The 57,671-nt window shown below is 63.6% G+C and carries 47 protein-coding genes (2 of these 47 cut by a window edge); 18 read left to right on the top strand and 29 right to left on the bottom strand.

The genetic code is table 11. The annotated features are described in order from the left end of the window. Window positions 1–1,598: the 5' portion of a non-ribosomal peptide synthetase gene (locus APH25_RS11485; RefSeq protein ID WP_060482015.1), read on the bottom strand. Its footprint begins 4,741 nt before the window's first position; 1,598 of the gene's 6,339 nt are visible here — the first part of the coding sequence; the start codon lies at window positions 1,596–1,598; its stop codon lies beyond the left edge, outside the window. A gap of 416 nt (window positions 1,599–2,014) precedes the next feature. Here APH25_RS11485 and APH25_RS11480 point away from each other — a divergent pair, with 416 nt between their 5' ends. Both APH25_RS11480 and APH25_RS11475 read left to right on the top strand, forming a co-directional pair. Continuing rightward, window positions 2,015–2,794 carry a helix-turn-helix transcriptional regulator gene (locus tag APH25_RS11480; protein WP_060482014.1) on the top strand — a complete coding sequence of 260 codons (780 nt, stop codon included), beginning with the start codon at window positions 2,015–2,017 and terminating at the stop codon, window positions 2,792–2,794. A 111-nt stretch (window positions 2,795–2,905) separates the two neighbouring features. Further along, the gene (locus APH25_RS11475; RefSeq protein WP_060482013.1) at window positions 2,906–5,044 is read left to right on the top strand and encodes a TonB-dependent siderophore receptor; all 2,139 of its coding nucleotides are present in this window, start codon (window positions 2,906–2,908) and stop codon (window positions 5,042–5,044) included. Window positions 5,045–5,095: 51 nt separating this feature from the next. Here the strand turns inward: APH25_RS11475 and APH25_RS11470 are convergent, their stop codons facing one another. Then, on the bottom strand, window positions 5,096–5,617 hold the full coding sequence (locus tag APH25_RS11470; protein WP_060482012.1) for an acyloxyacyl hydrolase: 522 nt from the start codon (window positions 5,615–5,617) through the stop codon (window positions 5,096–5,098). Window positions 5,618–5,843: 226 nt separating this feature from the next. After that, complete coding sequence (locus tag APH25_RS11465; RefSeq protein WP_060482011.1) at window positions 5,844–6,713, bottom strand: LysR family transcriptional regulator; 870 nt, start codon at window positions 6,711–6,713, stop codon at window positions 5,844–5,846. 106 nt (window positions 6,714–6,819) lie between these two features. Between APH25_RS11465 and APH25_RS11460 the strand changes: the two genes are divergently transcribed. Then, window positions 6,820–8,205: an aldehyde dehydrogenase family protein gene (locus APH25_RS11460; protein ID WP_060482010.1), complete on the top strand. Its 1,386-nt coding sequence runs from the start codon at window positions 6,820–6,822 to the stop codon at window positions 8,203–8,205. Window positions 8,206–8,241: 36 nt separating this feature from the next. Here the strand turns inward: APH25_RS11460 and APH25_RS11455 are convergent, their stop codons facing one another. Both APH25_RS11455 and APH25_RS11450 read right to left on the bottom strand, forming a co-directional pair. Further along, window positions 8,242–10,152: an AAA family ATPase gene (locus APH25_RS11455; protein WP_060482009.1), complete on the bottom strand. Its 1,911-nt coding sequence runs from the start codon at window positions 10,150–10,152 to the stop codon at window positions 8,242–8,244. 62 nt (window positions 10,153–10,214) lie between these two features. Beyond that, the gene (locus tag APH25_RS11450) at window positions 10,215–11,123 is read right to left on the bottom strand and encodes a helix-turn-helix domain-containing protein (RefSeq protein ID WP_060482024.1); all 909 of its coding nucleotides are present in this window, start codon (window positions 11,121–11,123) and stop codon (window positions 10,215–10,217) included. 152 nt (window positions 11,124–11,275) lie between these two features. On the opposite strand from APH25_RS11450, the gene APH25_RS11445 reads away from it, so the two are divergent. The 4 genes from APH25_RS11445 to APH25_RS11430 all read left to right on the top strand — a co-directional run bounded on the left by APH25_RS11445 (window position 11,276) and on the right by APH25_RS11430 (window position 17,112). Then, the gene (locus APH25_RS11445) at window positions 11,276–12,634 is read left to right on the top strand and encodes a glutamine synthetase family protein (protein ID WP_060482008.1); all 1,359 of its coding nucleotides are present in this window, start codon (window positions 11,276–11,278) and stop codon (window positions 12,632–12,634) included. Window positions 12,635–12,700: 66 nt separating this feature from the next. After that, complete coding sequence (locus APH25_RS11440; RefSeq protein ID WP_060482007.1) at window positions 12,701–13,789, top strand: polyamine ABC transporter substrate-binding protein; 1,089 nt, start codon at window positions 12,701–12,703, stop codon at window positions 13,787–13,789. A gap of 13 nt (window positions 13,790–13,802) precedes the next feature. After that, window positions 13,803–15,098, top strand: a complete 1,296-nt coding sequence (locus tag APH25_RS11435; protein ID WP_060482006.1) for an FAD-binding oxidoreductase — start codon at window positions 13,803–13,805, stop codon at window positions 15,096–15,098. A 118-nt stretch (window positions 15,099–15,216) separates the two neighbouring features. Further along, window positions 15,217–17,112: an acyltransferase family protein gene (locus APH25_RS11430; RefSeq protein ID WP_060482005.1), complete on the top strand. Its 1,896-nt coding sequence runs from the start codon at window positions 15,217–15,219 to the stop codon at window positions 17,110–17,112. A 14-nt stretch (window positions 17,113–17,126) separates the two neighbouring features. On the opposite strand, the gene APH25_RS11425 is transcribed toward APH25_RS11430, so the two are convergent. Continuing rightward, a complete protein-coding gene (locus tag APH25_RS11425; RefSeq protein WP_060482004.1) occupies window positions 17,127–18,503 on the bottom strand; it encodes an L-serine ammonia-lyase in 1,377 nt (458 codons plus the stop codon). Between the two features lie 146 nt (window positions 18,504–18,649). On the opposite strand from APH25_RS11425, the gene APH25_RS11420 reads away from it, so the two are divergent. Continuing rightward, window positions 18,650–19,606, top strand: coding sequence for a LysR substrate-binding domain-containing protein (locus tag APH25_RS11420; protein ID WP_060482003.1), 957 nt, complete (start codon window positions 18,650–18,652; stop codon window positions 19,604–19,606). On the opposite strand, the gene APH25_RS11415 is transcribed toward APH25_RS11420, so the two are convergent. The 11 genes from APH25_RS11415 to APH25_RS11360 all read right to left on the bottom strand — a co-directional run bounded on the left by APH25_RS11415 (window position 19,600) and on the right by APH25_RS11360 (window position 31,581). Continuing rightward, entirely contained in the window at window positions 19,600–21,021 is a 1,422-nt protein-coding gene (locus tag APH25_RS11415; protein ID WP_028634068.1) for an undecaprenyl-phosphate glucose phosphotransferase, read from the bottom strand. The genes APH25_RS11420 and APH25_RS11415 overlap by 7 nt on opposite strands. Before the next feature lie 109 nt (window positions 21,022–21,130). Then, a complete protein-coding gene (locus tag APH25_RS11410; RefSeq protein WP_060482002.1) occupies window positions 21,131–21,871 on the bottom strand; it encodes a WecB/TagA/CpsF family glycosyltransferase in 741 nt (246 codons plus the stop codon). Beyond that, window positions 21,871–23,061 (bottom strand): glycosyltransferase family 2 protein, encoded by a 1,191-nt coding sequence (locus APH25_RS11405; RefSeq protein WP_060482001.1) that lies wholly within the window; start codon window positions 23,059–23,061, stop codon window positions 21,871–21,873. Before APH25_RS11405 ends, APH25_RS11410 begins: the two co-directional genes overlap by 1 nt. Further along, window positions 23,058–24,260 (bottom strand): glycosyltransferase family 4 protein, encoded by a 1,203-nt coding sequence (locus tag APH25_RS11400; protein WP_060482000.1) that lies wholly within the window; start codon window positions 24,258–24,260, stop codon window positions 23,058–23,060. Before APH25_RS11400 ends, APH25_RS11405 begins: the two co-directional genes overlap by 4 nt. A 42-nt stretch (window positions 24,261–24,302) precedes the next feature. Then, window positions 24,303–25,313 carry a DUF535 family protein gene (locus APH25_RS11395; protein ID WP_060481999.1) on the bottom strand — a complete coding sequence of 337 codons (1,011 nt, stop codon included), beginning with the start codon at window positions 25,311–25,313 and terminating at the stop codon, window positions 24,303–24,305. A gap of 10 nt (window positions 25,314–25,323) precedes the next feature. After that, window positions 25,324–26,307: a glycosyltransferase family 2 protein gene (locus tag APH25_RS11390; RefSeq protein ID WP_060481998.1), complete on the bottom strand. Its 984-nt coding sequence runs from the start codon at window positions 26,305–26,307 to the stop codon at window positions 25,324–25,326. After that, window positions 26,304–26,828, bottom strand: coding sequence for a serine O-acetyltransferase (locus APH25_RS11385; protein WP_028634074.1), 525 nt, complete (start codon window positions 26,826–26,828; stop codon window positions 26,304–26,306). The genes APH25_RS11390 and APH25_RS11385 overlap by 4 nt, the downstream gene beginning before the upstream one ends. 8 nt (window positions 26,829–26,836) lie before the next feature. Then, on the bottom strand, window positions 26,837–27,790 hold the full coding sequence (locus APH25_RS11380) for a glycosyltransferase family 2 protein (RefSeq protein ID WP_060481997.1): 954 nt from the start codon (window positions 27,788–27,790) through the stop codon (window positions 26,837–26,839). Beyond that, complete coding sequence (locus tag APH25_RS11375; RefSeq protein WP_028634076.1) at window positions 27,783–28,400, bottom strand: acyltransferase; 618 nt, start codon at window positions 28,398–28,400, stop codon at window positions 27,783–27,785. The genes APH25_RS11380 and APH25_RS11375 overlap by 8 nt, the downstream gene beginning before the upstream one ends. A gap of 102 nt (window positions 28,401–28,502) precedes the next feature. Further along, complete coding sequence (locus APH25_RS11370; protein ID WP_060481996.1) at window positions 28,503–29,969, bottom strand: FAD-dependent oxidoreductase; 1,467 nt, start codon at window positions 29,967–29,969, stop codon at window positions 28,503–28,505. 235 nt (window positions 29,970–30,204) lie between these two features. Beyond that, entirely contained in the window at window positions 30,205–31,581 is a 1,377-nt protein-coding gene (locus tag APH25_RS11360) for an oligosaccharide flippase family protein (RefSeq protein ID WP_060481995.1), read from the bottom strand. 95 nt (window positions 31,582–31,676) lie between these two features. Here APH25_RS11360 and APH25_RS11355 point away from each other — a divergent pair, with 95 nt between their 5' ends. The 3 genes from APH25_RS11355 to galE all read left to right on the top strand — a co-directional run bounded on the left by APH25_RS11355 (window position 31,677) and on the right by galE (window position 36,905). Beyond that, window positions 31,677–33,227 (top strand): O-antigen ligase, encoded by a 1,551-nt coding sequence (locus APH25_RS11355; RefSeq protein ID WP_028634080.1) that lies wholly within the window; start codon window positions 31,677–31,679, stop codon window positions 33,225–33,227. Then, a complete protein-coding gene (locus APH25_RS11350; protein WP_060481994.1) occupies window positions 33,224–35,824 on the top strand; it encodes a cellulase family glycosylhydrolase in 2,601 nt (866 codons plus the stop codon). Before APH25_RS11355 ends, APH25_RS11350 begins: the two co-directional genes overlap by 4 nt. Before the next feature lie 97 nt (window positions 35,825–35,921). Beyond that, the gene (galE, locus tag APH25_RS11345; RefSeq protein ID WP_060481993.1) at window positions 35,922–36,905 is read left to right on the top strand and encodes a UDP-glucose 4-epimerase GalE; all 984 of its coding nucleotides are present in this window, start codon (window positions 35,922–35,924) and stop codon (window positions 36,903–36,905) included. Window positions 36,906–37,035: 130 nt separating this feature from the next. On the opposite strand, the gene APH25_RS11340 is transcribed toward galE, so the two are convergent. The 8 genes from APH25_RS11340 to APH25_RS11305 form a co-directional block, all read right to left on the bottom strand. Further along, the gene (locus APH25_RS11340; RefSeq protein ID WP_060481992.1) at window positions 37,036–37,842 is read right to left on the bottom strand and encodes a CpsD/CapB family tyrosine-protein kinase; all 807 of its coding nucleotides are present in this window, start codon (window positions 37,840–37,842) and stop codon (window positions 37,036–37,038) included. A gap of 10 nt (window positions 37,843–37,852) precedes the next feature. Then, window positions 37,853–39,415: a Wzz/FepE/Etk N-terminal domain-containing protein gene (locus APH25_RS11335; protein ID WP_060481991.1), complete on the bottom strand. Its 1,563-nt coding sequence runs from the start codon at window positions 39,413–39,415 to the stop codon at window positions 37,853–37,855. Window positions 39,416–39,434: 19 nt separating this feature from the next. Then, window positions 39,435–40,550, bottom strand: coding sequence for a hypothetical protein (locus tag APH25_RS11330; protein ID WP_060481990.1), 1,116 nt, complete (start codon window positions 40,548–40,550; stop codon window positions 39,435–39,437). Between the two features lie 25 nt (window positions 40,551–40,575). Continuing rightward, on the bottom strand, window positions 40,576–41,133 hold the full coding sequence (locus tag APH25_RS11325) for a polysaccharide biosynthesis/export family protein (RefSeq protein WP_028634086.1): 558 nt from the start codon (window positions 41,131–41,133) through the stop codon (window positions 40,576–40,578). Window positions 41,134–41,382: 249 nt separating this feature from the next. Further along, window positions 41,383–41,559 (bottom strand): EPS-associated small membrane protein EppA, encoded by a 177-nt coding sequence (eppA, locus tag APH25_RS25675; protein ID WP_169338815.1) that lies wholly within the window; start codon window positions 41,557–41,559, stop codon window positions 41,383–41,385. A gap of 226 nt (window positions 41,560–41,785) precedes the next feature. Then, window positions 41,786–43,243, bottom strand: a complete 1,458-nt coding sequence (locus tag APH25_RS11315; protein ID WP_177331170.1) for a short-chain fatty acid transporter — start codon at window positions 43,241–43,243, stop codon at window positions 41,786–41,788. A gap of 113 nt (window positions 43,244–43,356) precedes the next feature. Next, a complete protein-coding gene (locus tag APH25_RS11310) occupies window positions 43,357–44,013 on the bottom strand; it encodes a CoA transferase subunit B (RefSeq protein ID WP_028634089.1) in 657 nt (218 codons plus the stop codon). 35 nt (window positions 44,014–44,048) lie between these two features. Continuing rightward, window positions 44,049–44,747 carry a CoA transferase subunit A gene (locus APH25_RS11305; protein ID WP_028634090.1) on the bottom strand — a complete coding sequence of 233 codons (699 nt, stop codon included), beginning with the start codon at window positions 44,745–44,747 and terminating at the stop codon, window positions 44,049–44,051. A gap of 142 nt (window positions 44,748–44,889) precedes the next feature. On the opposite strand from APH25_RS11305, the gene APH25_RS11300 reads away from it, so the two are divergent. After that, window positions 44,890–45,795 (top strand): LysR family transcriptional regulator, encoded by a 906-nt coding sequence (locus APH25_RS11300; RefSeq protein ID WP_060481988.1) that lies wholly within the window; start codon window positions 44,890–44,892, stop codon window positions 45,793–45,795. Beyond that, window positions 45,783–46,604, top strand: coding sequence for an aldo/keto reductase (locus APH25_RS11295; protein ID WP_060481987.1), 822 nt, complete (start codon window positions 45,783–45,785; stop codon window positions 46,602–46,604). Before APH25_RS11300 ends, APH25_RS11295 begins: the two co-directional genes overlap by 13 nt. Before the next feature lie 31 nt (window positions 46,605–46,635). On the opposite strand, the gene APH25_RS11290 is transcribed toward APH25_RS11295, so the two are convergent. From APH25_RS11290 to lexA, 4 genes are read right to left on the bottom strand one after another with little or no spacing between them, the layout of a single operon-like run. Then, window positions 46,636–49,716 (bottom strand): error-prone DNA polymerase, encoded by a 3,081-nt coding sequence (locus tag APH25_RS11290; protein ID WP_060481986.1) that lies wholly within the window; start codon window positions 49,714–49,716, stop codon window positions 46,636–46,638. After that, window positions 49,713–51,131: a DNA polymerase Y family protein gene (locus tag APH25_RS11285; protein WP_060481985.1), complete on the bottom strand. Its 1,419-nt coding sequence runs from the start codon at window positions 51,129–51,131 to the stop codon at window positions 49,713–49,715. Before APH25_RS11285 ends, APH25_RS11290 begins: the two co-directional genes overlap by 4 nt. A gap of 6 nt (window positions 51,132–51,137) precedes the next feature. Continuing rightward, window positions 51,138–51,758 (bottom strand): translesion DNA synthesis-associated protein ImuA, encoded by a 621-nt coding sequence (imuA, locus tag APH25_RS11280; RefSeq protein ID WP_060481984.1) that lies wholly within the window; start codon window positions 51,756–51,758, stop codon window positions 51,138–51,140. Beyond that, complete coding sequence (gene lexA / locus APH25_RS11275) at window positions 51,758–52,375, bottom strand: transcriptional repressor LexA (protein WP_060481983.1); 618 nt, start codon at window positions 52,373–52,375, stop codon at window positions 51,758–51,760. Before lexA ends, imuA begins: the two co-directional genes overlap by 1 nt. 91 nt (window positions 52,376–52,466) lie before the next feature. Between lexA and APH25_RS11270 the strand changes: the two genes are divergently transcribed. The 5 genes from APH25_RS11270 to uvrA form a co-directional block, all read left to right on the top strand. Next, complete coding sequence (locus tag APH25_RS11270; RefSeq protein WP_060481982.1) at window positions 52,467–53,132, top strand: HAD family phosphatase; 666 nt, start codon at window positions 52,467–52,469, stop codon at window positions 53,130–53,132. A 38-nt stretch (window positions 53,133–53,170) separates the two neighbouring features. Next, complete coding sequence (locus APH25_RS25910) at window positions 53,171–53,299, top strand: hypothetical protein (RefSeq protein WP_256217515.1); 129 nt, start codon at window positions 53,171–53,173, stop codon at window positions 53,297–53,299. 56 nt (window positions 53,300–53,355) lie between these two features. Next, complete coding sequence (locus APH25_RS11265; protein WP_060481981.1) at window positions 53,356–54,843, top strand: DASS family sodium-coupled anion symporter; 1,488 nt, start codon at window positions 53,356–53,358, stop codon at window positions 54,841–54,843. A 48-nt stretch (window positions 54,844–54,891) separates the two neighbouring features. Then, complete coding sequence (locus tag APH25_RS11260) at window positions 54,892–55,110, top strand: YgdI/YgdR family lipoprotein (RefSeq protein WP_028634099.1); 219 nt, start codon at window positions 54,892–54,894, stop codon at window positions 55,108–55,110. A gap of 179 nt (window positions 55,111–55,289) precedes the next feature. Next, window positions 55,290–57,671, top strand: the 5' portion of a protein-coding gene (gene uvrA, locus APH25_RS11255) for an excinuclease ABC subunit UvrA (protein WP_060481980.1). 132 nt of this gene lie beyond the right edge of the window; only the first 2,382 of its 2,514 coding nucleotides appear in the window; it begins with the start codon at window positions 55,290–55,292; the stop codon falls past the right edge of the window.

Raw genomic sequence — 57,671 nt, 5'->3', positions numbered from 1 at the left:
CTTTTGAGCACCGCCAGCAGCCCTGCCAAGGTGTCCAGCCCGCGCTGGCCCACCACCGCCACCCGCTGCTCGGGGGTGACGCCCAGGCTTGCCAGGTGCTGGGCCAGCACGGTCGCCCGGTGGTCCAGTTCGCCATAGCTCAGTTGGTGTTCACCGAAGCGCGCAGCAATGGTGTGCGGGCGGGTGTTGGCCTGCCACTCGATGCGCCGCTGGATCAACGCCGCGTCGCCTGCGGCCAACGTGCGCCCCGTGTCGTTCCAGCGCCGCAGGCTGTGTTGATCGGCCTCGGTCAGCACCTCGAACGCAGCCACCGCCAGTTGCGGCTGGGCCAGGCCCTGCTCCAGCACATGCAGCAGACGCGCCGCCAGGGCCTGCACTTCGTCGTCCGCCAGCCATGCGCGGTCATGCACCAGGTGCAGGCGCGCGGCGCCGGTGTGGGTGTTGCAGCGCAGGTGAATACTCAGCGGTGCAGGTTCATGGCCGTTGCTGATCATCACGGTATGGCTGGCGGTATCACCGATGCACAGGGCGTTGGTGTCCTCCTCAAACGACACCAGCACTTCGAACAGCCGCGCTCGCCCACCAGGTTGAACGGCCAGTTCGCGCTGCAACGCGCTCAGGGCGTAGCGTTGATGGCGAAAATCCTGTTTCAGCGCCTCGGCAATGCCCTGGACCAACGGCGAAAACGCCAACGCGCGACCGAAGCCCATGCGCAATGCACTCACTTGCGTGAACAGCCCGAGCGTGGCCTTGAAGTGTGCATTGCTGCGGTTGCGCACAGGCAAGCCCACCACCCATTCATCGCGTTGCCAAGTGCGGCTCACACACACGTGCAGCGCGGCCAGCAATACGTGGTATGGCGAGGCGTTCAGCGGCGCGGCCAGCACGCGCATACGTGCCAGCAGGCTTGGGGCAAACGCCAGTTCCAGCGCGCCACTCGGCGAGGGGGCGTGCGCAGGTTGTTGGCGGGGTTGCAACAGCGGGTCGGGCAGGCTTGCGTACCGGGCCAGCCAGTAGGCACGGTCCTTGGCGTGGCGCGCAGAGGCCTGATAGCGGACATCGTCTTCGATGAAGGTTGTGTAGGACGGTGCGCTGCCCGGCAGGGGCTGGCCCAGTTCAAGCTGTCGGTACAGGTGGGCAAGCTGCTTGAACCATTGATCGACACCCCAGCCGTCCAGCACCAGGTGGTGAGCCTTGAGCGCCAACAGGTGTTGATGCTGATCGATGCGCACCAGCATCACCCCCCACAGAGGCGCTGTGCTCAGTTCGAAAGGCGTTTGCATCCAGCCCTGTAGCAGGGCGCGCGCTGCCTGCAGCGGGTCTTGGCTGGCCTGCACGTCATCCACTGCAAAGCGCACAGGCGTGGCGTCGGCAAAGCACTGTTGCGCGATGCCCTTTTCGTTGACCAGTGCAGCCCGTAGCCCATCGTGCAGCCGCGCCAGGTGCTCGATGGCCTGCTCTAGCCGCGCCAGGTCCACCGGGCCATCCACATGCAGGTAGGCGCCAATGTTGTACAACGGCGAAGGCCCGTGGCTGAGCTGGTCCAGCCAGATGTCCTGCTGGGCAACGGTCAGGTCGAAAGTGTCGGCGACGGGCATGATTCGGCAGGTCCTTCTGATTGATCATCCGCCAATTCAACCACTGGCCCTGCGCGCTGTATGGCCTGTTAAACCCGGACATCCTGCCAGTTGCAGCCGTTGGCTTATTGTTGTGTAGGACATTGGCTATAACCCTGCGCGTGTGATGGCGCACGGCATACCGTATGCGTCGCGATCCGGTCGCAACCGTCGCGGTTCTGACGTCAAAATGCTGGCATCCTGCAACCTCATAGGTCACCACACGCCCGGCCCGGCCTTTCATCAGCGGCAGACCATGGCATTTTCTGTCCCCGATTCCCATTACAGACGCCCAGGCCCTGGCGGGCTTGAATAGGTGCCAACCACACATCCGCCCCAACGTCGAGGAACGCCTGAGCGCGCACCTGCCGCACACCTTTGGCTACAGGAAAACAGACATGATGCTGAGCAGCCCCCGCGAACACCGCCCCGACCCGCAACTGTACCTGCAGTTGGGCGAACTCATCGCCGGCACCGGTGGCGCAGGCTTTGCCGGGCAGATGCTGCGGCTGGTGCAGGCCCAGGTGTGCGTGCACTGGCTGGAGCTCAGCGAATGGACACTCGACCTGCCCCAGGCCGAGCCCAGCACTATCCAGGTACTGGGCAGCGCCGGGCTGGATCCTGTGCAGCACAGTGGCCGCTGCTTGCGTCAGCCGCTGCTGCAACGCATCCGGCAGATGCACGACCCGCTGCTGATCGAGTTCAAGGCTTCTCACGGCAGTTGCCAGCAGCACAACAGCCACCAGTGCCATGTGGTGTCCTGCAGCGGCAGCAAGCGCTGGGTCATCAGCTTTCACCGGCAGCCCAGCCAGCCGGCCTTCTCCCTCGGCGACCTGTCACAGCTCAAGAACCTGTGCGAAACCTTGCTCCCCCTGGTGGAGCACCACGGCCAGTTGCTGGACCACAGTATTCACCCTCCTGGTAGCGCACCGAACGATTCGGAACCCACTGCGCTGCGCCAGGCCTTTGCCGAGCGCTTGAGCAAGGAAGCGGTGAGGCTGTCGGTGCGGGAACAGGAAGTGTGCCTGGGCCTGCTCACCGGGGGCACCGTGCCAGAGATGGCCCAGCGCCTGAATGTGAAGAACAGCTCGGTAGAAACCTACCTCAAGCGCGCCACCGCCAAGCTAGGTGTGAGTGGCCGACATGGCCTGGCCAAGTGGATGGCCGGGGCCTGCTAATCCAAAAGCGACATCGTGTAACTAAATAATGCATTTGATAATGATTCGTAGTACTTTCGCGGCGCAGTTATAACTTCCACTTCACTGCCCTCTTTCAGGACCGTACTGTCGATGCGTCGCACGTTCGTTTCGCTTTGTGTACTTCATGCCATTTCCCCCCTGACTTTTGCCGCACCGGGTGCCCCAGGTGACGCGGCCCAGATCGAACTCCAGGCCTTGAGCATCACCGGTAGCGCCGACAGCGAACGGGCTGACGGCCCGGTGGACGGCTACAAGGCCAGCCGCTCAGCCAGCGCCACCCGCACCGACACCGCCTTGCACGATACGCCCCAGTCGCTAAGCGTGGTGCCCAAGGATGTGCTGCAGGATACCGGTGCCACCCGCCTGCAAGATGGCCTGGACTACGCCGGCGGCGTGGGCCGGGCCAACAATTTTGGTGGCCAGGGCCTTACCACCTTTACCGTTCGCGGCTTTACCACCGGCGAGTTCTATCGCAACGGGTTCCCGATCAACCGCGGCTACCCCAATGCACCAGACGCCAACACCGTCGAGCGCCTGGAGGTCATCCGCGGCCCGGCCAGCAGCCTGTATGGCCGTGGCGACCCTGGCGGCACCTTCAATGTGGTCAGCAAGCAGCCGCTGGCAGCCCCCAAAGTAACCCTGGGCACCCAGGTGGATGACCAGGGCATGCACCGCGCTACGCTGGACGCCACTGGGCCACTGAGCCAGGACGGCGCCCTGGCGTACCGCCTGAACGTGCTGGGCGAAGGGGGTGAAAGCTTCCGCGACGATGTGCAGAGCGAACGCTACGACGTGGCGCCGGTGCTCAGCTGGCAGGTGAACGACAGCACCAGGATCGTCTTCGAAGGCGACTTCATGCGCAACAACCACCCGCTGGACCGCGGCCTCACCCGCTATGGCACCCAGACGCGCAGCGCCTCGCGTGACACTTACATCTGGGAAAAAGGCAGCGACAACCTGCTGCACAACGACAACAACATGGCCCAGGTCCGCTTCGAGCACTTGCTCAACGACGACTGGACCCTGGCTGGTGGTTTCCAGTTTCTGGACGGCAGCCTGAAGGGCAACGCGGTAGAGGCCAACAAGGCACCCGCCGACGGCCATACCCTGCAGCGCAACTTCAACTACCGCAAGCTGGAGTGGACCGACCGCGACTGGCAATTGAACCTGACCGGGCACTTCGACACCGGCACGTTCAGCCACACGCTGCTGACCGGCGTGGAGTACGAAAATTACGACTACAACTCGATCATCCAGCGCTCGTCGGCAAAAGATGGCACCTACCCGATCGATATCTACCACCCCGTGCTGGGCCAGCCACGCCCCGCGCTCACCCGCACCACCACCTGGGACAAGGAAAACCTGCAGACCTGGGCGTTCTTCATCCAGGACCAGGTTGCCCTCACCGACCGCCTGAAGGCCCTGGCCGGCGTACGCTTCGAGCGCTTCGAGCATGACTATGACGACAAGCTGCCGACCAACCGCGATTTCAGCAAGGGCGAAAATGGCGTCACGCCCCGTCTGGGCCTGCTCTACGACCTGACTGACACCGTGGCGGTGTATGCCAACACGGCGCGGTCGTTCAAACCCAACACCGGCACCCCTGCCAGTGGCGGCGGCGGCTTCGACCCGGAAAAAGGCAAGTCCTACGAGCTGGGCGTGAAGTGGGAAGCGCTGGACCGGCAGCTCAGCGTTGACGCGGCGATCTACCATATCGTGAAGGAAAATGTGCTGGCCAACGATCCCAACGACCCGACCGGCACCTTCAAAGTGGCGGCCGGTGAGGTCCGCAGCCGTGGCCTGGATATCAACGTGGCCGGCAACCTGACCCCGGAATGGCGGGTAATCGGCGGCTATTCCTATGTGGATGCCGAGGTCACCAAGGACACCACCCTGCCCTCGGGCACACGACTGGCCAACATTCCGCGCAACACCTTCAGCCTGCTGAACACCTACGAATTCCAGGACGGCGTGGCCAAGGGCCTGGGGCTGGGTGTGGGCGTGAAATACGTGGATGACCGCGCCGGGCAGACTGCCGCAACCACGTACACCATGGAGCGCTACAACGTGGTGGACTTGCTGAGCTTCTACAAGGTCAACGAGCACGTACGTGTGAACCTGGACTTGAAGAACGTGTTCAACAAAGGCTACGACGAAGGCTCATTCAACAGCTACGTGTACCCGGGGGCACCGCGTACGTTGCAGGCCGGGGTTGCCTACACGTTCTAAGGTGCACCAGGCCTGTGGACAGCGAACCACCCACCGGCCTGGCTCCTGGTATCAGAAGCCCTTGCTGTAGAACAGCGAGTACGACTCGATGCCGTCGTTGGGCTGCTTGATGCCGGCGTTGGAGTAGTGAATGGCACGAATGCCGACCTTCTGCTCCGACGGCAGTTTCAGGCCCAGGCCGATGCGGTCTTCGAAGTTGAACGACGAACCCAGGTGTTGGTCACCCACGTTGGTCTTGGAGAAGGCCGCGATGCCGATGCCCGCCTCAATGTAAGGGGTGTAGGTGAAGCCGCTGAATTCATAGGTGAATACCGGGGCGAACGACAGGGAGTGCGCGCCGCTGGCGTCACCGCCCTCCCAGTAGGTGTAGCCTGCATCCCAGTAGCCGGTCAGGTGGCCGACACTGCTCTCCAGCCACTTCTTGTCCCAGTCGAAGGACAAGCCGATGCGGTAGGTCATGTCGCCTTGGCTAGTTGCGCCTACAGCGCCGGAAATCTGCGCGGCCTGGGCCAGGTTGGCCCCCACAAACGCAAGCAAAGCGGCGGCGAGCGACGCTGCAATACGGGTTTTCATCGACGACATCTCCTGATGGTGTACACGGCAAAGGGGGGGCTTTGGCCCCTCGAAATATGGGGTGACCATTAAGTTTTTTTTGGTCACAACAAGTAATACTTTCTTGATTATTGTCCACTTGTTCAGGAAGAAGAAAGGAAAATGCCATCATTGACGCCAAAAAACTTCCCTCAAGAACGAGTGGCCAAGTCACCAGACCTGATGTTTGAAAAATAATTCATTTAAATCAGCTGGTTGTACTATTTTCCTCAAGCAATTTCACAAATGCGCTCAGGCTCTGCGACACGGTGCCCCGCCGCCACACCAGCCACGTTTTGAGGTAGCGGAAGTCTTCACACATGGGCCATGCGCTCACCGTGCTGCACCCAGGCATGTTGTCCAGCATGGTGCGCGGCATCATGGCCAACCCTGCGCCTGCACTGACGCACGCCAGCATGCCGTGGTAGGACTCCATCTCGTGGATCTTGCCTGGCACCGCCTGGTCCTGCACAAACCAGTTCTCGAAGTGGTGCCGGTAGGAGCAGTTGGCGCGAAAGGCGTAGATGCTTTCGCCATTCACATCCTGGGCCCGGGTGACCGGTGGGTGATTGAGTGGCGAGATGATCACCATTTGCTCTTCGAACACCGGCATCCCCTCGAGCGTGGGGTGCAGTATGGGGCCATCGACAAATGCAGCCACCAGCCGCCCTGACAGCACCCCCTCGAGCATGGTGCCCGAGGGCCCGGTGGACAGGTCCAGGTCCACCTTGGGGTAGCGCTGGTTATAAGCGGCCAGCAGCGCCGGGATACGGACCGCTGCAGTGCTTTCCAGCGAACCCAGGGCAAAGGTGCCCTGGGGGTCTTCACCCGCTACCGCAGCGCGTGCTTCGTGTACCAAGTCGAGAATGCGGCGGGTGTACTCGAGGAAGTTCCAGCCAGCGGGTGACAGCCGCAGGCGGCTTTTTTCCCGAATGAACAAATCAACGCCCAGGTCTTCTTCCAACTGCTTGATACGTGTGGTGAGGTTGGACGGCACACGGTGAATGTGCTGCGCGGCAGCGCTGATGCTGCCCTGCTCCGCCACGGCCTTGAAAATTTCCAGTTGCACCAGGTCCAATGCATTCTCCAAACGTGAATGTTTCGCTCATTATTATTCAGTTTTCATTAAACCCCTAGCCCGCTAGTCTGGCTCCACTGCCTAATAACAGCGAGAGATCCTTGCCATGAGTGCGATCAGCGGCCAGACCCACGCCATCTCCCTCGACCCGTTCACCGGTGAGCAGATTGGTGCCTACCCGTTCGACAACGACGCCGCACTGGAAGCGGCGCTGCAACGTGCCAAGGTGGGTTATGCGCACTGGCGCCAGGTATCGCTGGCTCAGCGCAGCGAATACCTGTTGGCGCTGGGTGACGCACTGGAACGCCAGGCAGAAACCTTCGCCCAGATGATCAGCCGTGAGATCGGCAAGCCGATCACCCAGGCCCGTGGCGAGGTGGCCAAGTGCGTCGGCCTGTGCCGCTGGTACGCCGAGCACGGCCCGGCCATGTTGGCCCCGGAACCGACCCAAGTTGAGAAGGCCCGTATCGAGTATCGCCCGCTGGGGCCGATCCTGGCTGTGATGCCCTGGAATTTCCCCATCTGGCAGGTGCTGCGCGGCGCCGTGCCAGCCATTCTGGCCGGCAACACCTATGCCCTCAAGCACGCCCCGAACGTGATGGGCAGCGCCTACCTGCTGGGCAAGTTGTTCAAAGATGCTGGCCTGCCCGATGGCGTGTTCGAGGTGCTGAACGTGACCCCGGACGGCGTTACCCGCGCCATCAACGACCCGCGTATCGCCGCGGTCACGCTGACCGGCAGCGTGCGTGCCGGTATGGCCATCGGCGCGCAAGCCGGTGCTGCCTTGAAGAAGTGCGTGCTGGAGCTGGGCGGTTCCGACCCGTTCATCGTGCTGGCCGATGCCGACCTGGATGCTGCCGTGCAGGCCGCTGTGATCGGCCGCTACCAGAACACCGGCCAGGTGTGCGCGGCTGCCAAGCGCCTGATCGTGGAACAGGGCATCGCCGATGCCTTCACCCGCAAGTTCGTGGAAGCTACCCGCGCACTCAAGGTCGGTAACCCGCTGCAGGACGACACCTACGTCGGGCCGATGGCCCGCTACGACCTGCGTGATGAGCTGGACGGCCAGGTGCAGGCTACCCTGGCGGAGGGCGCCACGCTGTTGCTGGGCGGCAGCAAGGTGGAGGGCGTTGCCAACGTCTATGCGCCCACGGTGCTGGGCGACGTCACCCGGGACATGACTGCCTTCAAGCAGGAGCTGTTCGGGCCGGTGGCCGCCATTATCACAGCCCGCGATGCGGAACATGCGGTGGAGCTGGCCAACGACAGCGATTTTGGCCTGGCTTCGACCATCTACACCGCCGACTACGCCTTGGCCGAGCGCATGACCACGGCCCTGGATACCGGCGCGGTGTTCATCAACGGCTACTGTGCGTCCGACCCCCGTGTGGCCTTCGGCGGGGTGAAGAAAAGCGGGTTTGGGCGTGAGCTGTCACACTTCGGCGTGCGTGAGTTCACCAACGCGCAAACCGTTTGGCTTGACCGCAACTGACCCTTCCCTCAGGGGCTGTGGCACAGCCCCTGAGGCTTAATCGCGAACTTGGTCCTTGACCCAGTCCAGCATCCCACCTGGCACGATCAATTCGTGCCGGGCGCGCGAACAGGCGGTGTACAACCCCGCCAGCATGCGTGCCCGCTCATTGCGATTACCCGCCACCTGCGGGGGCACCATCAGCTCCGGCGACACCATCACCCGGACGAACTCCCTGTTTTTCACATCCCGCACACGGCCCAGGAACAACGTGGGCGCCTTGTCCCAGCGGTAACGGCTTTTGGCCTTGGCGAAATGCGCTGGCGTGTAGCCTTTGCCCAGCATGTTGTGCACCGCGATAAACGCCTTGTCGTCGCCCTTGTCCTGGGCCAGTGCCTGCCAGCTGGCATAGCGGAACAGCATGGGGTGGCGCGGGCGTGTCCCATGGCGGTACAGCTCGATGCAGTCTTCGACGAACAGTTCGAAATCCTTGCGGGCACTTGGCAGCAGCACAAAGGGCACGCCTTGGTGGGTCAGGCGCTGGAACCAGCCGAACAGCCCCCATTCGTCATCGACGATCAAGGCGGTGGGCTGCTCCGGCACCGTCACAGTGTCAAAGAAGCTCACGCGGGTGTAGTGCTCGGCACTGCCGCTGAACGCTGCCTGGATGGACGCCGGGTGCGCCTGTATCAGCGGGTTGAGCACGTTGTCCATGGCGGGGCCCGCACGCAGCGAATGATCGATGTAGCGCTGGCGGATGAAACCGCCATGGTGCGGGCTGAGGCCATTGAGGTTCTGCAACTCGTCGCCCAGCGCGATGACCGACTGCGGAGTGCGGTCGAGCACAGCCAGCATGGGCGCGGACAGCTCGTGGGCCTCATCGACGATGACATGGGTGTAGCGTGAATCAATCATGTAGCCAGTGAGCGACAACAGCTTGATCCGGTGGTAGTCGCGAAGAGGCAGCTGGATGTCCCGCGCCGATGGGCGTATCAGCTCTTGCCAGTACAGGCGGGCCTTTTCCAGCAGCACTTCCTGGTCCAGAGGCGTGGTGCCCGCCCCGGCCCAGGGCAGGTGGTGCAGTTGCAGCTGGCTGTCGGCGCTGTAACAAAAGGTGCGCACAGCCCGTATGCACAGCGCAACCACGTCGCGGGCTGCCAGCGGGCCGATGTCGGGAATCCCCAGCCACCGCACCACCTGCGCCTCCTGGGGGCGCCAGGACCTTTTGGTGCGGTAAGCGTCACGCAGGCGGAAGCCATTGCTGGTGAGGTCGCGGTTGAGCAGCTCGTCGGCCAGTTGCCCGAAGGTGAGCGCGGTGTACGCGGCGGCATCCTTCACCCGTGCCTGCAATGCGCGCAACTGGCCTTCGGTCAAGGCCAGCAGCAAGGTGCGCTTGGGGTCCAGCAGGCGAGCGAACTGATGGATCAGGAAGGTCTTGCCGGTACCGGCGAAGCCCTGCACGGCGACCGATTCGTCGACGCCACTGAGGAACTCGCGCAGCAGCCGGTTCTGTTGATCACTGAGCATCAGGTCGCTGGCCAGGGCTGGCAGGTACACGGGGTGCAGCGGTGTCACACGCTGGCGATACAGGTCGGCGAACTGGAAACGCCACTCACCCTGCTCGTCGAGCAGTTCGTCGGCGCTGCAGGGCACATCGTCCGCCAGCAGGGCGATGCCGTTCTCGCCCAACATGCCCAGCCCCATGGCAAACGCCTCGCGGTCGAACTGCTGCTGCACCTGGCCTTGAAAACGCCCAGGTGCGGCGGCCTCGACCTGGCTGGCGATACGCACCACCTCGGCAAACCTGCGCTCCTGTGCGTCTGCTGTGGCAGTAGACGGCTGGCGCGGCAGGTTCTGCACGAACACGGCAGCCGCAGCCTGAAGCAGCGAGGCCGCGGCCAGGAAGTGGGCAGGGGTGTCGTTGGCGAGGCGGTCAGCCTGTTCGCCAGACAAAGGCAGATAGAACATCGGCACCTCGGGTTGATCAGGGCGGCACCATAGCAATTTTCAGGGGGGAATGCAGGCCCATGTCAGCCCATCCCCACCCTCACCCGCTTCAATGTCTCGCTTGGAAACTCCTTGAACAACTGCCTGTAACTCTCTGAAAACCTTCCTAAATGCCAAAACGACCAGCGCATGGCGACCTCTGCCACCGTGACGCCAGTGTCACGCAGCAGGTCGCGCCTGGCGCCATTGAGCCGGCGCAAGCGCAGCCATTGTGCAGGTGGCATACCGGTGAATGCGCGGAACGCCTGTTGCAACTGGCGCAGCGACACCCCGGCCACGTCTGCCAGCTCCACCAGGTTGAGCGTTTCTTCAGGGCAATCGGCTGCCCATTCACTGACCGAACGCATGATCGCCCGCGCCTCGTCACGTCGGCCCAGGGCCGCGCCCTGGAGGCGCTGGCAGGCGTTGTCCAGAATGAACAGGCAGTCCTCCAGCAATTGCGGCGCCAGGGCCTGGGCCTGGTGCGGGCAGCCCGCTTCGGCCAGTTGCCGCAATGTGGCACTGAGCCAACTGCCGAACAACGCGTTCTGCCTGCTGCCCAGCGGCATCATGTACAGCCCGTCCAGCCGCGATGGGTGCAGCCCCTGCTGCGCCAGGAAGGCCTGGTCGAACACCACCGCCACCTCTTGGTAGTTCTCGGGCGTGATCCAGATGTTGCGGCTGTGCTCGTTCAGCAGGTACAGGCTGTCATCGCTGCGGTCGAAACAGAACGTCAGTGACCCCGGCGGCGCACGGAAAAACTGCTCCACCCGGGTATTGAGGCGCTCCTCGTACACCTGCACGCCATCGAGGCCCAGGCTGCGCAGCTCACCATTGAAATGCCCCGGGGACATCTGCCGGTACTGCTGCTGCCAGCCAGGGGTGGCACGCACTTGCTCAGTGACGTCGGTGGTGTGGAACGCCTGGACCTGCATCGCATTGGCGGCTGTCACGCAATATCCCATTTGCACTCTTTTGGTGCATTGGCAAGTGGTAAAAGTGGATAGATCACCCAATCATCAGTCGCCAAGATAGCCCTCAGCGCGTCACCTGGGAAGCACCTGCCTGCGTTGCTACCCGCCCAAAACCCAACCAAGAGGTCTGTATGAACGCCCCTTTCGATCAGCTGTCCGCCTGGCTGAAAGAACACCGCATCACCGAAGTCGAATGCGTGATCAGCGACCTGACCGGCATCGCCCGCGGCAAGATCGCCCCGACCGCCAAGTTTCTGCATGAGCGTGGCATGCGCCTGCCAGAAAGCGTGCTGCTGCAGACCGTGACCGGCGACTACGTGGATGACGACATCTACTACAGCCTGCTGGACGCGGCCGACATCGACATGGTGTGCCGCCCCGACCCCACCGCGGTCTACCAGATACCCTGGGCCATCGAACCCACCGCGATCGTGATTCACGATACCTTCGACAAACAGGGCAACCCCATTGCGCTGTCGCCGCGCAATGTGCTCAAGAAAGTACTCAAGCTCTACGCCGACAAAGGCTGGCAGCCCATTGTCGCCCCGGAGATGGAGTTCTACCTGACCAAGCGCTGCGAAGACCCGGACCTGCCGTTGCAGGTACCGCTGGGCCGCTCTGGCCGCGCCGAAAGTGGCCGCCAGTCGTTTTCCATCGACGCCGCCAACGAATTCGACCCCCTGTTCGAAGATGTCTACGACTGGTGCGAGCTGCAAGGCCTGGACCTGGACACCTTGATCCATGAAGACGGCCCGGCGCAGATGGAGATCAACTTCCGCCACGGCGACGCCTTGGACCTGGCTGACCAGATCACGGTGTTCAAGCGCACCATGCGCGAAGCTGCGCTCAAGCACAACGTGGCTGCCACCTTCATGGCCAAGCCGATCACCGACGAGCCCGGCAGCGCCATGCACCTGCACCAGAGCGTGGTGGACATCGCCACGGGCAAGCCGATTTTCGCCAACGACGACGGCAGCATGAGCACGTTATTCCTGCACCATATTGGCGGTTTGCAGAAGTACATCCCCAAACTGCTGCCGATGTTCGCACCCAACGTCAACTCGTTCCGCCGTTTCCTGCCAGACACCTCGGCACCGGTGAACGTGGAGTGGGGTGAAGAAAACCGTACGGCAGGCCTGCGGGTGCCCACCTCCAGCCCCGAGTCGATGCGCGTGGAAAACCGCCTGCCCGGCGCAGACGCCAACCCTTACCTGGCCATCGCGGCCAGCCTGCTGTGCGGCTACCTGGGCATGGTCGAACAGGTCGACCCCAGCGCACCGGTGCAGGGCCGTGCCTACGAGCGGCGTAACCTGCGCCTGCCGATCACCATCGAAGACGCCCTGCAGCACATGGAAGACTGCGAAACCGTGCAGCAGTACCTGGGCAAGCAGTTCGTCCAGGGGTATGTGGCGGTCAAGCGTGCCGAGCATGAAAACTACAAGCGCGTTATCAGCTCGTGGGAGCGCGAGTTCCTGATGCTGAGCGTCTGAGCCACCGGGGCTGCGCCGCAGCCCCGCTACACCGACTTCGAACAACAAGACCAACGAGGTGTTCCCATGCGTCATCTGCACACCCTGACGGCGGCTGCACTCACCCTGCTGTTCGCCACCACCAGCCACGCCGAATCCAGCGTCAGCGTGTACAACTGGACCGACTACATCGGTGACACCACCCTGGCCGACTTCCAGGCCAGCAGCGGCATCAAGGTGGTGTATGACGTGTTCGACTCCAACGAAACCCTGGAGGGCAAGCTGCTGGCCGGGCGCACAGGTTATGACGTGGTGGTGCCCTCGAACCACTTCCTGGCCCGCCAGGCCCAGGCCGGCGCGTTCATGCCGCTGGACCGCAGCAAGCTGCCCAACTGGCAGCACCTGGACCCCAAGTTGCTGAAACTGCTGGAGCAGAACGACCCCGGCAACCGCTATGCTGTGCCCTACCTGTGGGGCACCAACGGCATCGGCTACAACGTCGACAAGGTCAAGGCCGCCCTGGGCATCGACCGTATCGATTCGTGGGCGGTACTGTTCGAGCCCGAGAACCTGAAGAAGCTCAAGCAGTGCGGTGTGGCGTTCATGGACTCCCCGGATGAACTGTTCCCGGCCATGCTCAACTACCTGGGCATGAACCCGCGCAGCGAAAACGCGGCCGACTACCCCAAGGCTGAAGCACGCCTGCTGGCGCTGCGCCCGTACATTACCTACTTCCACTCCTCCAAATACGTGTCTGACCTCGCCAACGGCAACATCTGCATCGCCTTCGGCTACTCCGGCGATGTGTTCCAGGCCGCTCACCGCGCCGCCGAGGCCAAGAACGGTGTGAAAATCGCCTACAGCATCCCCAAGGAGGGCAGCAACCTCTGGTTCGACCTGCTGGCCATCCCCAAGGATGCCAACAACCCGGAGCAGGCCCTCGCCTTCATCAACTACCTGATGGACCCCAAGGTGATCGCCAAGGTCAGCGACACAGTCGGGTACGCCAACGGCAACCCGGATGCCAAGGCCTACATGGATGCAGCCTTGGTAAACAACCCCGAGATCTATCCGCCGCAGGAGGTGCTCGACAAGCTGTACATCTCCACCACCCAGAGCCCGAAGATCATGCGCCTGATGACCCGGTCCTGGACCAAGATCAAGTCCAACCGCTGAGCCGAGAATACCCATGCCTGCACAGAGCCAACACACTGCCTCGTACTATGCCGCCAGCGCCCGGCAACCGGCGCCCTACCCCAGCCTTGCGGGTGACCTGAGCGCCGATGTGTGCGTGGTCGGTGGCGGCCTCACCGGGGTCAACGCCGCCCTGGAACTGGCTGAGCGCGGGCTGTCGGTGGTGCTGCTGGAAGGCCGGCGCATCGGCTGGGGGGCCAGTGGGCGCAACGGCGGCCAGCTGATCCGTGGCATCGGCCATGACGTCACGGGCTTTGCTCGGCATGTGGGCCAGGAGGGCGTGCGTTACCTGAAGCAGGCCGGCATCGATTCGGTCACCCTGGTGGCCGAGCGCATCGCCCGCTATGGCATTGCGTGCGACTTGCGCTGGGGCTTTTGCGAATTGGCCAACACCCCCGCCCAGTTCGAAGCGTTCGTCGCCGAGCAGGATGACCTGGCCAGCCTGGGGTATCGCCCCGAAACCCGCCTGGTCAGCGCCGAGCGCCTGCATGAGGTCGTGGCGAGCGATCGCTATGCCGGGGGCATGGTCGACATGGGCTCCGGCCACCTGCACCCGCTGGACCTGGTGCAGGGCGAGGCCCGTGCGGCGGCAGGCCTTGGCGTGCAGATCTTCGAGCAAACCCCGGTGCTGCGCATTGAACACGGCTCACGGGTAACCGTGCACACCGCCCACGGCCGCGTGCAGGCGGAGCACCTGGTACTGGGTTGCAATGCCCACCTGGAGGGCCTGGAGCCAACGCTCAGCGGCAAGGTGTTGCCAGCCGGCAGCTATGTGGTGGCCACCGAGCCGCTGCCCGAGGCGCTGGCAGCCAGCCTGATCCCGCAGAACATGGCCCTGTGCGACCAGAAAGTGGGCCTGGACTACTATCGCCTCACGGCAGACCGCAGGCTGCTGTTCGGGGGCGCTTGCCACTACTCCGGGCGCGACCCTCGGGACATCGGCGCCTACATGCGGCCCAAGGTGCTCAACGTGTTCCCGCAGCTGGCCAACGTGCGCATCGACTACCAGTGGGGCGGCATGATCGGCATCACGGCCAACCGGTTCCCGCAGGTGGGGCGGCTGCGCCAGCACCCCAACGTCTACTACGCCCAAGGCTATTCGGGCCATGGGCTGAACGTGACCCACTGGACCGCCAAGCTGTTGGCCGAGGGTATAGCCGTGGGCCACAGCCAGGGCCTGGACGTGTTCAGCGCCGTCCCCCACCTCACCTTCCCCGGCGGCAAAGCCCTGCGCTCGCCGCTGTTGGCCATGGGCATGCTCTGGTACCGCCTGCGCGAAGCGCTCGGTTAACCCCCTGTGCAGCAGGCCCTGTGCTAACCTGCCCCGCTAAAAAAACGCACCGCCACCCCAGCGGGCGCTCAAAGGGAAGCGGGCAGTGCTGCCCCGGTTAGTTCAGGATTCCTCACCCATGCAGTTCCACAAGAACATCAACGCCTTGCGGGCGTTGGCTGTGATGTCCGTCGTGCTCTACCACTTCAAGACCGCAGGCCTGAGCGCCGGCTTCATTGGCGTGGATGTGTTCTTCGTGATCTCGGGTTATCTCATGACCCGGATCATCGCCACTGGCCTGCAAGCCGGGCAGTTCTCGCTCATCGCTTTCTATGCCGCCAGGGCGCGCCGGATCATTCCCGCGCTTGCCGCACTGTGCGTGGTGCTGGCCGTGTTCGGTTACTTCTTCCTGCCCACGGACGACTACCGGGAGTTGTTGCGCACCACCAAGGAAAGCCTGCTGTTCACGTCCAACCACTACTTTGCCAAGGACGGCAGCTACTTCGACGCCCCACTGCAGGAAAACTGGCTGCTGCACACCTGGTCGCTGTCGGTGGAGTGGCAGTTCTACCTGCTGTACCCGCTGATACTCATGGCCCTGTTCAGGCTGGGCAATCTTCGTAAGGTGAAACTCATGGTGGCGGCCCTGGGGGTCTGTTCCCTTGCGGCGTCCATGGCCTGCAGCGCCAGCCACCCTGTAGGTTCGTTCTTCCTGTTGCCTACCCGGGCATGGGAAATGATTGCCGGCGGGCTGGTGTACCTGTACCCGCTGAAGCTTTCGGGGCGGGCGGTGGCCGCCTCTGAAACCCTAGGGCTGGCGCTGATTGGCGCTGCCCTGGTGCTGCTGCCACACGACGCTGCCTGGCCTGGTTACCTGGCCCTGGTGCCCGTTGCCGGTGCCATGCTGGTGATCCAGGCCAACTCAAACAGCGCGTTCGCACGCAACCGGTTGCTGCAATTTCTGGGGAAATGCTCGTATTCAATCTACCTGTGGCATTGGCCGCTGGTGGTCTTTCTGTATACCTGCGGGCTGCTGGACAACCCGCTGGCGACCACGGTCGCCATGCTCTTGTCGGTGGGCCTGGGTGCGCTCTCCTACTATGGCGTCGAGGCCAGAACACGCAAAGTGGCACGGCCAGCCATGGGCCTTGCCCGCTACGTTGGCATGGGCCTGCTGGTGGTTGCCGCTGCCGGCGCGCTGGGTTCTGCGGTCAAGCACAACCCTCAGGTGCGCTGGGTCAAGCAGGACGGAAAACCGGAATACGAAAGCAAGCTGTATACCCAGCAGTGCACACCGAACGCATTTGGCGCTTCGCAATGCCAGTTGGGCTCCGGCGAAATCACGGCCATTCTGCTGGGTGACAGCCATGCCCAGTCAACCGCGGCGGCCTTGATGCTGGAAACCGATCAGGCAGCGCTTGGCTGGGCCCGTGCGGGCTGCCCTACCCTGATCGAGTTCCAGATGAACAACAAGGAGGTCGAGCGCAACTGCAAGGCGTTCAATGCCGAGAAGTTCGCGATACTGCAAACAGAGCACCAGGGGGTGCCGCTGTTCCTGTTCAGCCGCGCGGCGCTGTACACCGACCCGCGTCGCCACAGCGGTTACAGCCTGTACTTCGAGGGGGTACAGGACCAGGGCAGCCGTGCGTTCGAGCAGCGGTTCGTCCAGGCTTACACCGACACGGTCTGCATGCTGGCAAGCCACCGGCCCGTGTACATCGTCAAGCCCATCCCGGAAATGCCGTTCAGTGTCTACAAGGGGTTGAACCTGCAGGCGCGGGTTTTGGGCATCAAGGCTGATATCTCAACCCCACTGGCGGGTTACCTGGCCCGCAACCGCCTGGCGCTGTCAGCCATGGACACGGCAGCGGCCACGTGCAACGCCAAGGTCATCGACCCGGTGCCGTACTTGTGCCCTGATGGGAAATGCATGGGGTCCAAGGGTGGAGTGCCGCTGTATTTCGACGACAACCACCTGATCGATGCCGGCAACGAACAATTGCGCGGGTTGTTCAAAGGCACGCTGGCGCGTTAAGCGCCACAGGGGCATCAGCACTCCACAAAGGCGACGGCCAGGCCCCCCCGGGACGTTTCCTTGTAATTGGCGTGCATGTCTGCCCCGGTGTCGCGCATGGTGCGAATCACCCGGTCCAGCGAGATGAAATGCTCACCGTCGCCGCGCAAGGCCATCTGCACGGCGTTGATCGCCTTCACCGCTGCAATGGCGTTACGCTCGATGCAGGGCACTTGCACCAGGCCGCCCACCGGGTCGCACGTCAGGCCCAGGTTATGCTCCAGGGCAATTTCCGCCGCGTTTTCCAGCTGCGGCGGCGTTGCCCCCAGCACCTGCGCCAGGCCGGCGGCAGCCATCGAACAGGCTGAACCCACCTCGCCCTGGCAACCCACTTCGGCACCGGAAATAGAGGCGTTCTTCTTGCACAGGATGCCCACCGCTGCCGCGGCCAGCAGGAAGTCCACCACATCGGCATCAGAGGACGTGGGGTTGAACTTCATGTAGTAGTGCAGCACGGCGGGGATGATACCCGCAGCACCGTTGGTGGGCGCCGTGACCATGCGCCCGCCGGCTGCGTTTTCTTCGTTGACCGCCAAGGCGAACAGGTTGACCCACTCCATGGCGCTGAGGGTCGAGCCGATCACGTTGGGCTTGCCCAGTTCCTGAAGGCTGCGGTGCAACTTTGCCGCACGGCGCTTCACATGCAACCCGCCCGGCAGGATGCCTTCGTTGCGCAAGCCATTGTTCACGCACTCACGCATGGCCGCCCAGATCCGCAGCAGGCCTTCGCGCACGTCTGCCTCAGGCCGCCAGGCACATTCGTTGGCCATCATCAGCTGGGCCACGCTCAAGCCGTGAACCTTGCACAGGCTCAGCAACTGCTCGGCGCTGTCGAATTCGTACGGCAGGGCCACCGCCTGGCTGTTGCCAGCCGGTTGGTCGATTTCTGCCTGCTCGACGATGAAGCCGCCGCCGACCGAGTAGTAGGTCTGGCTGAGCAGGCTGGCGCCGCTGTCGAAGGCTTCGAGGCGCATGGCATTGGGGTGGTACGGCAGGTCTTCGTCCAACAGCAGCATGTCTTGCGCGTAGTCGAAGGTCAGCGGCTGGCTGCCATCGAGCATCAGGCAACGCTCCTGCAACACCTGGCCGATGCGCGAGTCGATGGTGGCCGGGTCGATGCGATCAGGCCATTGGCCCATCAAACCCAACAGGCATGCCCGATCAGTGGCATGCCCCACCCCGGTTGCCGACAGCGAACCGTACAGACGCACTTCGACACGCTGGGCGCGGGCCAGCAGGCCTTGCTCGCGCAACGCCTGGGCAAAGGTTGCCGCAGCGCGCATCGGGCCCACCGTGTGTGAGCTTGAGGGGCCTATGCCGATTTTGAAGAGGTCGAAAACACTGATAGCCATGCTAAAACCTGACCGCTGGATGCCTTGTGGCATGCAACAGATATGCGAAGAAAGTGGGCGCTAGCGCCTGTTATAGGCAATACTGGCCCTCATCCTCTGGAATGACCAACGATACTTCCTAAGCAAGGCTTTAGCAGGGCTAAACAATGCGGCATCAACTCACTGGCCAGTCGTTTGTCTGGCTGCATGTCTTCGCCTGCGCGGCGCGGCACCTGTCGTTCACCCGTTGCGCCGAGGAGCTGCACATCACCCCCGGAGCCGTCAGCCAGCAAATGCGTCAGTTGGAAGACCGCCTGGGCTATCGCCTGTTCGTGCGCCGGGCGCGTGGCGTTGAGCTCAGCGCCGAGGGCCAGCGCCTGGCACAGACCGTGGCTGAGGCCTACGGCAGCATCGAGGCCGAACTGCTGCGCCTGGACGCGGGTGAAATCCGCGGGACTGTGCGGGTGCGCTCGATCCCGTCATTTTTGGCCAAATGGCTGACCCCGCGCCTGCCGCGCTTCCAGCAACGCTACCCGGACATCGAACTGCGGCTGGTGGCTGAAGACAGTGCCCAGGCCCTGACCCCGGGGGACTTCGACCTGGCCATCGACCTGAACGATGGCAGTTACCCGGGCATGCTTTCTACCCCGCTGCTGGCCGAGCAGATCTTCCCGGTCTGCTCCCCCGGCCTGCTGCGTGGCCGCCCGCCCCTGCACGGCCCGGCCGACCTGGTGCACTACCCGCTGCTGCACGACATCACCGCCTGGCGGGGCAGCTCGGAGTATGCAGAATGGGAGTTCTACCTGGAGGGTATCGGCGCCGCCGCGCAGGATGTGCGCCGCGGGCACACCTTCAATCGCAACCACCTCACCATCGAGGCGGCCATTGCCGGCCTGGGCGTGGCCATTGCCCGGCGGACACTGCTCAATGACGAGCTGGAACGTGGCGCGCTGATCGTGCCGTTTGGTGTAGCCATCGCCAACCACAAGCGCTATGTGGTGCACTACCCGCCTGGCGGCCTGAGCCAACCCGGCGCGCGGGCCGTGCATGACTGGCTGGTGGCCGAAGCCCACAGCTTTCGCGCGTTGCACCCGCTAGGCCAGTGCCCGACGCCCACTCAATAGGCGTGCTTGCCGGTAAAAGCGTTGAGGGTGCGCACCAGAATCACGAAATCGAGCCACAGCGACCAGTTGTTGATGTATTCGATGTCCGAATCCACGCGCTGGATCATCTGCTCGATGTCCTTGGTCTCCCCCCGGAAGCCGCGTACCTGAGCCAGGCCAGTCATGCCGGGCTTGATGTTGTGGCGGGCGAAGTAGTCGACGATGTCCTGCGAATACAGGGTGTCATGCTGCAGGGCATGGGGCCTGGGGCCCACCAGCGACATCTCACCGGTCAGCACATTGAACAGCTGGGGCAGCTCGTCGAGGCTGGTGCGGCGGATGAACGCGCCCACCTTGGTCAGCCGGGGGTCGTGCTTCTGCGCCTGCTTGATCTCCCCGCCATCCGGTTGGTGCACGTGCATGCTGCGAAATTTCCAGATACGGAACGACTCACCGGTCCAACCCGTGCGCTCCTGGCGGAAGAACACCGGACCCGGGCTGTCGAGTTTGATCGCCAGGGCCACCGCCAGCAGCACCGGTGAAGCACATAGCAGAATCAGCGCAGCGAGCACTTTGTCTTCCAGGTTTTTCAGGAACAGGCTCATGCCGGTGAGCGGGGTTTCGGAAAGCGTCAGCACTGGGATGCCGGCGATTTCCCGCACGCTGTGGTTGATCAGGCGCAGCGAGAAGATATCGGGCACCCAGTTCACGGCGATGCATTTGTCCAGCAGCTTGAAATACACCTGGTTGATCACCTCGGAACCGCCCAGGGGGGTCACCAGGTAGACGGTGCGGATGGCATGGCGGGCAACGATGTCGTCCAGCTCGCCGATATGCCCAAGCACTGGCAGGCGTTGCTTGGCCTCGGCGGCTTCTGGCGCGTCGGCAGGGGCCGGGCCCAGCAGCACGCAGCCCAGCACCCGTTCGCCGAACCATGGGTTGTTGCTGATTTTCTGGTAGAGGAAATTGGCCAGATCACCCTCCCCGATGATCAGGGCATTTTCCAGGCGGGCGTGGGCCGTGAACCGTTTTTGCAACTCGCGCACGGCGATGTGCATAAAAAGCTGGGCGATGTAGCCAATAATGAACAGCTGCACCACCAACAGCCGGGAATAGGTTTCGCTCTGCTTGGTCAGAAACGCCATCACCACCAGGAAGCAGAAGGTGGCCGACCAAGCCTTGAACAAGCGAAACGCCTTGATCGACAAGCTGACATTGGTGCGGTAGATGGCGTAATGGTCATAGATGACGGCCAGGGCACCGATCAGCAACAGCAGCATGATCACGTAGTCGGAGGTGATGTAGCCAAACTGGTCGTAGATCAGGTACCAGGCGATCCCGGTGACGGCGATGCCGTCCAGGCCCGCCTGAATGGCGTTGCTCACACTGCTTCTGCGCTGAAGCAACGAACGGCTGCTTCGGGGTTCGAAAACCATTTCAGACCTCTTCGGTGTGTGCCTGGCAACTGCCAGCGATCAAACAGCCAACCTGAAAACAGCGTAAGCGAAGCGGGTGAAGCGCCGATGCATTGATCTCACTGTAGCATCATGGCGAGCGGCTGCTGAACAGCAGGGTACGTAGCAGAAACAGCGGGTTACCGGCCACATAGCGCATGAACAGGCGCTTGGGTTCGCGCACCAGGCGGTACAACCACTCCAGCCCGAAGCGCCGCAGCCAGCCCGGCGCACGGCTGACCTTGCCCCCCAGAAAATCCAGAATCGCCCCGCCACAGATGATCAGGCACGGTTGGCCGCTGTCGGCCAGCGCTGCCGCCACGGCTTCCTGCCGTGGCATGCCCATGCCCAGCACGATCAGGTCGGGCCGGTGCTTGCCGGCCAGTTCCAGGTAGGTGTCGATGGCGGCGAACCCATCGTGCACCGACACCGGCTGTACCCCAAAGGTAGCCGCGCAGCGCTGCGCGGCCTGGCCCAGGTAGGGCTGGCGCGTGCCCCAGAACGCCACACGGCGGCCACGGTACGCCCCCAGCAGCCTGGGGATGAAGTCGGTGCCGTTCATGTTCAGGCCCGGCGCCAGCCCCAGCCTGCGGTACAGAATGGCCATGCCCGAACCGTCGCGCAACAGCACGCCTGCCGACAGCAGCGCCTGGCAGTAGGCGCTGTCGCGCACTACCAGGTTCATGGCATGGGCGTTGACGAAACCCAGTACGGTAGGCGCAGTGGGGGCGGCGAGCTGCGCAAGCAGCCCCTGGGCTGCGTCATTGTTCTGCACAACCTGCAGCTGATCGATGATGCGTTGCCAGCGCTGCCGCCAAAGTCGTCGAGGCATCAGTCGTCATCCCGTTTGGAGCGCACCCACTCGACCTGGCGCTTGATCAGAAAGCCCAGGTACAGCGGGATTTTGCGGGCGGCATAAAAAGGCGCGTACAGCAGCACCGAGAACGGAATGACCTCCCGGCAGAAGCGCAACCAGGCCAGGCCAACGGCAAGCGCCAGCAACACAAGCGCCCAGAGGGCTAGCCAGGCTGGCGTTGCCAGGCCCAGCACGGCGTAGGCCAGCCAGGTCAGCAGATTCAGCCCGAGCAAGGCCAGCACCAGCAGCGCCAGGGGCGGCACCAGCAGGTCCAGGGTCAGGGCTGCCAGGGCACCGTTACGTTGCTGCACCGCAGCCATGGCCCGCCGCGGGGCATCGGCCAGAATCAGGCCCAAGTGGCCATGCTCCCAACGGGTGCGCTGGCTGTTGAGGCCCTGCTGGCTCACCGGAAACTGGCTGGTCACCAACGCCTCGGGGCAGAACAGCGGGGGCTTGCCCTGCTGGCACAGGTCCAGCCCGAGTTTAATGTCTTCGACCAAGTGGCCGTTGGCCAGGTCGACCCCCGCCAGGTCCTGCCAACGGAACGCCATGCCAGCCCCCATCAGCTGGCACGGCAACCCCAGGCGGGCCCAACCCCGTGGGCGCACCAGGTTTTTTACCCGCCAGGCAAATTCGGCGACCTGCACTTTCGCCCCGGCACCTGCCGGTGCGCGCATCAGGTACAGCCCCTGCACCGGCCTGCCGGCCTCGACGCAGCGCCGTGCCAGGCGCTCGATGGCGCCCTCGCCCACCACGCAGTCGGCATCCACCACGATCATCACGTCCGGGGCCTGGCTGGCCAGGTGGCGCAGGCCGAAGTCCAGCGCATAGCCCTTGCCACGCAACCGTGCGTCCTGGCGCTCGACCACCTCAGCGCCGGCAACGCCCGCCAGCCGTGCGGTGTCATCGGTGCAGTTGTCCGCAACCACCAGCACTCGGTCGCCGGGCAGCAGCTGGGGGGTGATGCTGGCCAGGGTAGTGGCGATGATCGACGCCTCGTCATGGGCGGGCACCAGTACCGCCACCGGCGGCCTTGCACCACCGGCCATCGGCCGTTGCCGGGGCGCGGGCAGGCATGCCAGCACCACCTGCAGCAAAAGCACCAGCACCGGCACCAGGGCGATCAACGCCAGCATGCCCAGCAACCCACCCAATACACTAATCATGCGTCTGCCTTGAAATAACCGGCCAGCCGGGCCGCCTCGGTATCAATGTCATGGCGTTGCAGTACACGGTGGTAAGCCGCGTCGCCCATGCGCTGCAGGTTCTGCACCGGTTGCGCCAGGCAGTCAGCCATGGCTTCGGTCAGTTGCTCCACATCGCCAGCCGGCACCAGCCAGCCATTTTCACCAGGGCGTACCAGTTCGGGGATGCCCGCTACATAGGTAGTGAGTACTGGCCGGCGCAAGGCCATGGCCTCCATGATGACCACGGGCAGGCCCTCGGCAAAGCTGGGTAAAACCAGCGCACGTGCTGCGAGGATTTCTTCACGCACCTGTGCGCTGCTGATCCACCCTGTCACCCGTACATGGCGCTGCAGCCCGTAGCGGTCAATCAGCCGCTCAATCTCCCCGCGCATCTCGCCATCACCTGCCAGCACCAGCTCGAACGCAGTCGCCTCGGCGGCGAGCCTGCGCGCCGCCTCCAGCAACAGCAACTGCCCCTTCTGTTCGCACAAGCGCCCCACGCACACCAGCCTGGGCGCAGCGGGCACCGCTACAGCCGGTACCGCATGAAAGGCCTGCTCAAGGCCACAATGCACCACTTTTATCCGGGGCCAGTGCTCGTGGGCCACCCAACGGTACAACTGGCTGCGCCCATAGGCGCTGACGGCTGCCACGAACGCGGCGCGTCGGGCCTTTTCACCCAAGTGCAGGAACTGCGGTTTATCGAACTCTTCAGGCCCGTGCACGGTAAAGCTGTACGCAGGGCCACCCAGTGCGTTGGCCAGCATCACCACCTCAGCCGAATTGGTGCCGAAATGGGCATGCACATGGCTGGCCCCACTGGCCTGCAACCACTGCAGCAACTGGCAGGCCTCGGCCAGGTAGATCACATGGTAGGGCCAGGCCCGATCGGCCCGGCGGCCCATGCCCAGGGCCAGGCACAATGCCTGAAGGAACCGCCGGGGTTGATGGCGCAGTGCGTGCCAGGTGGGTGCGATCAATGCACGCAAGCCGCCTTGCAGCACGTAACGGGTCTTGAGCTTTTCACTGGCATCGTCGGCGTCCTGCACCTCGGCATCCCAACCCCGCAGCGCCAGACGCTGCACCTGCACACCCAGGCGCTCCAGCGCCAGGATCTCGCGGCGGATGAAACTGTGGCTCACCTTCGGGTACTGATTGATGAAGTAGGCGATACGCATACGAATCCAGATCCAAACCCGCTTGATGGCCTAGCGCCTGTGTCAGCCCTGTTCCTGGCTGCCGATCACCGGCGGTCTGCCCACTGCCGATACACGCTCAACGCATGCATCCCCCTGTTTACCTTGTAGTTCATGGTTGCCACCCGCGCCCGCCAATGCCCCCTGCAAACCTGCGAAAACCTCCAGCAACAGCGCATGCCGGCGCCGGTACATAGCACGCTTTTTGGCCGGGATGTCCGCCTCGGCGCGCTGTGCGGCCACCAAGGGTATGGCGAAGAAGCCTTCACGGTGCGACGCCATGCCGCCGCTCTCCTGCCAGATAACGTCATAGTCCGCTGCCAGGGGCTTGCCCTCGTCTTGGCCGAAGTAGGCGTGCCGATGGTGGCGGTAAGCGTCGCTCACGGCGTTGATTTCCGCCACGCCCAGGCACCGGGCCAGGCATTTGAGCGCCTCCAGCAGCAGGCTGCGGGGGCGCAGGCCTTCGAAATCCTTGGTCAGGTCGCGGTAGATGGCCAGCGAGGTGTCGCTGTCGATACCCCTGTGGATGCCCTGCACGGCACCGACGAACATCACCAGCGGCCCTTCGCTGCGGCTAAGAGTGAACGCCAGCGAAGCGACCCGCAGCTCACCCTGGAACAGGTTCAGCACCAGCTCGCCCTCGCGCTTGAACCAGATTGGGCGGTCCAGTACCAGGCTGCAACCCGCAGCGTGGGCAGAAAGGTCGTACAGCACGATGGACTGATCCCGGCCCTCCACCAGCAGGTGCGGAAATTGGCCAGCCACCACTTCAAAGTGCGCAGCCACCGCCTCCAGCCGGCGCGGCGCCGCCCAGCCCCGGCTGATGTACGGCCATTGCACGACGCCTATGCCGTCCATGCCCAGCCGCTGCCAGCAATCAGGCCCCAACGCTGCCTGCATGCGTTGCATGAACCGGCCCAGGTCGTGTCGGTGGATGAGCATCTGCTGCACCAGCCGGCGCTTGCTGTTCAATGCCCGTAACGAGTAACCCGGTTGCAGGCTGGATACGCTTTTGACGAGGGTGCCGAGCATCATGGGTGGGCTCTCACTTGTACTCGATCAACGTCGATTTGCCGGCCAGCAGGCGCTGGCGCCAAAATTTCAGCTGCCCCAGCATTTCCGGAAACTTGCCAATGACCAGAAACACCGCCTGCAGCCAGTTTTCCTTGGGGGTGCGCTGACCACGACGGGCCAGGCGCACGACCTGCACCGGGTACACAGCCAGCAGCAACAACCCCCAGGCGCCCAGCGCCAGGCAGGCTAGCACCACCACCAACGGTACGCCCAGGCCCCACAGCCATGCCCGGCGGGACTCCTGCAGCCAGTGCCGCTCAGGGGGCGCACCGTGCAGTTGCGCGCCTTCGGCATAGGCAAAGCCGGCCCGCTGGGAGCGCCGCCACCATTGGCTGAAACGGGTCATGGCCGCGTCGTGCAGGGTCATCTCGGCGTCCAGGCGCCAGACCTTCCAGCCTGCAGCCCGCAGGCGTACGCACAACTCGGGCTCCTCGCCCGCGATCAGGCCTGGGCGAAACCCACCGACGGCGTCAAAGGCCTGTACCCGCATCAATGCATCGCCGCCGCAGGCCTTGGCCTCGCCCACCGGGGTGTCCCACTCCATGTCGCAAAGCAGGTTGTAAGGCGTTTGCCGGGCAAAACGCTCGCGGCGGCGCCCGCACACCACTGCGACATCGGCGTGCTGCTGCAAAAAAGCCTGGGCGGTAGCCAGCCAGCGCGGGGCCACCTCGCAATCGCCGTCAACGAATTGCACCCAGTGCAAGCTCGGCACTGACCGCAGCAGGGTTGCAAAGCCTTCATTGCGGGCGCGGGCAGCGGTAAAGGGGATGCGCAGGTCCAGCGCGAGTACCTGAACACCCAGGCTTTGCGCCAGTGCCACAGAGCCATCCGTGGAGCCGGAGTCGACGTACACCACGCTGTCGGTGCGCTCAGCCAGGGACTGAAGGCAGCGCGCCAGGCGCTGGCCTTCGTTGCGGCCAATCACCACCACGCCAAGCTCGGGCGTAACGCTCACTCGACAGCCTCCGCACCGGCTGTGCGCCTGGCCTTGACCGTGGCAGGTACTCCCACCGCAATGCAGTCGTCCGGCACATCCACCAGCACTACGGCATTGGCCCCGATGATCACGTTGTTACCGATGCGGATTTCCCCCAGCACCTTGGCCCCGGTGCCGATATCCACGTTATCGCCGAATACCGGCGCCACCGGCCTGTCCACCCGTTTCAGCCCCACGACCACGCCATTGCGGATACGGCAATTGTCACCGAAGCGCGCATAGCCACTGACGACGATGCCGCCGAAGTGGTCGATGACGAAATTGCGGCCAATCACCGCTTCGCAGGGCAACTCGACGCCGGTGATGATCTGTACGAACTTGAACAGCACTTTGTAGATGAACGAAAACAGCTTGCGCAACAAGGCCGGGCGCACCCCGTAGCGCCAGCGCCCGAAGCGGTACACCAGCAGCACCCAGAACCCCTGTGCGCCCCAATCGCCCCCATGGGCCCGCAGGTCGGCACGAATATTCTCGAACATGGCGCGTACTACCTCGTGGGTTGGGTGGCGTAGCGGGTTTTGAGCAGCAATGCCCACGTCGCCTTGCTATGGCGCCAGCAGGCCAGCAACGCAGCCCGCCCCCGGCGCTTGAGCAAGGCCTTGAGCGCCAGCACCAGGTCGCCCAGGCTGACCAGCAGCATGTGCAAGGCCAGGCCGGCAATGCCGTGGTGTTTGCGAAAGTACAGCAGCTCGCTTTCGATCTGGTAAGCAGAGATCTGCCGGCTGGCCGCCTCCAGTTCAGCTACCGACTTGGAGCTTTCGCCACCGATGTGCACCACCGTGGTGTCGGGGTAGAACACCACCTTCCACCCCGCGGCCTTGACCCGCTTGCAGTGGTCCACCTCTTCGTAATAGAGGAAGAACCGTGGGTCGAACAGGCCCACCTGGTCCAGCACTTCACGGCGTACCAGGTAGAAGCAGCCGGGCAGCCAGTCGCATTCGCGTACCGAGGCATGGTCCCAGCCCATCTCGTCGACCATTTTCAGCCCGGGGAAAAACCGCCCCAAACCCGTACGCCCTGCAAACACATTCAACGGAGTGGGAAAGTACCGGCAGCTTGGCTGCAGGTCGCCATCACGCCCTTCCAGCCTGACGCCGAGCACCCCACATTGGGGATCGCTTTCCATGTACGCTAAGGTTCTGCGCAGGGTGTCGGCGGCCACGAACGCATCGGTATTGAGCAGCAACGCATAGCGGCCCTGCAGGTGCGCCAACAGCTGATTGTTGGCGCGGCCGAACCCCACGTTCTGTTGGTTGGCCAGCACTACAGCGCCGGGGCAGACTTCGGCCAGGCGTCGTACGGAGTCGTCGGCCGACGCATTGTCGACCACCAGGTAACGGGCCAGGTCATCACTGCCGGCCTGCCGCAAAGCGTCGAACATGGGCTGCAGCAAAGCGCCAGTGTTGAAATTGACCACCAGCACATCCACGGGCTTAGCCATTGTCGCTGTCCCCGAAGAAGTACTGGCGCCGCTGCGCCATCAGCAGTGGCTCGACCTCTGGGTCGTAGGCGCCGTTGCGCTGCTTGACGATGTCGATCCAGGGGTAGGCCTCACAGCGGGCTTCCACCCGTTTGATCAGCGCGTCGGTGGTGCAGATAAAAGTGGCCGGGTTACCGCCATACACCGTGCCGGGCGGCACATCCTTGGTCACGACGGCACCTGCGGCCACGATCGATTCCGGGCCGATGGTCACCCTGGGCATGACGATGGCGCCGTGGCCGACGAAGCAGTTGTCCTTGATGTCGATGAAACCGACTGAATCCAGGTGCTTGCCGAAGCGGTGCTCGATCAGCAACACCACCCCGTCGTGCCCGATCAGGGTGCAGTCGGACAACCCCACACTGTTGCCGATGCGCACCAACGACGGGTCGGTGATGTTGCAGCCCTGGTTGACATAGAAGTTACTGCCCACCGAATGAAAGCCACCCCAGCGGGCCAGGTAAGCCCCCCACTCCAACCCGGACGGGTTGCAGAATTTCTTGTAGAACGCGCGTCCTCGCCCTGTGGAGTGCGCATAGTGCGTCACGGCTCTGCGTATCCATCCGATCATGCTGCCTGGCCTCGCGATCAATGCAATCCAAATAGTCCCTGAAGCGCCACGGTCTCGTTCTTGTGGTTGCTGACCGGTGCGCGCTCATGCCCTGTCGCTTTTTTACGCCGCTGCGCTGCGGTCTGCGCTGATCCTCCCGTCAAGGTGCTCGGCCAGGCGTACGGCAAATTGCAGCAGCGGCATGGTCGGGTTGGAAGCACCGCCGGTGGCAAAGATGCTGCTACCCGCCGCATAGAGGTTGTCGGTACCGAACACCTTGCAATCGGTGTCCACCACCCCGTGCTGAGGTGAAGCGGCCATGCGGGTGGTGCCCATGTGGTGGGCGTGGGGCGAGAGTTTCAGCGGTATTGACGTGTCGTAGACGTAGTCGTTGAGCTTGACGAAGCCCAGTTCCATGTCAGCCCACTGTGTGGCCAGCGTGGTACCGATGCACTTGATGGTGTTGCGGTCCTCGGCGGTGAGCACCCAGTTGACGTTGACCTTGGCCACGCCCAGGGCGTCCTTCTGCTCCAGCAACGAGATACGGCTTTGCAGGCTGGGGAACTGCTCGATCATGGTGCTGATCACCCCATCACCCGGGCAGCTGAAGCGGGCCACGAATTCCACCTTGCCGGCCACGCCCATGTCACAGGCCAGGTTTTCCAGAAAATGCTTCACCTCGGCCGTGCGGCCGTAGGTTTGCACCTCAGCCAGCAGCGCGGCCCTGACGTTGCCCTTGCCGATCTTGTACTGCTCGACGAAGGCGTCGGTGGTGTAGTACTCGCGGGCTTCCTGGTCCAGCCCGGGCTTGAGAATGAAGGTACCCATGTCGACGTTCAGGTGCTCCATGAAGCACCCGCCCACCAGCCCGCCCTTGCTGATCACACCGGCATCTGCCAGCGACTGGCTGTTGAGCAACTGCCGGGCATTTTCAATGGCGCCCGCGGCCAGGATGAAATAGCGCGCCACCTGGCGCTGGCGGTTGCCCTCGTAATCAGACAGCACCACTGCCGCCAGCCGGCCAGCGGCACTGTCGAATTCCAGGTCGACGCAATTGCAGTTGAGGAACACGTCCAGGCCCTCGGTCTGCTCCAGGGCCGTGGCGTACTTTTGCGCAAACCGGGTGGGCGGGCTGAGCAGAAAGCGGTCCGGGTCGAATTCACCGCCATCCAGGCCGGTATTGATGGCCTTGAACGGCGCGCCGGCAGGCAGGTCGACAATGTCCATCGCCGCCGGCAAATAACGCTCGATTTCCTCATAGGGGATGGGCCAGCCCGGCAGGTCGCCCGGGGGCGCGATCGTGAAATCCGAGGGGCTGAACGGCCGGCAGCGGCCTGCCCAATGGTTGGACGTACCGCCCAGGTAACGCAGCCGGGCTTCCTCGGCATACAATTGCAGGCCGCTGGATGAGCAGGCGTACAGCCCTTGGGAGCGGGGCGAATATGCCTGCCCGCCGCCCTCGGCCAGCAATACGCTGTGGCCGGCAGTTGCCAGGCGCAGCGCCAAGGTGATGCCCGCAGGGCCTGCGCCGATGATGCACACGTCATAGCTGCCCCGCAGCGTTTTCTGCTGCTGATAATCGGCAATCATGCCGGCTGGTCCCGAAAATACCGGGCGGGCAACACCCAACCGTTGATTACCACGAAGCCCGCCTGCCCGGCAGGCCTGGCCGCCAGCACCGCCCGGGGGCCAAGCACTGCGCCCCCCACGCCCAACAGTACGCAACTCTGCAGAAAGCCCCTACGACCCACTTGCGACGCACACACTGTCAGCTTCCCCATGATCACCCGACCCGTCCCCAAGAAAGTTACACTTGCCTGCCCCACTACAGCCGCTCGAATACCGCCGTGAGCAATGCCCCGCACAGGGCGCCGACCAGCAGCATCGGCAACACCACCAGTTCACGTTTCAGGCTGAATATCCCCAGCTTGCAATTCACGTACACGATCAACACCAGCGTGGGGGCGGTATGCAGGGCGACGCCCCAGATCGCCCAGTCCACCCCGCCCAGGGCCAACAGCAGCGGCAGCAGCCCCCACAGCGATACCAGGCGGATGATGTTGTCCATGGCCTGGTACTTGGTCAGCCCCAGGGCAATCCATACCTGATGCGCCAATGTATAGCGCAATGTAAGGAAAGAGAGTGAAAGAATCGCGAGCATCGGCCCAGCCTCGCTGTAACGCTCGTCGTACATCCAGCCGATCAGCAGTGGGCTGGCGGTCAGGAAGCCGCCGCAGACAAACAGCACCAGCAGGTCTACCAACAGGCGAAAGCGCTGGTACAGGGCGTTCAGGCGCGGCCGGTCATCGGCACGCGCCGCTTCACTGAATGCGGGCAGAGCCACGGCCCCCACCACCTTCATGATTGCCATCTGCACGGCACCGAGGATCAGCACCGCAATGGAGTACACGCCCAGTTGCGCAGCCGTCATGCTGGCGCCAAACCAGATGCGGTCGCCGTACATGGCCAGCACCCCTACCATCGATGACAACAGGATCCAGCGGCCAAACACAATCAGCTCGGTTAGCGCACTGCGGTCCCACTGCAACCGGTTGCCGTGGCCTTCCAGCGCGGTATGCCCCAGCACCGTCCACACCAGCGCCGACACCAGCCCGGCGATCACCAGCGCCCAGATGGAATGGGTGAGGTAGCCCAGCACCAGCATCACCAGCAAGCCGACCAGTTGCGAAGCCAGGTCTACCAGCACCACGCGCTTTTGCTGGAAGGTGCGCACCGCCACATCCAGCTTGGTCGACTGAAAACCCCAAATCACCGCAGACAGGCCGGTGGCAGCCAGTACCCAGGGCAGTACCGGTGCCGCATAGGTGGAATCGGCAGGCCACACGTTCTCCACCTGGGCCAGCCAGGCCAACAGCGACAGCAGCAAGGTCAGGGCGAACAAAGTGAAGCCGCGGATGATCTGCACGGTCCAGGCGGTATTGAGAAACGCAGGGTCATCACCCCGGTGGCTCTGGATGATGTTCTGCCGAAGGCCCACGTCTGAGAGCAAGTGCAGCAGTACGGATACCGTGGTAGCAATCACCATCACGCCGAACATTTCCGGGAGTAGAAGGCGCGCCATGACCAGGTTGCCACCCAGGCGCATGAGCTGCGATGCCACCTGCGACACCAGGTTCCACGACCCGGCATGCAGGGCCCGCGAGCGCAGGCTGGCGGCGGCTGGCACATCAATCGACGGCATGCGTTCAATCTCTGACTGAATGGCTAAAAGTCACTATAGTTTCATTTAGCCACGTTGCTAGCCGTTGCCCACCAAGGGAAAGGTGTACATAGCCGATGCCTGAACATTTACGCGCGCTGATCGTCATCCTGTTTCTGGCAACCGTGGTTTTCGTGCTGGCTCGCCGGCCAGCCACCGACCTGATTCCACCCGCCGACTTCAAGCGCAGGCGCAACCTGTGGTTCGTGTTGACGGTGCTGGCGTTCGTGTCCCAGAGCTTCTGGCTGTACGTCATTGCGGCGGGCGTGATCCTGTACCTGGCCGGGCGCCGGGAGCACAACCCCACGGCGCTGTTCTACATGCTGCTGTTCCTGATCCCCCCTGCGGCGGTACAGGTGCCAGGGTTTGGCGTGGTCAACTACCTGGTCGATCTCAACCACATCCGGCTATTGACCCTGTGCGTGCTGTTGCCGGCGGCCCTGGCACTGCGCCGTCAACCCGACGGGCTGCGCTTTGGCCGTACCTGGGCCGACCGGCTGCTGGCGGCCGGCCTGTTGCTGATGGGCGGGCTGTACCTGCGCGAAACCACGCTCACCGACACCCTGCGCCAGGCCCTGTACCTGTACATCGATGTGTTCCTGCCCTACTACGTTGCCAGCCGCGGCCTGCGCCAGCTCAGTGAGTTCAAGGACGCGCTGCTGGCCTTCGTGCTGGTGTCATTTGTGCTGGCGATCATTGCGGTGGCCGAATACGTGCGGCACTGGCTGCTGTACAGCGCGCTGATCGACGCCATGGGCGTGCCCTGGACCCTGTCCGGTTACCTCAGCCGAGGCGGGGCATTGCGTGCCAGCGTCACTACCGGGCAGGCCATCGTGCTGGGTTACGTGATGAGCGTAGCCATTGGCTTGTTCCTGTTTGTGCAGGGGTACGTACGCCGCCCGCTTCACCGGCTGATGGGCGCACTGTTGCTGGCTGCCGGGCTGTTTGCGCCGTTGTCCCGGGGGCCGTGGATTGGCGCGGTGGTTATCGTGGCGGTGTTCATTGCCTTGGGCAGGGGGGCGGTAAAGCGCCTGACGCTGCTGGCAGCGGCCGGCATGCTCGCCCTGCCCTTGCTCAGCGTGGTACCGGGTGGTGACAAGGTACTGGACCTGCTGCCATTCATTGGCAACCTGGAAAAAGAAAACATCACCTATCGCGAACGGCTGATGGACAACGCCTGGATCGTGATCCAGCGTAACCCGCTGTTCGGCTCGTTCGATTTCCGCAACACGCCGGAAATGCAGTCGATGATCCAGGGCGAAGGCATCATTGATATCGTCAACACCTACATCAACCTGGCGCTGCGGGTGGGGCTGGTGGGGCTGGGCCTGTTCGTGGCGTTCTTCGCGGTGGTACTGCATGGCATCTACAAGGCCATGCGCAGTTTCGAAGACAAGGACGACGAGCGAAGGCAGCTGGGCCGGGTGCTGCTGGCCACGCTGGTCGGCATTCTGGTCATCATCTTCACCGTCAGCAGCATTACCTTCATCCCCATCGTGTACTGGTCAATCGCGGGCATTGGTGTGGCCTATGTGCACATGGTGCGCAGGCTTCACCAGCGCCAGGCGTTGCCGCTGGCAGACCCCGCCACCGGCCCCAGGCCCTCCCTTCCCAGGAACTTGCCATGACCCCGCACCGGCTGCGATCCCTGCTGCGCCTTTCTACCCTGGCCGCACTGGCCGTGCTGCCACTGGCCGGGTGGGCGACGGCCTGGCAAGTGAGTGTCGATGAAAGCAATGGCTTGCCCACCGTGACTCGGGGCGGCGGGCCCGTGATGACGGCCAAGTTCGACTTCTGGGCAGGGAACTGGAGCTGGACGGCCTTCCAGACCGGGTTCAAGGTAGACGGCCCCTACCAGTACAGCCTGCAAGGGCAGAACAAGGCACTGGACTTCGACCTGCAGGCCAGCATCGGTAAAGAACAGCCACAAACCCTCGTCTGGGTCTTCGACCTCACCGCCCACAGCCGCCAGGCCGGGGTAATGGGTGGCGGCATCATGTTCCAGTTCGACCCCGCCCAGATCAGTGGCGAAATGGGCCCGCCACACCTGTTGCCCGGCAACAGCGGCTGGTCGTGGGGCAATGCAGACAAGGGGCGGCGCGTGGAAATGCGCTTCGACCCGCCACTGGCCAACATCTACTTCGAGCGGGGCAACCCGGCCGAGCTCCGCGCTTTTCTGTACAAAGACCCGATCACCCCGGGCAAGCAGCAGATAAAAGCCGTGCTCAACGTGACCGGCGACATCGCCCTGGCGCCCACGGCCACTGAACGCTTTGGCCTGGTAGACCCCGCCAGCTGGCCAGACGACCAGTTGGACTGGCGCACCTCCCCGGTGGACCTGTCGTTTCTCAACGCCCAGGAAAAGCCTGCCGGCAAGCACGGCTTCCTGAAGGCTGAGGGCGAGCGATTGCTGTTCGAGGACAACACCCCGGTGCGCTTCTGGGGCACCAACCTGTCGGCCTACTCATTGTTCAAAAGCCCTGACGAAGAGATTCGCCAGCAAGCCAAGCGGCTGTCGGCGCTGGGGTTCAACCTGGTGCGCCTGCACCACCACGACTCGCCCTGGGTCAGCCCCAACGTGTTCGGCGATGGCACACGTGTGCGCGATACCCGCCAGCTGGACGCCGAAGCCCTGCGCAAGCTCGACCTGTGGATCAAGGCGTTGAAGGACGAAGGCATTTACATCTGGCTGGACATGCATGTGCAAAGGGCGCTTGCCGCAGGCGACGGCATCGATGATTTCGACGAACTGGCCAAGGGCGGCGACCGGGTTGACCTCAAGGGCTACGCCTACGTCAACGCCAGCATCCAGCAGGCGATGAAGCGCTTTGCCGAGCAATACCTGACCCACGTGAATGCCTACACCGGGCTTGCCTACAAGGATGACCCGGCCATCGCCGCCGTGCTCATCACCAACGAAAACGACATTACCCAGCATTACGGCAACGCGCTGTTGCCCGACAAAGGCGTACCGCAGCACAGTGAGCGTTATATGGCTGCCGCCAAGGCATTCGCCAGGCAGCACGACCTGCCAGCGGACCAGACCTGGCGCGCCTGGGAGCACGGTCCGTCAAAGCTGTTTCTCAATGACCTGGAACAGCGCTTCAATGCCGACATGATCGCGCACCTGCGGGGCCTGGGGGTGCGGGTGCCGATTGCCACCACCAGCACCTGGGGTGGCAACGGGCTGAGTGCCCTGCCCGCGTTGAGCGTGGGTGATGTGATCGATGCCCACAGCTACGGTGCCGGCGGCCAGCTGGAGAAGAACCCCCTCACCAGCGATGGCATGATCGACTGGCTGGCGGCTGCCCAGGTGGTCGGCAAGCCGCTGACCGTTACCGAGTGGAATGCCGAGCCATTCCCCCTGCCCGACCGCCATTCACTGCCGCTGTACGTGGCCGGCACCGCCAGCTACCAGGGCTGGGACGCGATGCTGCAATACGCCTACAGCCAGCAGGCGTTCAACCCCGGTTGGCGCACCGCGGACAACTGGCATGCCTACAACGACCCGGCCATGCTCGCCACCCTGCCCGCAGCCGCCCTGTTGTACCGCCGCGGCGATGTGCAACTGGCCAAGACCCACTTCGTGTTCGCCCCGCCACCTGCCACCTTGTACAACCAGGAAATCACCCCACGCACCTCGGCACTGCTGCGCACGGCAGTGGGCCTGGGCCAGTTGCAGATCGCGCTGCCGGTGACGCCAGAACTGCCATGGCTGAAACCTGCCGCCGTGCCCGCTGATGCGCAGGTGTTGGTTGACCCCGGGCAAGCGTTGCTGCCAGCCGATGCCAGCCACGTGGTCAGTGACACGGGAGAGCTGTCGCGCAACTGGCAACAGGGCATCTACACCATCGACACCCCACTGACCCAGGCGGCTACCGGTTGGCTGGGCGAGCGCACCCTCACCTTGGGTGCCATCGAGATCAAGGCCCATACGCCTTATGCCAGCGTGGCAGTGCAGAGCCTGGACGGCGAGCCTCTGGGCCAATCCCGCAGCCTGCTGCTGTCGCTGGGCACCCGCGCTGTCCCCAAGGCCGATGACAAGACGCCCTTCTACGTCGAGCCGCTCAAGGTCGACCTGAGCATCAAGGCACCAGCCGGCCTCAAACTGTTCGCCCGAGATGCCCAGGCCCAGCTCAAGCCGCTGCCGCTCAGCTACAAGGATGGGCATTACCGCATCTCGCTGGATGGCAGCTACATGTCCAATTGGCTGTTCTTGAAATAGGGCATATGGCCATCTACGCTCAGGTCACCTGTGACCCACCTGCACGTTCCTGGGGCAGTTCACTGCATGCGTCAATGGCAGCTTCGCGGAGGTGGGCATGAGGTATCTGGTGGTCGGGGGTTCGGGCTATATCGGTTCGCACATGGTCAACCACCTGCTGGAGGCGAGCCATGAGGTGGTGGTCGCCGACCTGGTATCACCCGGCCCGGGTATCTGCTGGGCCAGGCTGGACATTGCCGACGAGGCGGCGCTGGACCTGCTGTTCGGCATGTACCGGTTTGATGCGGTGTTCCACTTTGCTTCGTTCATTCAGGTGGGCGAATCTGTCAGTGCACCCGGCAAGTACTACCAGAACAACGTAGCCGCGACGCTGGCCCTGCTGCAGGCGATGGTAAATGCCGGCGTCAGGCACCTGGTGTTTTCGTCGAGCGCTGCCGTGTATGGCGACCCGCAGGCGGTGCCAATCAATGAAGCGCACCCCAAGGCGCCGATCAACCCATATGGGCTGAGCAAGTGGATGGTGGAGCAGATACTGGAGGATTTCGACCGCGCATACGGCTTGAAGTCTGTGTGCCTGCGCTATTTCAACGCAGCGGGCGCAGACCCGCGAGGCCTGCTCGGCGAGCGGCACGAGCCGGAGACGCACCTGATTCCGCTGATTCTGCAGGCAGCGTCGGGTCGGCGTGAAGCCGTGACGGTGTTTGGCCGGGACTACGACACCCCCGACGGCACCTGCATCCGTGACTACGTGCACGTGAACGACCTGGCAGCGGCCCATGCACTGGCCGTGGATTACCTGATGGCGGGCGGTGAGCGGGCTGCATTCAACCTGGGCAATGGCCTGGGGTTCTCGGTGCAACAGGTAATCGACACGGCGCGCACGGTCACCGGCCGGCCCATCGCCACCCTGGACGCCCCCCGCCGCCCCGGCGACCCACCCAGGCTGGTGGCCGATGCCACCCAGGCCATGCAGGTGCTGGGGTGGCAGCCGGCCTATGCGGCGCTTGAACAGATCGTGCTGCATGCGTGGCAGTGGGAGTTGCAATACCCGTGGCCGGCGCGTGGGGCCATTCGCGGGTGAACCCGCTCCCACAGGGTGGGTTGCACGTAGAAGGGCTGGAACGCAGCTCCAGCGATACCAGCGTTGGGTCACAGGTTGCAGGGGGCGCCAGGCGCCCCATCGCGAGCTGCGCTCGCTCCTACGGGGGAAATCAATAATACGTCCGTGGCTTCTCGTCGGCCTTGTTCAGCACCGTCCCCAGCAAGTTCACCGTCCCCAGGTGATGCAGGCAATCTTCGATTTCCTTCTTGTTGTTCATGCCATTGGCCACCACCAGCAGCACACAGTCGAACTTCGGCATCACGGTGATGGCGTCGTCCGAACTGAGCAACGGCGGCAGGTCGAAGATGCAAATGCGCGACTCATACCGGTTGCGCAGCTCCCCGATCAGATGGTTCACCTTAGGCGAGCACAGCACTTCGGTGGACATCGGCACCGGCACGCGGGTGGGTAATACCACGAACCGGGGCAAGGTGGGGTTGACCAGGCAATCCTGCAGCGGTGCCTGATCGTTCAGAAACTCGTTGAGCGAACGCTCCATGGGCAACCCCAGCGTGCTGCCCACCTTGGGCCGACGCAGGTCGAAGTCCACCAGCAAGGCGGTCCTGGTGGTGTGGTGGGCGATGCTCATGGCCAGGTTGATCGCCAACACCGTCTTGCCCGCTTCCGGCGTGGGCGAGGTGATGGCCAACGTGCGCCAGCCGTTTTCTTCCATCGCCCTGAGCACCTGGGTGCGCAGCAGGTCGATGGGGCCGTTCATCACCGAGTTCTTGTTGTAGGCAACGATACGGTGGCGCTCCAGATGGTCTGCGCGCAACGCGACCACCTGGGTGTTCACGTAATCGAACTGCCCCGGCACCTCGGCCAAGCCAGTACCCGGTGTGGGTGTGACTGCCTGGGGTGTACCGGGGGTGACGGGGTGCACGTCATTGCCTACAGCGGGCTTGATCCTGTCCATCACTGCTTCCCTATGCAAATTTGGACGTGAATTTGAGCAGCAGTACATCCAGTGGCATGTAGAACAGGTGTATCAGCACCAACAGGATAGCCGCCAGCACCAAGGCTGCCAGGATCAGCCCGTTGCGCCAGCGCTTGCGCCGGGCAACGTCGGCCCGCGTATCAATGTATGGCAGGGCCACCAGCACACGCTTGCCCAACAGGTTTTCCAGGGCGCCGACGCCCCGCACCCGCTGGTTGAGCAATTCAAGCAGCACCACCAACGCCCCACCCCCGGCAGGTGCCAGCACCAGGCCCAGTGCGGCGATTTTCTTGCGGTTGGGTTTGATCGGCTTCTCGGGCATCAGCGGCGGCTCCAGCAGCACGAAGCGCTCGGCCTTGTTTTCCTGCTCCAGGCTTTCGGTGATCTTGGCACCCATTTCCTTGGCGCGGATTTCCTCGTACTTTTTGCGGGCGTTGTCGTGGTCGCGCATCAAGGTCACCAGCCCACGTTCAACCTGCGGAGCCTCCAGAATCTCGGCTTCGTAGCCTTCCATCTTCTTGGTCAGCTCGCGCTTCTGGTCAGCCAGCGACGTGATGCGCTCCTGGGCAGCGCTCATCTTGGCGCGCACCCGTGCAGCATCAAGGCTCACAGTGGAAGCCACGGCAGTAGGGTTGCCGCTGGCCTCCAGGGCCTGGATCTTGCGCTTCACCGCCACCACGTCTGGGTGGGCCTCCTTGTAACGCGTCAGCAGGCGCGCGTATTCGGCTTTCAGGCTGGCAAGGTCCTGGGGCTGGTCGGCACTGGCGGGCCGGGCGGCATCACCGGTTTTGGTGGCAAGGCCAGCGTTGGCGGCCGACAGCTCCAGTTCCAGGTAACGTAGTTCTTCTTGCGCGGCCTTGTAGTCGCGGTCCACTTCACGAAACTCCAGCTCTGAGCGGGACAACATGTTCATGCGCAGGGTCTGGTGTTCGGGCAGGGCATTGGCATGGGCCTGTTTGAAGTCGGCCAGCTGGTTTTCCAGGCTGGCGAGCTCAGCACCCAACTTGTCTGCCTCCTGGGTAAGAAACTCGGTGGTTTCATTGGCTCGCTCTGTGCGCTGCTTGAGGTTTTCGTTGAGGAACAGCGTCACCAGTTCGTCGGTAACCTGCTTGGCGACTTCGGGCTGGCGATGTTCGAAGGACACGTTGAACGCCACGGTGGCCTCGCCACGCCCCCTCACGAACGTGGTCAGGGGCTCCACCACGATGGCATTGCGCAGTTGGTCGATCTTGTCGCCTTCACTCAGGCGCTTGTCGGCGAACAGGCCGTACTTGTCGATGATGCGCAGCAGGTTTTCCCGTGTCATCACCCGCTGGCGGATCAACTCGATGCGCTCATCGGCAAAGGTGGTGGTGTTGGTGGACACCAGCTCAGGCGAAATCTGCTGCGATTCCACCAGGATGGTGCCGGTCGACTGGTAAATCGGCGGCACCATCAACGCTACCGCTACGGTGGCAGCCAGAATGACCGCTGCACTCACCCCCAGCACCAGGGCCCGTTCCTTGATAATGGCGATGTAATCTCTGAGAGACAGCTCGTAGTCGGACTTCATGGGGCCACCTGCCATGGGTTCAGATGTCGGGGTACCTGTACGTCAACGTCAAACCAACGATCGTGGCGGTGGCATCACCCTGAAGGTCCTGCTGCCGCTCCTTGCACATCAACGATAGACGCAGGTCCCAATAGGGCGAGAACTGCCTGCTGGCCCACACGCTGTACATCTGCAAGGTGTTGGGGATCTGCCCTTTGCTGTCCTGCCAGGCGGCGTCGGCGCCCACGCGGGTCAATTCATCAAGCGCATAACTCCATACGCCTCGGACCTGGTCGAGCTGGGCAAAGCCACCTTGGGCGCTGGCTACGGTACTGCGCTCCACCGTCAGGCTGGCGTCGGTCCGCGCCCCGGTATACAGCAGCGACACACCGCCCTCCCCGCGGCGGCCGCCCTGAGGGCCAGACACCTTGTTCACGCCCAGGTGGGCATCGGCACTGACGTTCTCGGAGATCCGGTACTTCACACCCACCGCAGGGCTGTAGCTGTTGGAGGCTGTGGCGGTGAGGTCCTGCTCAGGCTCGTAGCGCCGCACGCCAAAACGGGTATACACATCGGCCCGCTCGCTCCAGGCATACGTCCAGGTCGAAACGTTCGCCAGTTCGTCGTAGCCGGTCAGGCTGCTGATGTCGTAGCGAGCACGGTTGAAGGTGGTTTCGTTGCTGAGGGTGCTGCGCTCGGTGATGGCCTGGCTCCAGTTACCGCTCAGCGTGTAGAGCTTTTGCGTACCGTCGGTGGTCACCACACCGGTATCGAGCACCGTGCCCGACAAGGTGGAGCTTTCGTTGTAACGGGCCAGTAACCCGAACTGCCCGCGCTCGGTAGTGCGCTGCCAGCCCAGGCTGATGTCCGGGTCCTCGCGGTTGTCGACCACGTTGGTGTTGGATGAGCGCAACACGTGCAGGCCCAGGCCGAATCTCAATTCGTCGCGGTCAAAGTTGCCGATCAACGTGTAGTCGGGGGCGATGAGCGTGCGGGTCACGCCTTTCTCGCCCGAGGGCAACAACAACGGGTTGCTGTCGTATTCGACCGACGTGGGGACAACTACGGTGGATTGCCAAGTTGCTGCCAGCGCGCTGCCGGTAAGCGGCAACGCCAGGAGTGCCGTTGCAATGCGAGTTGTTTTTAGAAAAGGCATTGAATGTACTTATTTGAAGGCAGGATCAAGGAACGACCAGCGTGTCGCCAGCCTGAAGTTGGAAGTTGGTCGACATGTCACGACCCGACACCAGGTCCTTGTATCGCACGGGCAGGATCCTTTGGGAAGCACCGCTGCCGCGCACTACCTTTATTTCGCTTTCATCGGCAAACTTGTCCAGCCCGCCCGACATGCTCAGGGCCTGCAACACTGCCGTGGGCCCGGCCATTTGCACAGGGCCGGGTTTGATCACCTTGCCCTGTACATACACCAAGTTGCCGGCGATGCTTTTCACCACCACGCTCACATTCGGGTCTGGGAGGAATTTCTCGAGTTTGGTGGCGACCTGTTTTTCCACCGCTGTCACGTCCAGGCCGGCAACATCGATGCGCCCGGCGAGGGGGAAGGTAATGCTGCCGTCCGGCAACACCGTGGCTTCCTGGCGCAGGCTGTCTTCCTGCCACACGGAGATCATCACCACATCGCCAGGGCTGAGCAGATACGCTGGCGCGCTTTGCGCCGCCATGCCCTGCCCCGACCACGCTACCAGCAAGCCTACGACGGCAATCAATGAACGCACCATGAGGGTCCCTCCGGCCAGATGGCCCGACTTAGAGCACTGAAGAGAACAACACACCGACTCTCGCTCCGCTTCGCGGGCCTACACCCCGCGACGGCCTGAACTTCGTCCTGAAGGCCCTTGCAACACCCTGCGTTACTTGCCCAGTGACCCTGTATTAACCGGGGGTACTGGCAATATAGCAATGGTTGGCAAATTCACAAGCCAGGTGCCCTGCAGGCCCACCGTGAACATGCAGCCCGGTACAGCTGTTCAAATCTTTCTTCTATTGGCCACCGCCACGAAGCCCACCACGGCAAATGCAAAGAACCAGACCGCCGTTGAAACAGGAATGATACTGGTCTGGTTGATATACGAATCGGCCGCCCTCGCCGCCCCGCTCAACAGCACCAACAAGAAGAGGGATTTGATAATCAGTGTCGTGCGCATACGCCCCGTCCTTTTTAACAGGCTATTCAATGAGTTATTGGCGCGATGATGCGGGATTTGCTGCGGTGTTGATCTGAGCTTATGGGCAGGGTGCTATTACGTCAATGATCCGACACCATAATATAAATCAATGGAGGTCGAGCGAATTAGTCAAAAAAACGACACCCCCTTTCGGCGGCCCATGGGCATGGGCCACCTCGACATCAGGCGTTTGTTTAGGGGAGACCTAGGGCATCACAGGGGGCACGTATTGCAACGTGGCCCCCAACGCCCAGAGCAGAAACAGCACCAGCGGAACATGCACCAGCAACTGCACGAAGGAGAAACCGATCAGGTCACGCGCCTTAAGCCCCAGTACCCCGAGCAGCGGCAGCATGTAGAACGGGTTGATCAGGTTGGGCAGCGCTTCGGCCGCGTTGTAGATCTGTACCGCCCAGCCCAGGTGGTACTGCAGGTCATTGGCCACCAGCATCACGTACGGTGCCTCGATGATCCACTTGCCACCCCCGGAAGGGATAAAGAAGCCCAACACCGCCGAATACACGCCCATCAGTACCGCATAGGTGTCGTGGGTGGCGATCTGGGTGAAGAACAGCGAAATGTGGTGGGCCAAGGTCTGCTCGTCCAGGCCTTTCACCTGCGTGAGTATCGCCGCGATCGAGCCGTACAGCGGAAACTGGATCAGTACGCCCGTGGTGGTGGGTACCGCCCGGGCAACAGCATCCAGGAAACTGCGCGGGCGCCAATGCAGCAGCGCGCCCACCATGATGAACAGCAGGTTATAGGTGTTCAGCCCGGAAATGGCGGTGATCGCCGGTTTGCTGGCGAACTCCTGGTACAGCCAGCCCGCAGCCAGCGCCACCAGCAGCAGAATCAGCAAGGGGCTGTGCTCCAGCCATTCGCCCGGCCGGGTGCGCTGGGGGGCAGGCGGTGCGCTGAAGCTGGGGTCGACACCACAGTCGGCGGCGCTGCGGGCGCTGTTGGGCCCGGGCGCAGTGGCGTAGGCGATCACCAGCGATACCAGCACCAGCGCTGCCAGCATGACCCCGGACTGCCACAGGAAGATGGTTTCGGTGAACGGAATGACCCCGGTAATCGACAGGATCGACGGCGGCAGGCTGGCGGGGTTGGCCTGCAGTTGGGCCGCCGAAGATGACAGGCCGAGCGCCCACACGGCCCCCAGGCCCAGGTAGGCGGCGGCGCCTGCGGCTCGGTAGTCCATGCTCAGGTCGGTGCGCCTGGCCAGGGCACGCACCAGCAGCCCACCAAACACCAGTGACAGCCCCCAGTTGAGCAGCGACGCCAGCATCGAGATCAGTGCGACCCAGCACACCGCCGTGCGGCCATTGCGCGGGATACGTGCCAACCGGTCGATCAAGCGCGCAGCAGGGGGTGAGCTGGCGACCACATACCCGCCTATCACCACGAAGGCCATCTGCATGGTGAAGGGGATCAGGCTCCAGAACCCGTCACCAAACGCCTTGGCGGTATCCAGTGGCTTGGCCCCCATGGCCAGGGCACCGATGCATACTAGCAATACCGCCAGCGCGGCGAATACCCAGGAGTCTGGGAACCAGCGTTCGGCCCAGTTGGAACAGCGCAAGGCAAAGCGGGCGGAGCGGCTGTCTTGAATTTCAGCGGCCACAGTGTCGTTCCTTTTATTGGTTTTATCGGGGTGCAGCATTTTCAGCTAACAACAACCAAACCCCGCAGCAACAGGCGTACCCGCGCATACGCCGGTGCAAACACCGGATAATGCGCGGGTGGGCCTGCGGCTGCGGGGCTGCAGGGTATGGCTTAGAAGGTCATTTCCTTCACATCATCGGCCACGATCAACTTGCCGGCGGTTTTCGCCACGATCTCCTCGATGCTCACACCTGGCGCTGTCTCGCGCAGGATGAAAGCGCCGTCTTCGATCTCAAGATAGGCAAGGTCGGTGAGCACTTTGCGGATACAGCCCGCACCGGTCAGGGGCAGGCTGCACTGGGGCAGCAATTTGGACTCGCCATCTTTGGAGGCGTGGGTCATGGTGACGATGATGTTCTCGGCACCCGCCACCAGGTCCATGGCGCCGCCCATGCCTTTCACCAGCTTGCCGGGGATCATCCACGAGGCGATGTTGCCGTGCACATCCACCTCGAAGGCGCCCAGCACCGTCAGGTCTACATGGCCGCCGCGAATCATGGCGAAGGACTGCGCCGAATCGAAGATCGACGCCCCTACCCGGGCGGTGACGGTTTGTTTGCCAGCGTTGATCATGTCGGCATCGAGCGTGCTCTCGGTGGGGAATTCGCCCATGCCCAGCAGGCCGTTCTCCGACTGCAGCATCACATCCATGTCTGCCGGTACGTAGTTGGCGACCAGGGTGGGGATGCCGATGCCCAGGTTTACGTAGTAGCCATCTTTCAGTTCACGGGCGACGCGTTGCGCCATTTGTTCGCGGGTCAGTGCCATGGTCAGGATCTCTTTGTTGTTCTGGAAGGTGGCACTCAGGCCTTGACGGTGCGCTTTTCGATACGTTTTTCGAAGGTGCCGACAATGACCCGGTCCACGTAAATGCCTGGGGTATGGATTTCGCTGGGCAGCAACACGCCAGGCTCGACGATCTCTTCCACTTCCACCACGGTGACCTTGCCAGCGGTGGCCGCCAGCGGGTTGAAGTTTTGCGCAGTGTTGCGGTACACCACGTTGCCGTAGTGATCGGCCTTCCAGCCCTTGACGATGGCGAAGTCACCGGTGATGGATGCTTCCAGGATGTACTTGCGACCGTTGAATTCGCGCACCTCCTTACCTTCGGCAACCGGGGTGCCGTAGCCGGTGGCGGTGAAGAATGCAGGGATGCCAGCGCCGCCGGCGCGCATTTTCTCGGCAAGGGTGCCCTGGGGGGTCAGCTCCACCTCCAGCTCGCCGCTGAGCAGTTGGCGTTCGAACTCGGCGTTTTCACCCACATAAGAGGCAATCATCTTGCGAATCTGATGGCCCTCCAGCAAAACACCCAGGCCAAAGCCATCCACACCGCAGTTGTTGGAAACCACGGTCAGGCCTTTGACGCCGCGGCGCTTGATTTCCTGGATAAGGTTTTCGGGAATACCGCACAGGCCAAACCCACCGGCCAGTACCGTCATGTCATCGGTCAGGCCTTCGAGGGCCTGTTCGTAAGTTGCAACGCGCTTGTCCAGTCCGGCCATGCTGATCCGCCTTTTGTAGTTGTAGAACCGACGAGGCTGTCGGTGAGCGTGTGTACACATCTTCACCGCAAGCAACTGATTTGTTAATTTTGTTTTCGTCATCGATTGATAACGTTTACAAATCAAAGCATAGGCGAGCCCCATGAATGTCAAACAGCTGCGTGCCTTCGTCACCGTGGCCAAGTTCCAGAGCTTCGCCCAGGCCGGGGAACACTTGCACATTTCCCAGCCGGCGCTGAGCCTGACCATCAAAGCCCTGGAAGAAAACCTGGGGGGCGCCCTGCTCACCCGCACCACGCGCAGCGTCAGCCTTACGGCCGAAGGCGAGGTGCTGCTGCCGCTGGCCCGGCGCCTGCTGGCCGACTGGGATGACACCGAAGAAATGCTCCGCCAGCGTTTCACCCTGCAACTGGGCCGGGTGTCCGTTGCGGCCATGCCCTCGTTTGCCGGTAACCTGCTGCCCCACTCCTTGAAGGTATTCCGCCAGCGTTACCCGAAAGTGAACGTGACCGTGCACGACGTGATCAACGAGCAGGTACAGGAACTGGTGCGCCATCGGCGCGTCGAACTGGGCATTGGCTTCGAACCCGACAATATCGATGGGCTGCATTTCCACCCGCTGTACATGGACCGCTTCGTGGCGGTGGTGCCCGCCGAATCGCCGTTGGCCCGTTTGGCCCAGGTCAGTTGGGCGCAACTGATGGCGGAAGATTTCGTCGCCCTGCAACGCCCGTCGGCGGTACGGCTGCTGATGGAGCAGAACGTGGCGGCGCAGCATGGCCGGTTGGCGGTGGCGTTCGAAAGCCACCAACTGTCTACCGTAGGGCGGATGGTGGCCAGCGGCCTGGGTGTGAGTGCGGTGCCGGCGCTGTGCATCAACCAGATGCAGGAGCTGGGCGCCTGTTGTGTGCCATTGGTGCAGCCCACGGTCGAGCGACGTATCGGCGTGATCGCCCTGAGCGAACACAAATTGTCTACCGCAGCGCAGGCGCTGCTCGAGGTGCTGCTTTCCACTACCCGAATACCGGAGGTGACATGCGTAACGTGACACTGGCAGGCCAACAGGTGCCCTGCATTGGCCAAGGCACTTGGTACATGGGGGAAGACCCGGCGCAGAAAACTGCAGAAGTGCGGGCCTTGCAGCAAGGCATCGACTTGGGCATGACCCTGATCGATACCGCTGAAATGTATGCCGAGGGCGGGGCCGAGCAGGTGGTCGGGCAGGCGCTGGTCGGCCGGCGCGACCAGGTGTTTCTGGTCAGCAAGGTGTACCCGCACAACGCCAGCAGGCGCGGCATGGCGGCAGCGTGCGAGCGCAGCCTGGCGCGGCTGGGCACTGACTGCATCGACCTGTACCTGCTGCACTGGGCAGGCCAGCACCCGTTGGAAGAAACGGTCGAAGCCTTCGAGCGCCTGCGCGAGCAAGGCAAGATCCGTCGTTGGGGCGTGTCCAACTTCGATGTGAACGACCTTCAGGAACTGCACGGCACTGGCTGCGCTACTGATCAGGTGCTGTACAACCCGGCGCAGCGCGGCATCGAGTTCGACCTGCTGCCATGGTGCACACAGCAGGCCATGCCGATCATGGCCTACTGCCCCTTGGCCCAGGCCGGGCAATTGTTGCAGCACCCGGTACTGCGCCAGGTCGCTGAACGGCACGGCGCCACACCCGCACAGGTGTGCCTGGCCTGGGTAACGCGGCAAGACACGGTTGTGGCCATCCCCAAGGCGGTTGCGCCAGAGCACGTAAGGCTCAATGCCGGTGCCGGGCAACTGGCCCTGATCCAAGAGGATCTACAAGCGATTGACCAGGCCTTCCCGGGCCCGGTACGCAAACAGCGCCTGGCGATGGTGTAAACCCGCGTTGGCGAGCGGCCTGCAGTGGCGGTCAGTGGAAGTCGCGGCTGCGCACATCCAGGCCCTGCAGCAACTGGCTGACATCCTCCAGCCGCCGGGCGACCAGGTGCCGCACGCCATTTTCCTGCTCCAGCCGCCCGCTGACCTTGAGCAGCTGCGAGCCCACCAGGGCCCGCCGCTGCCGTTCGGCCAGGTCGCGCCATACCACCACATTGACCATGCCGTGTTCATCTTCCAGTGTGACGAATGTGACGCCGCTGGCGGTTTGCGGGCGCTGCCGGCCCACCACCAGCCCCGCCATGGCAATGGCATCACCGTGCTCCACACCCGCCAGCTCACCGGAGCTGCGGCAGCCCAGTGCGCGCAGCCGTGAACGCAGCAGCGTCAGCGGGTGCGGGCCCAGGGTGGTGCCGAGGGCCTGGTAGTCTGCCACCAGGTCTTCGCCCACCGTTGGCGCGGGCAGCTCAACCCGCGCTTCCGGTGCTGCTTGCACGTTCGCGAACAGGGGTAGCTGCGCCTGCACGGCGGCCACTTCCCAACGGGCCTGGTGCCGGTGGCGCGCCAGCGAGCGCAAGGCACCGGCGTCAGCCAGGTGCGCACGGGCGCGGCTGCCCAGTGCAGCGCGCAGGCACAGGTCTTCTACATCTCGCCAAGGTTGCTGTGCCCTCGCCTGCTCCAGCCTCAACGCATCGGCCTCGGCCAGGCCACGGACCAGGCGCAACCCCATGCGGATGGCCAACACGCCCTGCGGGCAAGGCTCAAGGCTGCAATCCCAGTGGCTGTGGCACACATCCACCGGGCGCACGTCGATCCCCTGGCGACGGGCCTCCTGCAGCAACTGGTCGGGGCTGTAGAAGCCCATGGGCCAGCTGTTGACCAGGGCACAGGTAAAAATGGCCGGCTCGTGGCACTTCAGCCAACTGCTGGCGTAACACAGCAGGGCGAAACTGGCGGCGTGGGACTCGGGGAAGCCGTAGCTGCCAAAGCCCTTGATCTGCTCGAAGATACGTTCGGCAAAGGCCACCTCGTAACCGTTGCGCAACATGCCCTGCAACAGGCGCTCACGGTGCGGTTCCAGCCCCCCATGGCGCTTCCAGGCGGCCATGCTGCGGCGTAACTGGTCTGCTTCGCCGGGGCTGTAGTCGGCGGCAACCATGGCCAGCTCCATCACCTGTTCCTGGAACAACGGCACACCCAGGGTTCGTTCGAACACTTCCTTCAACTTGGGCGATGGGTAGGTGACAGGCTCCTGTTGCAGCCTGCGGCGCAGGTAGGGGTGCACCATGTCGCCCTGGATCGGGCCGGGGCGCACGATGGCCACTTCGATGACCAGATCGTAGAACGTCTGTGGCCTCAGCCGCGGCAGCATCGCCATTTGCGCACGCGACTCGATCTGGAACACGCCCATGGTCTCCGCCCGGCTGATCATGGCGTAGGTGGCTGGGTCCTCCGGGGGGATGGTGGCCAGGGTAAGCGTGCGGCCCCTGTGCTGGTACAGCAGGTCGAAGCACCGGCGCAGGGCACTGAGCATGCCCAGGGCCAGCACGTCGACCTTGAGCAGGCCGACCATGTCCAGGTCGTCCTTGTCCCACTGGATCACCGTGCGCTCGGCCATGGCTGCGTTCTCCACGGGCACCAGCTGGTGCAGTGGCTGTTGGGAGATCACGAAGCCGCCGGGGTGCTGCGACAGGTGGCGAGGGAAGCCGATCAGCTCGCCGGCCAGTACCAGTACCCGGCGCAGCGAAGGGCTGGCGGCATCGAAACCCGCCTCCGCCAGGCGTTGCGGGTCCGGGATGCGGTCGGTCCAGCGCCCGCAACACTTGGCCAGGGCATCGACCTGGTCGGCGGGCAACCCCAGCACCCGCGCCACATCCCGCACGGCACCGGCTGCATGATAGGTATTGACCACTGCCGTCAACGCAGCGCGGTGCCTGCCGTAGCGACGGAACACATACTGGATCACTTCCTCGCGGCGGTCGTGCTCGAAGTCCACATCGATGTCGGGCGGCTCGTTGCGCTCGCGGGACAGGAACCGCTCGAACAGCAGGCGGTGTTCCATCGGGTCCAGCTCGGTGATGCCCAGTACGAAACACACCACCGAGTTGGCCGCCGAACCCCGGCCCTGGCAGAGGATGTGCTGGCTGCGGGCAAAGGCGACGATGTCGTGCACCGTAAGAAAGTAGCTTTCGTAGCCCAGTTCTTCGATCAGGCCCAGTTCCCGCTCCAGCACGGCCCGCACCTTGGTAGTCGGCCCTGTGGGCCAGCGCAGCGGCAAGCCCTGCTCGCACAGGTGACGCAACCAGCTCGCCGGCGTATGGCCGCCTGGCACCAGTTCCTGGGGGTAGGTGTAGTGCAGTTCGCTCAAGTCAAAGTGGCAGCATTGCGCAATAGCCACGGTATGAGCGAGCAGATCGGCCGGATAGAGTTCAGCGAGCTGCTCTTGAGCACGCAAATGCCGTTCGCCGTTGGCGAACAGGAACCGCCCCGCTTCGGCAACCGTGCAGTGCTGCCGAATGGCCGTCATGCAGTCCTGCAACGCGCGCCGACCGCGTATGTGCATGTGCACATCACCACAGGCAACCGCAGCGATGCCCAGCGTGCGCGCCAGGCCTAGCAGGCGCTGCAGCCGCTGGGCATCGTCGTGGTGGCGGTGCATATGCACGGCCAGCCACAGGCGCTGATTGAACAAACCCTGGAGCCACTGCCCGGTGGCTGCGTCGCTGGTCTCATCAGGCACCCACAAGGCAAGCAGGCCGTAGGCGTGCGCTTGCAGGTCGTCACGCAACAGCTGGTACTGGCCTTTGGCAGCTCGCCGCCGCGCGTGTGTAATGAGGGCACACAGGTTCTGGTAGCCGGCCAGGTCCTGCACCAGCAACACCAGCTTGGGGCCGTCGTGCACCTGCACTTCACTCCCCACGATCAGCCGCAATTGATGCTGTTTGGCCGCCTGCCAGGCACGCACGATGCCCGCCAGCGTGCACTCATCGGTGATGGCCAGCGCCTCGTAACCTAGCTCACGTGCACGCCTGAACAGCTCATCAGCACTGGAAGCCCCACGCTGGAAGCTGAAGTTGCTCAGGCAGTGCAGTTCGGCATACCCCGTCATGCTCATGCAAACCAGCCTTGCAGCCACAACGGGCCACCCTGGCTGAGGTCACGGTAGGCCCAGCCGCGCAGGCCTTCACGGGTTTCTATGCGGTAATAGTCGCGGCGCACGTCCCCCCCATCCCACCAGCCGGACTCTATGCGCTCGGCCTGCCCCTGCACCTGATACGCCAGGCCATCGAGCAACGTGGGCGTGGCCAGCAGCCAGCCCGGGCGACTGCCCGGTGCGACCGGCATGTTGCCCAGGGCCCCCTGCTCGACCGCCTGCCAGGCATGCTCGGGCCGGTGATCGGCGGCGGCAAGCAGCCCCTTGACGGCTTCATCGCCAAGGCGTGCACGCAGGCGCTCGCGCAGTTGCTCCCAAGGTTGTAGCTGCTGGGCACGAGGGTCGAACAAGGCCTGGTGCTGGGGCACAAATGGGGGTAGGTCATCTGCCACCAGGCGCAGGTTACGCACCGGGGCCGGCAGGCGCAGTGGCTCCAGGCGACCACGGGCCAGCTCCAGGAGCATGCCGGCGTCACGCTCGGCGGCCAGCAGGCCGACGTCGAGCTGGGTATCGGCGCCCTGGGCATGCTCCAGATACACGCGAAAACGTTGCACACCGCAGTCACGCCCCGCCAGGAAGGCGGCCAGGTCATTGAGCATGCGCCGCAGGGGGAACAGCAGCGCCTGGTGTGACGCCACGTCGAAATTCAGCTCCAGCCGGGTTTCGAAGCGGTCTGGGGGCTGATAAAAGTCCAGCCCCAGGCTGCGCAGGCCCAGTAACTGGTCAAGGTGCAGTTGCACCTGGGCAGGAAAGCGCCTGGCCAGGGTGCTGCGGGGCAGCGCCAACACCTGGCCTAGCTGCTTCAAGCCCATGCGGGCGAACGCTTCGGCGGCGTCGGCTGGCAGCCCAAGCCGTTGCACCGGCATGCTCAACAGCGCCATGCGCGTGGCATCTGCGTCGCTGACCGCCAGGCCATCATGAGCATTGGCCAGTATGCGCGCGGCGACCGGGTTGCTGGCCAGCACGATGCGCTGGCGCAGGCCCAGCTCGGCCAGTTCCTCGCGCAAGCGTGCCTGAAACGCGGGCCAGGGGCCGAACAGCTTAAGGCTCGACCCCACCTCCAGCAGCAGTGCCCGGGGGTAATGCAGGCTGACCTGGGCGCTGAACCGATAGGCCCAGGCAGCCAGCAAGTGCTGCAGGGCATCAATGCGTTTGGCATCCACCTCGAGGCAGGTGAAGGCCTCAGCCAAGGCCCGTGCCGCCGTCAGGGTTTGCCCCGCCCGCAAGCCCAGTGCAGCCGCTGCCGGGTTTACGGCTTGCAGTACCCGCCTTTGGGCGGGGCCGCCCAGCAGCACCAACGGCGTGTCAGGGTCGTCGCGCTCGCGCAGGATGCTGTCCAGCGCCAATTGCGGGAACACGATGCAGGCCCAAAGCATGCTGCATCAACCCTGCCCGGGGCAGGCGATGGGCATGGCAGGCGGCATGCCCCCACGGCTTTTGATCACCCGCCATTGCGCTGGCCGTGTGTCGATGGCGATGCGCAAGGCCGCGGGCGAAGCATTCAGCTGCGCCTGGTGCGGCCGGCAGGCAAACGCCAGTGCCTGGCCGGTTTCGGCCGCCACCTGCAGGCGCCGCAAGGCCCGATCATCAGCCCACTCGGGCCAGCACACCACCGCCGCGCAGCTGCCTGAGCGCAGGCATTGTTCGGCCGCCCACAGGGTGTCTGCCTGCTCGGCATCCACCTGTACCAGCCAGCGCAAATCAATGCCGGCCGCCTGCCAGGCCGGCGCAAACGGGATGAACGGCGGTGCCACCAACACCACACGCCCGCCTTCGGCGGTGAGCCGTGCCATGGCGGGCCACATCAACTGCAATTCACCACAGCCGGGGCTGGCCAACAGCAGCTCGGTAAGGGCCGCAGCCGGCCAGCCACCTTCCGGTAGACGTTCGTCCAGCCGGGCATGCCCGGTTGGCTGCAATGCCTTGGGTTGTACCTGTGCCTGGCGCCCACGCCATACCCGACGCTGGTCGAGCAGCCGGTCCAGATCGACGACAGCGCCCATCAGTCGCGCCTCAGCAGGCCGCAGAAGATGCCTTCGATGAAGAACTCCTGGCCAGGCTGCACGTCGATTGGCGCATAGGCGGGGTTGCGGGGCAGCAGGCGATAGCCCTCACCCAGGCGCTGCAAGCGCTTGATGGTGACCTCGCCGTCCAGCCGGGCGACCACGATCTGCCCGTCGCGGGCGTCGCCCTGCTGGCGAATGCCAACCAGGTCGCCGTCAAAAATCCCGTCGCCGATCATCGAGTCGCCCCGCACCTTGAGCAGGTAGTCGGGCGTGCGCCGGAACAGGCTCGGGTCCAGCAGCAGCTGCTCGTGGATGCCAAGGTCCGGGCCGATGGGCGCACCCGCAGCCACCTGGCCCAATACCGGCAGCTCGAGGATTTCCGGGCGGCGTACCGGCTTCGCCAGGCGGATGCCCCGGGCCTGGTTGGGGGTGACGTCGATGTAACCGGCCTGGCACAGGGCGGTTATGTGCTTGCGCGCGACACTGCGCGAGGCAAAACCGAAGTGCACGGCAATGTCCGCCAGGCTCGGCGGCTGGCCTTGTTCGGTGATGCGCGCCCGAATGAATTCGAAAATGGCGCGGCGTTTGGGGGTGAGATTGTCCATGGAGCACATTTGTACTCTTTTAGTAGCACACTGAACAGCCCCCTTCGTCGTCAGGTTTGGTTATGATCCTGAAGCTCATGCGTTCACCACTGGATTGCCCATGCTCACCGCCCTGCTATTCGACCTCGACGGAACCCTGACCGACACCGACACCCTGCACTTGCAGGCTTTTCGACAGTTGCTGAACGAGCACGATGGCCGCGAACTCACCCAGGCCCAGTTCGATGCCCAGGTCAGTGGCCGCGCCAACGGCCAGTTGTTCGCCGAATTGTTTGCCGGTGCCAGCCCTGAGCAATGCAAAGCGCTGGCTGACCGCAAGGAGGCCCTGTTCCGCAGCCTTTCGCCGGCGTTGCAACCGCTGCCCGGCTTGCTGCGCCTGCTGGATTACGCCAACACGTCAGGCATGGGCATCTGCGTGGTCACCAACGCACCCCGCCTGAATGCGCAGCACATGCTCGGGGCCATGGGCCTGGCCGAGCGGTTCGAGCACGTGGTGGTGGCAGACGAACTGGCCCGCCCCAAACCCGACCCCCTGCCCTACCTCACCGGCTTGCAGTACCTGAACGCCGAAGCGAGCCAGGCCCTGGCCTTCGAAGACTCCCTGCCCGGGGTCGCGGCGGCGCATGCAGCAGGCATTTTCACGGTGGGGGTTGCGACCACGCAGACGCCGGAGCGGTTGATGGCTGCGGGTGCGGGGTTGGTGATTGACGATTTTGAAGCGCCAGCTTTGTGGGCGTTGTTGGCCAAACGCGGTGAGGCGGGCTGACGGATGCGCCGTCTGCCACGCCCCAGGGCCTACGCAAGTTGCCGAACCAGCTGATCGACATCAAGAGCGAGCATGCCAGCGAGCGTATTCTGGCGTTGACTGGCGGCAGTGCTGAAGACGTTGCCATTGAAGCAGTGCGTCACTGGGGCGCGGCCTACCGTCAGTGAGTGTGAGCTGCGCAGCCACGCGCGCTCGAATCTCTTAACTGTACTGCGAGAATCCCATGAGTGAACGTGCCTCACCCACCACCGCGCCACAGCCGCTACGTTTTCCGCCTGGACTGATCGTCGCGGTGCTGGCCATGGTGATCGTACTGTGCCTGCCACTGCCCGAAGCATTACCGGTCGCCGGGCAGCGGATGCTGGCAATACTGGCATTCGCGGTGACGGTGTGGGTGACCGAGGCGGTTTCCTACGAAGCCAGTGCCATCATGATCACCTCACTGATGGCGGTCTTGATTGGCATGGCGCCGACGCTGCAGGACCCCACCGTCATCTATGGCTCATCGGCCGGCGTGTCGATGGCCCTGAGCGGTTTTTCCAACCCGGCTTTGGCGCTGGTGGTCGGCGCGCTGTTCATCGCGGCGGCCATGACCCACACCGGCCTGGACAAACGCATCGCCCTGGTCACCCTGACCAAGGTCGGCGCCAGCACCCGGCGCATTCTGTTCGGCGCCATGCTGGTGATCGTGCTGTTGAGCCTGGTGGTGCCCAGCGCAACGGCCCGCAGCGCCTGCGTAGTGCCCATCATGATGGGCGTCATCGCTGCCTTTGGCGTAGCCAAACGCTCACACATCGCCGCCGGCCTGATGATCATCGTCGCCCAGGGCACCAGCATCTGGAACGTCGGCATTCAGACCGCTGCGGCGCAGAACCTGCTGACCGTAGGTTTCATGGACAAGATGCTCGGCCAGCGCGTGTCGTGGATTGACTGGCTGGTTGCCGGCGCGCCCTGGGCAGTGATCATGTCGGTGGTGCTGATCGTGGTGGTGCTGAGACTGCTGCCGCCTGAGAGCGACAGCGTGCCAGGCGGCCTGGACGCCGTGAAACAGAGCCTGGCCGAACTCGGCCCCATGACCGACGCGCAGAAGCGCTTGGGCATGGTTTCGCTGCTGCTGTTGCTGGCCTGGGCCACTGAAGGCAGGTTGCATGCGTTGGACACCACGACCACCACCTATGCCGGGCTGGTTATCCTGCTGTTGCCTCGTTTCGGCGTGATGACCTGGAAAGACGTGCAGTCGCGCATCCCGTGGGGCACGGTCATCGTGTTCGGTGTGGGTATCAGCCTGGGCACCGCACTGCTGACCACGCAGGCCGGCCAGTGGCTCGGCGCACAAGTGGTCAGCCACACCGGGCTCGACAGCATTTCACCACTGGGCGTGTTCGCGATACTCAGCGCCTTCCTGATCGTCATTCACCTGGGCTTTGCCAGCGCCACCGCACTCACCTCGGCGCTGCTGCCGATCCTCATGGCCGTGCTGCTTACACTACCCAGCGAATTCAGCCGGGTCGGCATGACCATGCTGCTCGGCTTTGCCGTCAGCTTTGGTTTCATCCTGCCGATCAACGCCCCGCAGAACATGGTCTGCCTGGGCACCGACACCTTTAACCCCAAGCAGTTCGCCCGTGTCGGTATACTCGTCACCCTGGTTGGCTATGTGCTGTTGCTGGTGTTTGCCAGCACGTACTGGAGCTGGCTGGGTTGGATCTGAAGTTCAACGATCCCCTAACGGGTCACATTTCACACCTGGAGCCTTGTCATGAATTCGCTCAAACGCATCTTCGTCACCGTGGGCCTGTGCCTTCTGGCCGGATGCGCAACACCTTCCTCGATGATCCTCAAAGACGGTCGCGAGCTGCAAACACTGGATACGCCGAAGTACGACAAGCAGAGCGGCTTCTTTGAGTTCAAATTGCTGGACGGTAAGCCTCAGAAAATCAACCGGGATTCGGTGTTGACGATTCGCAACCTGAAGTAACCCCTGCATGCTTTAACAACGGCGCCCGCGAAGCCCCTCGCCTTCGTGGGCGTTGTCGTATGCATCAACACCCACGAAGGCGAGGGGCTGGGTACGCGCTTAATCTGCGCAGGGTGGATGCTGTACTCCATCGACTTTACTGGTAACGTAAATTCACCTTACCGCCAAAGACTGCCCCGATGACACCACGCCCCCTCCCCCCTAGCGGTTTCATCCAGGTCCGCGGCGCCCGCGAGCACAACCTCAAGAACATTGATGTAGACATCCCACGTGACGCCCTGGTGGTGTTCACGGGCGTATCTGGCTCGGGCAAGTCGTCGCTGGCATTTTCCACGTTGTACGCCGAAGCCCAGCGCCGTTATTTCGAGTCCGTGGCGCCCTACGCCCGCCGCCTGATCGACCAGGTGGGTGTGCCGGACGTGGATGCCATCGACGGCCTGCCGCCGGCAGTTGCCCTGCAACAGCAACGCGGCACGCCCAGCGCACGGTCTTCGGTCGGCAGCGTGACCACGCTGTCCAGTTCCATCCGCATGCTCTATTCGCGGGCCGGGCAGTATCCGGCCGGGCAGCCCATGCTGTATGCCGAGGATTTTTCTGCCAACACACCCCAGGGCGCCTGCCCTGAATGCCATGGCCTCGGGCGGGTGTACGAGGTCAACGAAGCCACCTTGGTGCCGGACCCGTCGCTGACCATCCGCGAACGGGCCGTGGCCGCCTGGCCCATGGCGTGGCAGGGGCAGAACCTGCGCGACATCCTGGTGACCCTGGGTTATGACGTGGATGTGCCCTGGCGCGACCTGCCACAGGCGCAACGGGACTGGATACTGTTTACCGAAGAAACGCCCACCGCGCCGGTGTATGCCGGCCTGACACCTGCACAGACCCGCGCGGCACTGGAACGCAAACAGGAACCGAGCTACCAGGGCACGTTCATGGGCGCCCGGCGCTATGTGCTGCATACATTCATGCATTCCCAGAGCGCGCAGATGCGTAAACGCGTCGCCCGGTTCATGCGTCCAAGCCCCTGCCCTGCCTGTGGCGGCAAGCGTCTCAAGCGCGAGGCACTAGGTGTGACGTTCGCCGGGCTGGACATCGCCGAGCTGTCGCAACTGCCCCTGCAGGCACTGGCGCACCTGTTGCGCAAGGTGGCTGCGTCCGACTACCTGACACAGCACGGTGAACTGACCGTAGAGAAGCGCCTGGCCGCGCAACGGATCGCGCACGAAGTGCTGGACCGCATCGAAACCCTGCTCGACCTGGGGTTGGGCTATCTGGCACTGGAGCGCAGCACCCCCACGTTGTCGTCTGGCGAGCTGCAACGCCTGCGCCTGGCTACTCAGCTCAACTCACAGCTGTTCGGCGTGGTCTACGTGCTTGACGAGCCCTCTGCGGGCTTGCACCCGGCCGACAGCGAAGCCTTGTTCGATGCCTTGGTGCGGCTCAAGCAGGCAGGCAACTCCGTGTATGTGGTGGAGCACGACCTGGATACCATGCGCCGCGCTGACTGGCTGGTGGATGTGGGCCCTGCGGCTGGGGAGAACGGCGGCAATATCCTGTACAGCGGCCCGCCACAAGGGCTGGCACAGGTGAAGGCGTCGTGTACGGCGGCCTACCTGTTCGGCGAGCAGACCAAGGCCAGCCCTGAGCGCCGCCAGGCCAAGGACTGGCTGACCCTCGAAGGGGTGACTCGCAACAACCTTACCGACCTGAGTGCAGCCTTCCCGCTGGGCTGTTTTACCTCGGTGACAGGTATTTCGGGCTCGGGCAAATCAAGCCTGGTGAGCCAGGCGTTGCTGGAGCTGGTGAGCGCACACCTGGGCCAGGGTGAACCTGCCGGCGACCCCGCGGAACAGAGCCTGGAAGATGAACCGGAACAGGCCAGCAGAGGCCATGTGAGTGCAGGCCTCGGCAGCATCAAGCGCCTGGTGCAGGTGGACCAGAAACCTATCGGCCGCACACCCCGCTCCAACCTCGCGACGTACACCGGTTTGTTCGACAATGTGCGCAAGCTGTTCGCCGCCACTGAACAGGCCAAGGCGCAGGGGTTCGACGCCGGGCGGTTCTCTTTCAATGTGGCCAAGGGCCGTTGCCCCACATGCGAGGGTGAAGGGTTCGTCAGCGTCGAGCTGCTGTTCATGCCCAGCGTGTACGCGCCCTGCCCCACCTGCCATGGGGCCCGCTACAACCCCGAAACCCTGTCAGTGACTTGGCAGGGCATGAACATCGCCCAGGTGTTGCAACTGACGGTAGACCAGGCCCTGCGGGCGTTTGCCGAGCAGCCCCCCGTGCGGCGCTGCTTGCAGGTATTGCAGGATATCGGCCTGGGGTATCTGCGCCTGGGCCAGCCAGCGACCGAGCTGTCTGGCGGAGAGGCCCAACGGATCAAGCTGGCCACCGAGCTGCAGCGCACGGCACGCGGCGCGACCTTGTACGTGCTGGATGAGCCCACCAACGGCCTGCACCCGCAGGACATCGACCGCCTACTGGTGCAGTTGAACCGGCTGGTGGACAGCGGGCACAGCGTGGTGGTGGTCGAGCATGACATGCGCGTGGTAGCGCAA

The organism is Pseudomonas sp. NBRC 111119 (assembly GCF_001320125.1).
Taxonomy (GTDB): domain Bacteria; phylum Pseudomonadota; class Gammaproteobacteria; order Pseudomonadales; family Pseudomonadaceae; genus Aquipseudomonas; species Aquipseudomonas parafulva.
The sequence above is the reverse complement of the archived record's forward strand: the minus strand, read 5'-3'. Positions and strand labels throughout refer to the sequence as shown.

Coding starts and splice junctions, on each gene's coding strand:
- APH25_RS11480 (WP_060482014.1), top strand. CDS start 2,015: ATGATGCTGAGCAGCCCCCGCGAACACCGCCCCGACCCGCAACTGTAC.
- APH25_RS11475 (WP_060482013.1), top strand. CDS start 2,906: ATGCGTCGCACGTTCGTTTCGCTTTGTGTACTTCATGCCATTTCCCCC.
- APH25_RS11470 (WP_060482012.1), bottom strand. CDS start 5,617: ATGAAAACCCGTATTGCAGCGTCGCTCGCCGCCGCTTTGCTTGCGTTT.
- APH25_RS11460 (WP_060482010.1), top strand. CDS start 6,820: ATGAGTGCGATCAGCGGCCAGACCCACGCCATCTCCCTCGACCCGTTC.
- APH25_RS11455 (WP_060482009.1), bottom strand. CDS start 10,152: ATGTTCTATCTGCCTTTGTCTGGCGAACAGGCTGACCGCCTCGCCAAC.
- APH25_RS11445 (WP_060482008.1), top strand. CDS start 11,276: ATGAACGCCCCTTTCGATCAGCTGTCCGCCTGGCTGAAAGAACACCGC.
- APH25_RS11440 (WP_060482007.1), top strand. CDS start 12,701: ATGCGTCATCTGCACACCCTGACGGCGGCTGCACTCACCCTGCTGTTC.
- APH25_RS11435 (WP_060482006.1), top strand. CDS start 13,803: ATGCCTGCACAGAGCCAACACACTGCCTCGTACTATGCCGCCAGCGCC.
- APH25_RS11430 (WP_060482005.1), top strand. CDS start 15,217: ATGCAGTTCCACAAGAACATCAACGCCTTGCGGGCGTTGGCTGTGATG.
- APH25_RS11425 (WP_060482004.1), bottom strand. CDS start 18,503: ATGGCTATCAGTGTTTTCGACCTCTTCAAAATCGGCATAGGCCCCTCA.
- APH25_RS11420 (WP_060482003.1), top strand. CDS start 18,650: ATGCGGCATCAACTCACTGGCCAGTCGTTTGTCTGGCTGCATGTCTTC.
- APH25_RS11415 (WP_028634068.1), bottom strand. CDS start 21,021: ATGGTTTTCGAACCCCGAAGCAGCCGTTCGTTGCTTCAGCGCAGAAGC.
- APH25_RS11410 (WP_060482002.1), bottom strand. CDS start 21,871: ATGCCTCGACGACTTTGGCGGCAGCGCTGGCAACGCATCATCGATCAG.
- APH25_RS11405 (WP_060482001.1), bottom strand. CDS start 23,061: ATGATTAGTGTATTGGGTGGGTTGCTGGGCATGCTGGCGTTGATCGCC.
- APH25_RS11400 (WP_060482000.1), bottom strand. CDS start 24,260: ATGCGTATCGCCTACTTCATCAATCAGTACCCGAAGGTGAGCCACAGT.
- APH25_RS11395 (WP_060481999.1), bottom strand. CDS start 25,313: ATGATGCTCGGCACCCTCGTCAAAAGCGTATCCAGCCTGCAACCGGGT.
- APH25_RS11385 (WP_028634074.1), bottom strand. CDS start 26,828: ATGTTCGAGAATATTCGTGCCGACCTGCGGGCCCATGGGGGCGATTGG.
- APH25_RS11380 (WP_060481997.1), bottom strand. CDS start 27,790: ATGGCTAAGCCCGTGGATGTGCTGGTGGTCAATTTCAACACTGGCGCT.
- APH25_RS11375 (WP_028634076.1), bottom strand. CDS start 28,400: ATGATCGGATGGATACGCAGAGCCGTGACGCACTATGCGCACTCCACA.
- APH25_RS11370 (WP_060481996.1), bottom strand. CDS start 29,969: ATGATTGCCGATTATCAGCAGCAGAAAACGCTGCGGGGCAGCTATGAC.
- APH25_RS11360 (WP_060481995.1), bottom strand. CDS start 31,581: ATGCCGTCGATTGATGTGCCAGCCGCCGCCAGCCTGCGCTCGCGGGCC.
- APH25_RS11355 (WP_028634080.1), top strand. CDS start 31,677: ATGCCTGAACATTTACGCGCGCTGATCGTCATCCTGTTTCTGGCAACC.
- APH25_RS11350 (WP_060481994.1), top strand. CDS start 33,224: ATGACCCCGCACCGGCTGCGATCCCTGCTGCGCCTTTCTACCCTGGCC.
- galE (WP_060481993.1), top strand. CDS start 35,922: ATGAGGTATCTGGTGGTCGGGGGTTCGGGCTATATCGGTTCGCACATG.
- APH25_RS11340 (WP_060481992.1), bottom strand. CDS start 37,842: ATGGACAGGATCAAGCCCGCTGTAGGCAATGACGTGCACCCCGTCACC.
- APH25_RS11335 (WP_060481991.1), bottom strand. CDS start 39,415: ATGAAGTCCGACTACGAGCTGTCTCTCAGAGATTACATCGCCATTATC.
- APH25_RS11330 (WP_060481990.1), bottom strand. CDS start 40,550: ATGCCTTTTCTAAAAACAACTCGCATTGCAACGGCACTCCTGGCGTTG.
- APH25_RS11325 (WP_028634086.1), bottom strand. CDS start 41,133: ATGGTGCGTTCATTGATTGCCGTCGTAGGCTTGCTGGTAGCGTGGTCG.
- eppA (WP_169338815.1), bottom strand. CDS start 41,559: ATGCGCACGACACTGATTATCAAATCCCTCTTCTTGTTGGTGCTGTTG.
- APH25_RS11315 (WP_177331170.1), bottom strand. CDS start 43,243: ATGCTGCACCCCGATAAAACCAATAAAAGGAACGACACTGTGGCCGCT.
- APH25_RS11310 (WP_028634089.1), bottom strand. CDS start 44,013: ATGGCACTGACCCGCGAACAAATGGCGCAACGCGTCGCCCGTGAACTG.
- APH25_RS11305 (WP_028634090.1), bottom strand. CDS start 44,747: ATGGCCGGACTGGACAAGCGCGTTGCAACTTACGAACAGGCCCTCGAA.
- APH25_RS11300 (WP_060481988.1), top strand. CDS start 44,890: ATGAATGTCAAACAGCTGCGTGCCTTCGTCACCGTGGCCAAGTTCCAG.
- APH25_RS11295 (WP_060481987.1), top strand. CDS start 45,783: ATGCGTAACGTGACACTGGCAGGCCAACAGGTGCCCTGCATTGGCCAA.
- APH25_RS11290 (WP_060481986.1), bottom strand. CDS start 49,716: ATGAGCATGACGGGGTATGCCGAACTGCACTGCCTGAGCAACTTCAGC.
- APH25_RS11285 (WP_060481985.1), bottom strand. CDS start 51,131: ATGCTTTGGGCCTGCATCGTGTTCCCGCAATTGGCGCTGGACAGCATC.
- imuA (WP_060481984.1), bottom strand. CDS start 51,758: ATGGGCGCTGTCGTCGATCTGGACCGGCTGCTCGACCAGCGTCGGGTA.
- lexA (WP_060481983.1), bottom strand. CDS start 52,375: ATGTGCTCCATGGACAATCTCACCCCCAAACGCCGCGCCATTTTCGAA.
- APH25_RS11270 (WP_060481982.1), top strand. CDS start 52,467: ATGCTCACCGCCCTGCTATTCGACCTCGACGGAACCCTGACCGACACC.
- APH25_RS11265 (WP_060481981.1), top strand. CDS start 53,356: ATGAGTGAACGTGCCTCACCCACCACCGCGCCACAGCCGCTACGTTTT.
- APH25_RS11260 (WP_028634099.1), top strand. CDS start 54,892: ATGAATTCGCTCAAACGCATCTTCGTCACCGTGGGCCTGTGCCTTCTG.